Source organism: Pseudomonas sp. AC083, from assembly GCF_979253165.1.
The window spans coordinates 167,304-224,974 of sequence record NZ_CEEDDH010000009.1 but is presented as its reverse complement, the minus strand read 5'-3'; the positions used below and the strand labels follow the sequence as shown (position 1 = coordinate 224,974).

Sequence of the window (57,671 nt, the reverse complement as noted above, 5' to 3'; positions counted from 1 at the left end):
TGGCTCGCTGGCGTGACCACCATTGACGGTAAACCAGGCCTGGAGGCCGTGAAAGCCAAGCTCGCGCCTTGATTTGAGGGGCACCGCTTATGCCGGGCAGGCGTGCCTGCCCGGGCTGTTAATTTCCTTGCATGCGGACGTTCACTACCATGCTGATTGATCAGAAAATACCTTTAGGCCAGTACATCGCGGGCTTCGTCGAATGGTTGACGCAACACGGCGCCAACACCTTCGACGCAATCGCCGTGACACTGGAAACGATGATCCACGGCGTGACGTTTGCGCTGACCTGGTTCAACCCGCTGGTGCTGATTGGCCTGATTGCCATCATTGCCCATCTGATTCAACGCAAGTGGGGCCTGACCGCGTTCGTGGTCGCCTCGTTCCTGCTGATCCTCAACCTGGGTTACTGGCAGGAAACCATGGAAACCCTCGCCCAGGTGCTGTTCGCCACCCTGGTCTGCGTGTTGATCGGCGTGCCGCTGGGCATCGTCGCCGCGCACAAACCGATGTTCTACACCATGATGCGGCCGGTGCTCGATCTGATGCAGACCGTACCGACCTTCGTTTACCTCATTCCTACCCTGACCCTCTTCGGGCTGGGTGTGGTACCGGGCCTGATCTCCACGGTGGTGTTCGCCATCGCGGCGCCGATCCGCCTGACCTACCTGGGCATCCGCGATGTCCCGCAAGAACTGATGGACGCCGGCAAGGCCTTCGGCTGCTCGCGTCGCCAATTGCTCTCAAGGATCGAACTGCCGCACGCCATGCCGAGCATCGCGGCCGGCATCACCCAGTGCATCATGCTGTCGCTGTCGATGGTGGTGATCGCGGCACTGGTCGGCGCCGACGGACTCGGCAAACCGGTGGTCAACGCACTGAACACTGCTGATATTGCGCTGGGCTTCGAAGCAGGCCTGGCAATCGTACTGCTGGCGATCATGCTCGACCGTATCTGCAAACAACCCGACGCCAAAGTAGGGGGTGACGCATGAGCATAATTCGCTTCGAAGACGTCGACGTAATCTTCTCCAAGGACCCGCGCGAGGCACTCAAGCTGCTCGATCAGGGCATGACCCGCAACGAGATCCTGAAGAAGACCGGTCAGATCGTCGGCGTGGAGAAAGCCACGCTGGACATCAACAAGGGCGAGATCTGCGTGCTGATGGGCCTCTCCGGCTCGGGCAAGTCGAGCCTGCTGCGCTGCATCAACGGCCTCAACACCGTGAGCCGTGGCAAGCTGTTCGTCGAGCATGAAAACCGTCAGATCGACATCGCGTCCTGCACGCCCGCCGAGCTGAAGATGATGCGCACCAAGCGCATTGCCATGGTGTTCCAGAAGTTCGCCCTGATGCCGTGGCTGACAGTGCGCGAGAACATCAGTTTCGGTCTGGAAATGCAGGGCCGACCGGAGAAGGAACGCAAGAAACTGGTCGACGAGAAACTCGAACTGGTCGGCCTGACCCAATGGCGCAACAAGAAGCCTGATGAGCTATCCGGCGGCATGCAGCAGCGCGTCGGCCTCGCCCGTGCGCTGGCCATGGACGCCGATATTCTGCTGATGGACGAACCGTTCTCGGCCCTCGACCCGTTGATCCGCCAAGGCCTGCAGGACGAATTGCTGGAACTGCAACGCAAGCTGAGCAAGACCATCGTTTTTGTCAGCCACGACCTTGATGAAGCCCTCAAACTCGGCAGCCGCATCGCGATCATGAAAGACGGCCGGATCATCCAGTACAGCGTGCCGGAAGAAATCGTCCTCAACCCGGCGGACGACTATGTGCGCACCTTCGTCGCCCACACCAATCCGCTCAACGTGCTCTGCGGCCGCAGCCTGATGCGCACGCTGGACAAGTGCAAACGCATCAACGGCTCGGTGTGCCTCGACCCGGGCGGCAACTCGTGGCTGGACCTGGCCGAAGGCAACACCATCAAAGGCGCGCGGCAGAACGGTTCAGTGCTGAATCTGCAGAACTGGGCACCGGGGCAAGCAGTGGAAGGCCTGGAGCGCAAACCGACGCTGGTGGACTCGAACATCGGCATGCGTGACGCGCTGCAGATCCGTTATCAGACCGGCAACAAGCTGGTGCTGCACGATAACAATCATGTGGTGGGGATTCTCGGCGACAGCGAGTTGTATCACGCGTTGTTGGGCAAGAATCTGGGGTAAAGTCCGCAGACACAAAAACGCCGCGAGATTATCGCGGCGTGATCGTTCCCACGCTCCGCGTGGGAATGCAGCCCGGGACGCTCCGCGTCCCACAACAGCGGACGCAGAGCGTCCATTGATGCATTCCCACGCGGAGCGTGGGAACGATCATGCAAAAGGGGCTCAATCGAGCCCCTTTTGTTTTAGCTGTTTAGCTATACACCCGGCCAAGAAGCTGCCGATGGCTTTCAAACTGATCCAGCACATCCCGGGTGATCTGCTCCGGGGTGAAGCCCATCAAGTCGTAATCCTGGCTGCCATTGTGCAGATACACCTCGGCACGGTAGTAACGCTGACGCGCTTCATCCGACTGCGCCGATTCGGTCGGGGTCGCCAGATAACCATCCAGGCTCACTTCGTAAACGAAAGGGTTGCCCTCTTCCATCTCGACCCGCACGCCCATGCAACGCTTGGCCTTGCCCAGCAGCGTCTGCACTTCAATGCCCTGATTGCGCAATTGCGCCGCTGCATCTTCCAGCGCCGGGGTGACATGCTTGTCCATGAAGCGCTGCACCACCGATTGGCTCGGCTGCAGATCCAGTTGCGTCAGGCGCTCGCTGAAACCACGGCGTCCGCGCTCGGCCAGTTGTGCTTGCTCCTGTTCGATCTGCACGTCCTGGCGCATCGCCTTGTGCAGGCCGAACATGAAGCAGATCAGCACCACCGAGAACGGCAGGCCGGCCAGCACCACCATGGTCTGCATGGCTTCGAAGTTGCCGGCGAACAGCAGGCCGATGGTCACCAGCGTGATCACCACCGACCAGAAGATCCGCAGCCAGTGCGGCGCGTCTTCATCGACGTTGCCGCCCTTGCACGAAAGATTCGCCATCATCACCGCGCCGGAGTCGGCCGGGGTCAGGAACAGCACGAAGCCGACAAAGATCGATACCCCGATGACGACTTTTGACGCTGGGTAATGCTCAAGCAACTGATAGATCGCCATCGACGGCTGTTCCAGCGCCGTCTTGCCCAGCTCCACCGCGCCCTGATTCATCACCAGATCCAGCGCCGAGTTGCCGAAGATCGACAGCCACGCCAAGGTGAAGCCCAGCGGAATCAGCAGCACGCCAGCGACCAGTTCACGCACGCTGCGGCCACGGGAAATCCGTGCGATGAACATGCCCACGAATGGCGCCCAGGAAATCCACCAGGCCCAGTAGAACAGCGTCCACAGGCCCAGCCAGCGATCGGACTTGGCGCTGTCGCCTTCATAGACGTAGAGGTCGAAGGTCTTCAGCACCACGCCGTTGAGGTAGTCACCGATGTTCTGCACGAAACCGTTGAGCAGGTGCAAAGTCGGGCCGAACAGCAGGACGAAAATCAGCAGGCCGCTGAACAGCACGATGTTCAGGTTGGACAGACGCCGAATGCCGTTTTCCACGCCCGACACGGCAGCGATGGTCGCCACGGTGCTCATGACGATGATGACGATCAGCAGGTTGGTGTTGCTGTGCTCCATGCCGAACAGGTTTTCCAGCCCGGACGACACTTGCAGCGAGCCAATCCCCAGGTTGGTCACCAGACCCAGCAGGGTCACGAACATGCCGAAGCCGTCCACCGCGTGCCCGGCCGCGCCTTTGACCCAACGCTCGCCGACCAGCGGATACAGCGCCGAACGCAGCGCCAGCGGCTGGTTATGCCGATAGGCAAAATACGCCACGGCCAGACCGACCAAAGCGTAGATAGCCCAGCCGTGCAGGCCCCAGTGCAGGAAGGTCAGTTGCACTGCCTGACGCGCGGCCAGATTGCTGGCCGAGGTGCCTTCCGGCGGATTGAAGTAGTGATCCAGCGGCTCGGACGCGCCGAAGTACAACAGCGAAATGCCGATGCCCGACGAGAACAGCATCCCCGCCCAGGCGCCGTAACTGAAATCCGGGGTGTCGTCCTTGCTGCCCAGTTTGAGTTTGCCGTACGAGGAAAACGCCAGACCGACCACGAACACCAGGTAGGCGGCGATCACCACCATGTAGTACCAGCCGAAGCTGCGCGACAACCAGGCCTGGGCCATCCCCAACATTCTGCCGGCCTCTTGCGGGGCGATGATCAGAATGGCGGTCAACAACAGAATCAGCGCGGTCGAGGTGTAGAACACCCAACCGTTGACCGTCACCTTCTCGGGCGGGGTCTTTATTAGCGAGGCAGAACTCATGGCACAAATGCTCCAGGCAGTGCGAGAGAAGAACACAAGGCATCACGGAACCCGACCAATCGGTTAGTTGGCAGCCGACCGGCGGGTGATATAAAGACACTCCGAAAAAAGCCCGAACCTGCCGAAATGGCGTTGCGTATTCGCTTTCGTGGCCAGAGGCGACGGACGTTCATCCGAAACCTGGCCCCGAGCGTCTTGCCCTTTCAACACGTCCATCGAATCGCGAACCGCGCCATGCCCCGCGCAGGTTTCGAGCCGTTTCAGGTGTCGGTTTTTATCGTCATTACGCGTAGGAATTTTCTGTAGGCAGCGACGAATTGTCGCAGATCTTATTCTTTGTTGATTGAACGTTCAATCAAAACAAAATAGACTGGCCCTCAATCCGATCGGCGTCATTCGCCCCTCGGAAGGCCTAAGGAGATGTGCAAGATGCCCAAGGTCGGTATGCAACCCATCCGCCGCCAACAACTGATCGAAGCCACTTTGCAAGCGGTCGATCAGGTCGGAATGGGGGACGCCAGCATTGCGCTGATCGCCCGTTTGGCCGGTGTCTCGAATGGCATCATCAGTCATTACTTTCAGGACAAGAACGGCCTGATCGCCGCCACGATGCGGTACCTGATGACCGCCCTCAGCGAGAGCGTCACCGCGCGCCGTCAGGCGCTGGCAGATGACAGCCCACGGGCGCATCTGCAGGTGATCATCGAAGGCAACTTCGACGCCAGCCAGGTCAATGGCCCGGCAATGAAAACCTGGCTGGCCTTCTGGGCCACCAGCATGCACCAGCCGTCTTTGCACAGGTTGCAGCGGATCAACGATCACCGTCTGTATTCCAACCTGTGCTGCCAGTTCCGCCGTGTGCTGCCGCTCGAAGATGCGCGCAGCGCCGCCCGGGGTCTGGCAGCGTTGATTGACGGCTTGTGGTTGCGCGGCGCGCTGTCGGGAGACGCTTTCGACACGGCGCAGGCGCAACAGATCGCTTACGAATACATGGATTTCCAATTGGCCAAGAAGGTGAGCTAGAGCACACAGAAAATGCTCGGCCCCTGAACTCCACCGCAGCGTCATCGCGGTGGTCAACGCCAACCACCAATGCACTTGCGAGGACACTATGGCCCGTTTCGAACTGCAAAAACTCTACATCGATGGCGCGTACACCGACGCCGGCAGCGACGCCACCTTCGAAGCCATCAACCCGGCGAACGGTGAAGTCCTCGCACTGGTGCAACGTGCGACCAAAGACGACGTCGAGCGCGCCGTGGTCAGCGCCGAAAAGGGCCAGAAAATCTGGGCCGCGATGACGGCCATGGAGCGTTCGCGCATCCTGCGCCGCGCCGTCGACATCCTGCGCGAGCGCAACGATGAACTGGCCGCGCTGGAAACCCTGGACACCGGCAAATCCTTCTCCGAAACCAAGTACGTCGACATCGTCACCGGCGCTGACGTGCTGGAATACTACGCAGGCCTGGTGCCCGCCATCGAAGGCGAGCAGATCCCGCTGCGTGACACCTCTTTCGTTTACACCCGTCGCGAACCACTGGGCGTGGTCGCCGGTATCGGCGCGTGGAACTACCCGATCCAGATCGCCCTGTGGAAATCCGCTCCAGCCCTGGCGGCCGGTAACGCGATGATCTTCAAGCCAAGCGAAGTTACCTCGCTGACCACCCTGAAACTGGCTGAGATCTACACCGAGGCCGGCGTACCGAACGGCGTGTTCAACGTCCTGACCGGCAGCGGCCGCGAAGTCGGCACCTGGCTGACCGAGCACCCGCGCATCGAGAAAATCTCCTTCACTGGCGGCACCGACACCGGCAAGAAAGTCATGGCCAGCGCTTCGGCTTCGTCGCTCAAAGACGTGACCATGGAACTGGGCGGCAAGTCGCCGCTGATCATCTGCGACGACGCCGATCTTGATCGCGCTGCCGACACGGCGATGATGGCCAACTTCTACAGCTCCGGTCAGGTCTGCACCAACGGCACTCGCGTGTTCGTACCGGCGCACCTGAAAGCCGCTTTTGAAGCCAAGATCGTTGAGCGCGTTGCCCGCATCCGCGTTGGCAACCCGGAAGACGAAAACACCAACTTCGGCCCGCTGGTCAGCTTCCCGCACATGGAAAGCGTGTTGGCTTACATCGCCAAGGGTAAAGAAGAAGGCGCACGCGTGCTGTGCGGCGGCGGTCGTCTGACCGACGGCGAATTCGCCAAAGGTGCGTTCGTTGCGCCAACCGTATTCACCGACTGCACCGACGACATGACCATCGTGCGCGAAGAAATCTTCGGCCCGGTGATGGCGATCCTCTCCTACGAAACCGAAGAAGAAGTGATCCGCCGCGCCAACGACACCGACTTCGGCCTGGCCGCCGGTATCGTTACCAAAGACCTGAACCGCGCGCACCGCGTGATCCATCAACTGGAAGCCGGTATCTGCTGGATCAACGCCTGGGGCGAGTCCGACGCAAAAATGCCGGTCGGCGGCTACAAGCAGTCGGGTGTTGGCCGTGAGAACGGGATCAGCTCGCTGAACAACTTCACCCGCATCAAATCGGTACAGGTCGAGCTGGGCGATTACGTCTCGGTGTTCTGATCAGCTAGCTGATCAGCTGCAAGCGGCAAGTTTCAAGCTGCAAGTAAAAGCAGTTTGGGGTTGCCGCCCTCCCCGATTTCGAAGCCACAGCTCGCTGCTTTTTCTTGCAGCTTGAAGCTAGTGGCTTGTAGCTCCCGCAGGAGAATTTATGACTCAAGAATACGACTACATCATCATAGGCGCCGGCTCTGCAGGTAACACACTTGCGACCCGTCTGACTGAAGACGAAGGCGTCACCGTTCTGCTGCTCGAAGCCGGGGGGCCGGACTACCGCCTCGACTTCCGCACGCAAATGCCCGCCGCGCTGGCCTTCCCGCTGCAGGGGCGTCGCTACAACTGGGCCTACGAAACCGATCCAGAGCCACACATGGACGGCCGCCGCATGGAATGCGGTCGCGGTAAGGGCCTTGGTGGTTCGTCGCTGATCAACGGCATGTGCTACATCCGTGGCAACGCGATGGACTACGACGGCTGGGCGAAACTGCCGGGCCTGGAAGACTGGTCGTACCTCGATTGCCTGCCGTACTTCCGCAAAGCGGAAACCCGTGACATCGGCCCGAACGATTACCACGGTGGCGACGGCCCGGTCAGCGTGACCACGCCGAAAGCCGGCAACAACCCGCTGTTCCACGCCATGGTTGAAGCCGGCGTCCAAGCCGGTTACCCGCGCACCGAAGACCTCAACGGTTATCAGCAGGAAGGCTTCGGCCCGATGGACCGCACAGTGACGCCGAACGGCCGCCGTGCTTCCACCGCCCGTGGCTACCTCGACATTGCCAAAAAACGTTCGACCCTGACCATCGTCACTCACGCCCTGACCGACAAGATTCTCTTTGAAGGCAAGCGTGCGGTCGGCGTGCGTTACCTGATTGGTGACGCTGAAGAACGTGTGGAAGCCAAGGCGCGCAAGGAAGTCCTGCTGTGCTCCGGTGCCATCGCATCGCCGCAGATTCTGCAGCGCTCCGGTGTCGGCCCGGCGAAATTGCTGGAAAGTCTCGACATCCCGGTGGTCCACGATCTGCCGGGCGTCGGTGAAAACCTGCAGGATCACCTTGAGCTGTACCTGCAATACGCCTGCACCCAACCGGTCTCGCTGTACCCGTCGCTGCTCTGGTACAACCAGCCGGCCATCGGTGCCGAGTGGCTGTTCAACGGCACCGGCATCGGCGCCAGCAACCAGTTCGAGGCCGGCGGTTTCATCCGTTCGCGTCCGGAATTCGAATGGCCGAACATCCAGTACCACTTCCTGCCGGTGGCGATTAACTACAACGGCAGCAACGGTGTGAAAGAACATGGTTTCCAGGCGCACATGGGCTCCATGCGTTCGCCGAGCCGTGGCCGCATCCAGGTCAAATCCAAGGACCCGCGCCAGCACCCGAGCATCCTGTTCAACTACATGGCCACCGAGCAGGACTGGCAGGAATTCCGCGACGGCATCCGCCTGACCCGCGAAATCATGCAGCAGCCGGCCCTCGACGCGTTCCGTGGTCGCGAAATCAGCCCGGGCATCGACGTGCAAACCGATGAGCAGCTCGACAAGTTCATCCGCGAGCACGCCGAAACCGCGTTCCACCCGTCCTGCTCGTGCAAGATGGGCACCGACGAGATGGCCGTGGTCGATGGCGAAGGTCGCGTGCACGGCATGCAGAGCCTGCGCGTGGTCGACGCCTCGATCATGCCGATCATCACCACCGGCAACCTCAACGCGCCGACGATCATGATGGCCGAGAAAATCGCCGACAAGATCCGCGGCCGCAAGCCGCTGCCGCGCAGCAATGCTGCTTATTACGTCGCGAACGGCGCGCCGGTCAAAGGCAAGCCGATGCGGGATATCACCCCGGTTACGCAGTAAGTCGTAATACCTCCCCTGATTGTTCCCACGCTCCGCGTGGGAACGCATCCCGGGACGCTCCGCGTCCCAAAGCGGACGCAGAGCGTCCATGGCGGCATTCCCACGCAGAGCGTGGGAACGATCTGCTGTCGGGCACAGTAAATCCTCCTACACCCCCTCTTCACTTGATCCTACCCCCACGCAGGCCTACTCTAGACCTCGCGCAACCGTTTCACCCCTCCCCGCTGTCGCCATGCCGCTACTCCATTACAAGGAGGTTCCCGAATGTTCGATTTCCACCCCCAGCTCAAGCAGCGCTTTGCTGCCTTGCGCACGGGCGCTGAATTTTTTTCCCTGCGGTATGTGCGCGAGTCCGGACAGTTTCTGTCGGTGCGCAAGAACGTCGCCGAACCGCCGAGCCTGAGCCGCGATGAAGGGGCGATGCTCACCGTGCGCGTGAATGGCGTCGAAGCCTACGCGGCGACCAATGACCTCTCGCAACAAGGCCTGCAAGCCGCCCTCGAGCGCGCCGAGCAACAGGCCCGCCGGCTCAAGCCGCACGCCTTGCTCGATCTGCGCGAGCAGACGCTGTCCAGCGACCGCGCTGATTATTTTTCACCCAACCTCGAACAGCCCTTCCCGTCCCTGAGCGAATGCTTCGATCTGCTCGGTGCGGAGTCCGCTTCGGTGCCCAAGGATGAACGCCTGGTCAATTGGCAGGTGAGCATCGGCATCACCCATGTCGAGCAGATCTACCTGAGCAGCGCCGGCGCCGAATTGCGCCAGGCCCAGCGTTTCGTTTATCCGAGCCTCGACGTCACCGCCTACGACGGCAACGACAGCCAGACCCGCAGCCTCGGCCGGGAGAACTTCGGCCAGCAGGGTGGCGCCGACGTCATCAGCCGCTGCGGCCTGGTCGGTGCCGGTCCGCATGTCGCCGACCAGGCCCTGCAACTGCTGCTCGCGCCGAACACCCCGCAAGGCCGACGCGACCTGCTGCTGATGCCTGATCAGATGATGCTGCAGATCCATGAATCCATCGGTCACCCGCTGGAGCTCGACCGGATCCTTGGCGATGAGCGCAATTACGCCGGCACCAGTTTCGTCAAGACCAGCGATTTCGGCAGCCTGCAATACGGCTCCAACCTGCTCAACGTAACCTTCGACCCGGGCATCCCGGAAGAACTCGCCAGCTACGGCCATGACGACGACGGCACTGCGGCGAGCAAACAATTCCTGATTCGTGACGGCCTGTTGCTGCGGCCGTTGGGCGGGGCGCTGTCGCAATATCGCGCCGGCCTCGATGGCGTTGCCAACAGCCGCGCCTGCGGCTGGAACCGGCCACCGATCGACCGCATGGCCAACCTCAACATCGAGCCGGGCGATCAGACGCTGGAGCAGATGATCGGTGGTATCGAGCACGGCATTCTGATGAGCACCAACCGCTCGTGGTCGATCGACGATGCGCGCAACAAATTCCAGTTCGGCTGCGAATGGGGCCAGTTGATCGAGCATGGTGAACTTAAAGGCGTGGTGAAAAATCCCAACTACCGGGCCATTTCCGCGCACTTCTGGAAGAGCCTGCGCGCCGTCGGCGATGCCAACACCGTCAAGGTGCTGGGCACGCCGAACTGCGGCAAGGGCGAACCGAACCAGGTGATTCGCGTCGGCCACGCTTCGCCGGCCTGCGTATTCAGCAACATTGATGTGTTTGGGGGAGACGCCTGATGAGCATTTCGAAGCGTCAGTCCGACGCCTTCAAGGTCATGGTCAACTGGCTGCGCGACAGCGTGCGCGAGCCGGAACAGTTCACGCTCAGCTACGCCGCCGAAGCCTCGGCGTTCGTGCGCTTCAATCACGCCAAGGTGCGCCAGGCCGGGCAAGTACAACAGGCCAACGTCGGCCTGAAACTGATCAACGACGGTCGCCACGCCGACCTGCAGATCACCTTGTCCGGGGATCAGGAAGCCGATCTGCAACGCCTCGCCGAGGGCCTGCAGCAATTGCGCGAAACCCTGCCGCTGCTGCCGCAGGATCCGTACCTGCTGCTCAATCACAACAGCTGGCAGAGCACGCACGTACAAGCGCATCCGCTGCCGGACACCGAAGATGTCGTCGGGCAAATCTGCGCTGCCGCTGAAGGTCTGGATCTGGTCGGTTTTTATGCTGCCGGCCCGATCAGCCGCGGTTTCGCCAGCTCCGCCGGCGCATTCGGCTGGCATGAAGCCAACAGCTTCAATTTCGACTTCAGCCTGTTCCACGAAAACGGCGAAGCGGTGAAGGCCAGCTACGCGGGGCACGACTGGAGCGACGAGGGTTTCGCCCGGCGTTTCGCCCAGGCCCGCGAACAGCTGGAGTTTCTCGGCCGACCGTTACGCACTTTGGCACCGGGACAGTACCGCGCCTATCTGGCACCGGCGGCACTGGAAGAAATCATGGGCATGCTCAGTTGGGGCGGGTTCTCGGCGCAATCGATCGCCAGCAAGAGCAGTCCGTTGCAGAAACTCTACGTCGGCGATCAGGCGTTCAGTCCGCTGGTGTCGCTGGATGAGAAAGTCAGCGAATCCCTGAGCCCGGCGTTTTCCGCCGAGGGATATCCGCGCAGCGATCTGCGTCTGATCATCGAAGGCCGGGCCGGTGATCAACTGGTCGGCTCGCGCAGCGCCGCCGAATATGGTCTGGCGGCGAACGGTGCGGGTGGCGGCGAGATGCCCAGCGCATTGAACATGGCCGCCGGTGATCTGTCGCAAGCAGAGATCCTCAAGCAGTTGGGCACCGGGCTGTACATCAGCAACCTGTGGTACCTGAACTACTCGGATCAACCGGCGGCGCGCATGACCGGCATGACCCGCTTCGCGACCTTCTGGGTCGAGAACGGCGAGATCCAGGCGCCGGTCAGCACCATGCGTTTCGACGACAGCGCCTACAACCTGCTCGGCTCGCAGTTGGAAGCGTTGACTACCGAGCGTGAATTGCTGCTGTCGGCGAGTACGTACAGCCAACGCAATACCTCGTCGTCGCTGCTGCCGGGGGCGCTGGTCAGCCGGTTGACCCTAACGCTGTAAAACAAAGCTCCCCGGCACACAGGGGATCAACTGTAGGAATAGAAACTGTGGCGAGGGGATTTATCCCCGATGGACTGCGCAGCAGTCCCGCTTTTTTTGGGGCCGCTGCGCGACCCAGCGGGGATAAATCCCCTCGCCACAGGGTTTCATGTTTGAACAAAAATCTGGATTAACCACCCACAAGAGGTTCCATGCCCAACCGCCCGCCTCTCGACGCCATCACCGCCCGCTGGTTGCCGTGGGTCGTTGCCATCGCGTTCTTCATGCAGTCCCTCGACGGGACCATCCTCAACACCGCGCTGCCGGCCATGGCCAGCGATCTGGCCGAAGACCCGTTGCGCATGCAGGGTGTGATCATCGCCTACATGCTCACCGTGGCCCTGCTGATCCCGGCCTCCGGATGGATCGCCGACCGCTTCGGCACCAAGAAAATCTTCTTCGGCGCCATTCTGCTGTTCAGTTTCGGCTCGTTGCTGTGCGCGTTATCCAGCAGCCTGAGCATGCTCATCGGTGCGCGGGTGATTCAGGGCCTCGGCGGTGCACTGATGCTGCCGGTCGGGCGGCTGGTGGTGCTGCGTGCCTACCCGCGCTCGGAACTGGTGCGGATCATGGGTTTCATCACCATTCCCGGCCTGCTCGGCCCGCTGATCGGCCCGACCATGGGCGGCTGGATGGTGGAGTACGTGACGTGGCACTGGATCTTCCTGATCAATCTGCCGGTCGGGGTGATCGGCTGTTATGCGGTGTGGAAATTCATTCCCGACCTGCGCGGCACGGAGCGCACGCGCTTCGATAGCCTCGGTTTTCTGCTGTTCGGCGCAGCGATGATCCTCATCACCATTGCCATGGAAGGCCTTGGCGAACTGCACCTGCCGCACCTGCGGGTAATGTTGCTGCTGTTCGCCGGCATGGCCTGTCTGGCGGCGTACTGGCTGCGCGCCGGGCACATCGAAAACCCGTTGTTCGCGCCGTCATTATTCAAGACTCGCACCTTCGCCGTGGGCATCCTCGGCAACCTGTTCGCGCGACTGGGCAGCGGCGCCCTGCCGTTTCTGGTACCGCTACTGCTGCAAGTGGCCTTGGGTTACTCGCCGTCGCAAGCGGGGATGAGCATGTTGCCGCTGGCCGCTGCGGCGATGATCGCCAAGTGGGTCGCGCGGCCGCTGATCGAACGCCTCGGCTATCGCATCGTGCTCACCGGCAACACGCTGGCGCTGGGGATCATGCTGGCGAGCATGGGTCTGGTCAGCGAGCAGACGCCGTACTGGCTGCTGCTGTGCCTGCTAGCCGTGCTGGGTGCAATCAACTCGCTGCAATTCACCGCGATGAATACGGTGACGCTGATCGACCTCGACGATGCCAGCGCCAGCAGCGGCAACAGTCTGCTGTCGGTGGTCGCGCAGTTGTCGCTGAGCCTCGGCGTGGCTTGCGCCGGTGCGCTGCTTGGTGGCTTCACTGCGAAGGTCGGCAACGATGGCGTGGAAACCGTGCTCGGCGCGTTCCAGCTGACCTTCGTCACGGTCGGCGTGATGGCGATGCTGGCGGCGACGATCTTCTCGCAACTGTCCAAGGAAGACGGCCGCCGCGCGAAACGGCCGCAGGAGCACATCGAACACTGATTGTGCTGGAGGACATCTGTGGCTGCTGAAGGACTTCCGTGGCGAGGGGATTTATCCCCGCTGGGTTGCGCAGCAGCCCCAAAAAGGTTGGATGCGGTCAGCCTGATGAATTGAGGTGGCAGGTATTGGGGGTGCTGCGCACCCCATCGGGGATAAATCCCCTCGCCACAGATAAATCCCCTCGCCACAGGTAATCCCTGCCTCGGGTCAATCGCTGTTCGTCCAGAACTGTCGAGGAAACTGGCAAGGGGCTGCTACACTGCGCGACATTTTGTTTTGCAGGCCAGTCCCGTGACCACCATCGCCACCGCTTTTAATACTCTGCCGCTGTCCGCCGCCATGCTGGCTAACCTCGAATCACTCGGTTATGCCCAGATGACGCCGATCCAGGCGCAGAGCTTGCCGGTGATCCTCAAGGGGATGGACCTGATCGCCCAGGCCAAGACCGGCAGCGGCAAGACCGCCGCGTTCGGCATCGGCCTGCTCAACCCGATCAACCCGCGCTACTTCGGGTGCCAGGCGCTGGTGATCTGCCCGACCCGCGAACTGGCCGACCAGGTGGCCAAGGAAGTCCGTCGTCTGGCCCGCGCTGAAGACAACATCAAGGTCCTCACCCTGTGCGGTGGCGTGTCGTTCGGCCCGCAGATCGCTTCGCTGGAGCACGGCGCGCACATCATCGTCGGCACTCCGGGGCGCATTCAGCAGCACCTGCGCAAGGGTTCGCTGGTGCTCGACGGCCTGAACACGCTGATCCTCGACGAAGCCGACCGCATGCTCGACATGGGCTTCTACGACGCCATCGAAGACATCATCATCAAGACCCCCGAGCGCCGGCAGACTCTGCTGTTCTCCGCGACCTACCCGGTGGGCATCAAGCAACTGGCCTCGAAATTCATGCGCGATCCGCAGACCGTCAAGGCTGAAGCCTTCCACGACGACACGCAGATCGAGCAGCGCTTCTACGAGATTTCCCCGGAAGAGCGCATGAGCGCGGTGACCAAAGTCCTGCACCACTTCCGTCCGGCGTCCTGCGTGGCGTTCTGCTTCACCAAGCAGCAAGTGCAGGAAACCGTCGATCACCTGACCGCCAAAGGCATTTCCGCTGTTGGCCTGCACGGCGATCTGGAACAGCGTGACCGCGATCAGGTGCTGGCGATGTTTGCCAACCGCAGCACCTCGGTGCTGGTTGCCACCGACGTCGCGGCCCGTGGTCTGGATATCGATGCGCTGGACATGGTGATCAACGTCGAGCTGGCGCGCGATTCGGAAATCCACATCCACCGCGTCGGCCGTACCGGTCGCGCGGGCGAAAAAGGCATCGCCATCAGCTTGGTCGCGCCGTCCGAAGCTCATCGTGCGCAAGCCATCGAACAACTGCAGAAAGCGCCGCTGAACTGGGATCAGATCGACAACCTCAAGTCCCAGGGCCTGGCGCCGCTGCAACCACCGATGACCACTCTGTGCATCGGCGCTGGCCGCAAAGACAAAGTGCGCCCGGGCGACATTCTTGGCGCACTGACCGGCGAAGCGGGCATTCCCGGTGCGCAGGTCGGCAAGATCGCGATCTTCGATTTCCAGGCCTACGTCGCCGTTGAACGCACCGTGGCCATGCAGGCCTTGCAGCGCCTGAACGACGGCAAGATCAAGGGCCGCTCGTTGCGCGTACGTATTCTGTAAGCGATCTTCCATCCATAGGAGATCCCCTGTGGGAGCGAGCCTGCTCGCGAATGCAAACTGTCAGTCGACATCATTGTTGAATGACACAACGCTTTCGCGAGCAGGCTCGCTCCCACAGTTTGTTTTGTAGCGACCCACCAAGAGGACACCGTTTTGCGCTCTACCGAAGTCGTGATCATTGGCGCTGGCGCCGCCGGCTTGATGTGTGCCCTGACCGCCGCCGGGCGCGGGCGTCAGGTGTTGCTGCTCGACCACGCGAACAAGGCCGGCAAGAAAATCCTCATGTCCGGCGGTGGCCGCTGCAATTTCACCAACATGTACACCGAACCGAGCAATTTCCTCTCGCAGAATCCGCATTTCTGCAAATCGGCGCTGGCGCGTTACACCCAGTGGGATTTCATCGGTCTGGTCGGCAAACACGGCGTGCCGTACCACGAGAAGAAACTCGGCCAGCTGTTCTGCGATAACAAATCCAGCGACATCCTCGGCATGCTCCTTGATGAATGCGATCAGGCCGGCGTCGAGCTGCACCTGGACACCTCGATCCAGACCATCGAAAAAACCGACAGCGGTTATCTGCTCGACACCACCCTCGGTCAGGTCCAGTGCCAATCGCTGGTGATCGCTACCGGAGGCCTGTCGATCCCGACTCTCGGCGCTACCGGTTTCGGTTATCAGGTCGCCAAACAGTTCGGCCATGAACTGCTGCCGACCCGCGCCGGGCTGGTGCCATTCACCATCACCGACCAGCTCAAGGAGTTGTGCACAGAGCTGTCCGGCACCTCGGTGGATTGTCTGGTCAGCTGCAATGACCAGAGCTTTCGCGAGAACATCCTGTTCACCCATCGTGGCCTCAGTGGCCCGGCGATTCTGCAGATTTCTTCGTTCTGGGAGCCCGGCGACACGGTGGAAATCAACCTGCTGCCGGATCACGATGCGGCGAGCTGGCTGCAAGAGCAAGTCGCCGAGCGTCCGAACAGCGAGCTGAAGACTTTGCTTGGCGAGATCTTCACCAAGAAGATGGCCAATCTGCTGGCGGACAACTGGTTTGTCTCCAAACCGATGAAACAGTACACCCACGCCGAACTGGCGGAGATTGCCGAGAAACTCGGCAGCTGGAAGGTTGTGCCGGCGGGGACTGAAGGCTATCGCACGGCTGAGGTGACCCTGGGCGGCGTCGACACCCGCGAGGTGTCGTCGAAGACCATGGAATCACTGAAAAGCCCGGGCCTGTACTTCATTGGTGAAGTGCTCGACGTCACCGGGCACCTGGGCGGCTTCAATTTCCAGTGGGCCTGGGCCTCTGGTTACGCTGCTGCGCAGTTCGTCTGACCGGAACAACACTCCCCGTGTAGGAGCTGCCGAAGGCTGCGATCTTTTGATCTTGTTTTTACAGATCAAAGTCGAAAGATCGCAGCCTTCGGCAGCTCCTACAGGGGGGTCGGGCGATCAAGGAACACTTTTTGCTGTCAGATGTGCTCGGCGCCATTGCGTCGGCGTCATTACTGGCTCAATTTAGCGGCATCGCCTCGGAAGGCTTTCGCACTTCATGTCCTCGACCTCGTTTCGTCAGTCTTTGCGGCGCCTGTGGGCGCTGGATAAATTCAGCTACAGCGTGCGGGTATTCATCGCCCTGACCGGCAGCATGGCGCTGTGCTGGTATCAGGATGAAATGGGCCTGCTGATCCCGTTGTTTCTCGGCATCATTGCCAGCGCCCTGGCCGAAACCGACGACAGTTGGCAGGGTCGTCTCAACGCTCTGGCGGTGACGCTGGTGTGTTTCAGCATCGCCGCGCTGTCGGTGGAGTTGCTCTTTCCCTACCCGATCATTTTCGCCGTGGCCCTGGCGCTGGCCAGTTTCGGCCTGACCATGCTCGGCGCGCTGGGCGAGCGTTACGGTGCGATCGCCTCGGCGACGCTGATTCTCTCGGTGTACACGATGATCGGCGTCGATCAGCGCGGCGGCGCGGTTACCGATTTCTGGCATGAACCGATGCTGCTGGTCGCCGGCGCGGCGTGGTATGGCCTGCTGTCGGTGCTGTGGCAGGCGCTGTTTTCCAATCAACCGGTGCAGCAGAGTCTGGCGCGGCTGTTCCGTGAACTGGGTCTTTACCTGAAGCTGAAATCCTCGCTGTTCGAGCCGGTCCGGCAGATGGACGTCGAAGCCCGCCGCCTCGAACTGGCGCAGCAGAATGGCCGGGTGGTCGCCGCACTGAACACGGCCAAGGAAATCATCCTGCACCGTGTCGGCAACGGCCGACCGGGCTCGAAAGTCAGCCGGTATCTGAAGCTGTATTTCCTCGCTCAGGACATCCACGAACGCGCCAGCTCTTCGCACTACCCATACAACGCGCTGGCCGAGGCGTTCTTCCACAGCGACGTGCTGTTCCGCTGCCAGCGCCTGCTGCGCCAGCAAGGCAAGGCCTGCCGGGCCTTGGCCGAGTCAATCCAGATGCGCCAGCCGTTCATCTACGACGCCAGTTTCGCCGAAGCCCTGAACGACCTGCATGCCTCCCTCGAACATTTACGCATCCAGAGCAACCCGGCATGGCGCGGCCTGCTGCGCTCGCTACGCGCACTGGCGGCCAACCTCGGCACCCTCGATCGCTTGCTCAGCGATGCCAGCAACCCCGATGCCCTGGCGGATGCCACCGACAGCAGCCTGCTCGACCGTTCACCGCGCAATCTCAAGGACGTGTGGATTCGCCTGCGTACACAACTGACGCCGACCTCGCTGCTGTTCCGCCATGCCCTGCGCCTGCCGCTGGCACTGAGCATCGGCTACGGCATGGTGCACCTGATCCACCCGTCCCAAGGCTACTGGATCATCCTCACCACGCTGTTCGTCTGCCAGCCGAACTACGGCGCCACCCGGCGCAAGCTCGGCCAGCGGATCATCGGCACGGCCATTGGCCTGACGGTGGCCTGGGCGCTGTTCGATCTGTTCCCCAACCCGGTAGTGCAATCGTGCTTCGCCATTGCTGCCGGCGTGGTGTTCTTCACCAATCGCACCACTCGCTACACCCTGGCGACGGCGGCGATCACGATCATGGTGCTGTTCTGCTTCAATCAGGTCGGCGATGGCTACGGGCTGTTCCTGCCACGGTTGTTCGATACCTTGCTCGGCAGTTTGATTGCGGGTCTGGCGGTGTTCCTGTTCCTGCCGGACTGGCAGGGCCGGCGCCTGAACAAAGTGCTGGCCAACACCCTGACCTGCAACAGCATCTACCTGCGCCAGATCATGCAGCAATACGCCGCCGGCAAGAGCGACGACCTCGCTTATCGCCTGGCCCGCCGCAACGCGCACAACGCCGACGCGGCGCTGTCGACGACACTGGCGAACATGCTCATGGAACCGGGGCATTTCCGTAAGGAGGCGGATGTCGGCTTCCGCTTCCTGGTGCTGTCGCACACTCTGCTCAGCTACCTGTCCGGCCTCGGCGCGCACCGCGAAACGCAGCTGCCGGCCGAGGTTCGTGAGCATCTGATCGAAGGCGCCGGGGCGAAACTGGCGAGCAGCATCGACGAAATCGCCCAAGGCCTGGCGAGCAAGCAGCCGATCGCCATTCAGAGTGATGAAGAGGAAGCGCTGGCCACCGAGCTGGAGCAGATGCCGGACGAGATTGATGAAGGGCAGCGCCTGGTGCAGACGCAATTGGCGCTGATATGCCGGCAGTTAGGACCGCTTCGGACATTGGCGACGCATCTGATCAAAGAGGTCTAGCTGCAAGCTACAAGCTGCAAGCTGCAAGCTGCAAGCTGCAAGCTGCAAGCTGCAAGCTACAAGCTACAAGCCGAACGCAACCCGGCTTCTAACTTGAAGCTTGCAGCTCGAAACTTGTAGCTCCCAACTACATTCCATGCCGCCGCAATAACTTCTCATAAGTCCCGTCAGCCTTCATCGCTGCAATCGCCCGATCAAACCCGGCGACGATCTGCTCATGCTGCGGATTCTTCAGGCTGACCAGAATATGCAGGCTGTTCTCACTCAACGGCTTGGGTAAAAACTCCACCGAATTGCGCACCTTGGCCGATTCCCGCGCCAGGTAATACTTCGCTACATACTCATCTTCAAGCGTCAGCTTGACCCGATCCGCCGCGAGCATGCGCACGCCCATGGCGAAGTTGTGCACAGGAACTTTCTGCATCGCCGTGTCGGCATCGAAAGGGGCGGAATAGGCATAGCCGCGCACCACCGCAATCGGATAGGTGTGCAGTTGCTCGAGGCTGTTGTATTCAATAGGTGCGTCTTTGCGCTTGAGGAAGCGGATGCGATTGATCAGGTACTCACCGGAAAACTGACCGATCTGCGTGCGCTCGTCGTTGTACCAAGCGTTGACCAGCACGTCGTAACGCCCCTCGCCAATCCCCAGCAATGCGCGCGCCCATGGCACTTGCTCGTAACCGCTGGCATAACCGGCGCGAGCCAGTGCGGTGCTGACAATGTCAGTGGCCAGGCCACCGTTGACCAGTGCGTCGTCGGTAAACGGCGGCCAGTTATCGAACGCCAGCCGCAGCTTCTGCGCCGCAGCATCCTGGCCGAGTACCAGCAGTCCGATCAAAGCAACGGCTTGAAGCAATCGCAGCATGCTTGAACATCCTCAGCGGGCAACCGCCCGACGTGGTTTCACGTCAAAACCCAAGGCCCCTTACCGGCAAAACCCAAGCATTGAACATTAGCTCATGGGAGACAGTGGACAGTGCTCTTGAGCAGATTACACAAAGTCGCAGCCAGCGCGAGAAAGGAATAGTGGCATTTTGACCTTTATCACAGACTGTTGCGCCATACAGACATACGGCGCTGCTGCGCTTAGTATCGGGCGACATGGTCAAGGAATCGAAAAATGACAATCGAGTGGATCTGCAAACATCATCGTGATCTGGGCAAAGAGCAGTTGTACGCCTTGTTGAAGCTGCGCTCTGATGTATTCGTGGTCGAACAGAAATGTGCCTATCCGGATCTCGACGGCCAGGATCTGGAGGGCGATACCCATCACTTGATGGGCTGGGAGGATGATCAGCTGATGGCTTATTTGCGCCTGCTCGACCCGGAATCCCAGGGAGGCGACGTGGTGATTGGCCGCGTGGTGACCGCTCCCGCTGGCCGTGGCAAAGGGTTGGGCCACGCGATGATGGAACAAGCGCTGAAGCAGGCCGAAAAGCACTGGCCGCAGGTACCGATCTATCTGTCGGCGCAGGCGCATCTGCAGGGGTATTACGGCAGGTACGGGTTTGTCGCAGTCGGCGAGGAATATCTGGAGGATGACATTCCGCACATCGGCATGCGTCGGTCCTGAAGGCCCTTTCGCGAGCAGGCTCGCTCCTACAGGGAATGCATATCCATTGGGGGAGCGAGCCTGCTCGCGAAGGCGTCAGAACCGTCGGCGCAGGAATCAGGGGTATTCAAGCACCGCTTTTATCTGCCGCAAATTGCGCTCGATCCAGCCGCGATCAATCGCTCCCCACTCGCGAATCCGATAGCGCCCGGCATGATTGCGTGCGCCCTCTTCCTGTTCGAACTCACAGATGATGTCCAGATCGGCCAGCGCGGCAATCGTGTCCTGCGCCGTGCGTCGCGGCATGCCGGTGACTTCGGTCAGCGTCGGCACACTCGGCGCCAGGCCGCTATCGATCAGATAAGCCACGTACAAACGGCGATAGAAACTGCTTTTGGTCTTGCTGACGTCCATCCACACCTTCCTGATTGGTCAAGCCTGCATATCCCGCCAGGTCAGGTACACACGCAGATCGAACTCGATCTGGTGATACCCCGGCAGCATGTGCTCGCACAGTTTATAGAACGCCTTGTTGTGATCCGATTCCTTGAAGTGCGCCAGCTCATGCACCACGATCATCTTCAGAAAATCCGGCGCGGCGTCCTTGAACAGCGCGGCGATGCGGATTTCCTTGTTGGCCTTGAGCTTGCCGCCCTGCACTCGTGACACCGTGGTGTGCAGACCGAGGGCGCGGTGGGTCAGGTCGAGGCGGTTGTCGAACAGCACTTTGTCGATGGCCGGCGCATTGCGCATGTACTGCTGCTTGAGATCCAGCGCGTAGCTGTACAAGGCCTTGTCGCTCTGCACGTCGTGTCGCCCTGAATAGCGCTGATTCAGGTATTCACCCAGACGCCCTTCGGCTATCAGTTGGCGCACCTGATCCTGCAATTGCGCGGGATAGGCCTGGAGGTACTTCAACACAGTCATGGACGGGCAGCACGGTTCGAAAAAGGTCCGCCAGTGTAGCGAATTCAGCCAGGCAGCGCGCTCCAGTCGAACGGCTCGGCGAAGCGCACGGCGTCCTCGGCGACCAGAGGGCGCGCCACCAGGAAGCCCTGCACGTATTCGCAGCCATGCGCTTGCAGCCACTGATATTGCTCGAGGGTTTCCACTCCTTCGGCGATCACCAGCAGGCCGTATTGCTTGCACAGGTCGATGACCATGCGCACCAGCGCCGCATCGCGTGGCGAGTCCGGCAGGCGCGCGATCAAGTGGCGGTCGAGCTTGAGCGTGTCCAGTTCCAGATCGCGCAGATGCGCCAGCGAGCAAGGCCCCGAACCAAAATCATCCAGCGCCACGCGCACCCCGAGATGACGCAGCAGCCGCAGTTGCTTGCGGGTTTCGTCCGGGTTTTGCATCAACGCTTCTTCGGTGACTTCGACTTCCAGTTGCCGCGGTTGCAGCGCATGGCGCTCCATGACCTGGCGCAGTTCAGTGACCAGATTCGGCAGGCCGAACTGGGTGTTGCTCAGGCTCACGCCGAGCACCAGGTCTTCGGCGAACAAGGTTTCCCAAGCTTTGCGCTGACCGGCGCCACGGTGATAGATCCAGCTGCCGAGGCGACTGATCAAGCGCGCCTCTTCCAGCAACGGCAGAAACAACCCCGGCGGCACATCGCCGACGCTCGGATGCTGCCAGCGCAGCAACGCTTCGAACCCACGGATCTGTCCGCTGCCGATCGCCACCTGCGGCTGATAGACCAGATTGAAATCACGATTCTCGATGGCCTCGCGCACGCTGTCTTCCAGCATCAGGCGCGAACGCGCGCGGCCGTTCATTTCATGATCATAGAAACGATATTGCTGACGCCCGGCACGCTTGGCTTCGTACATGGCTATGTCCGAAGCGCGCAGCAAACCGTCGAGATTGCGCCCACAGTCGGGATAAGTAGCGATGCCGATACTGGCGCCAAGGACGATATCCAGGCCTTCGATCTGCTGACAGACCGATACCCGTTCGATGAGTTTTTCGGCAATCTTCGCCGCTTGCTCAGGGAACTCCAGATCCAGCAGCGCGGTGAATTCATCGCCGCCCATGCGCGCGAGAATATCGAACGGCCGCAGGCACGCCTTCAGTTGCTCGGAAACCCAGCGCAACACGCGGTCGCCGGCGTCATGGCCGAGGGAATCATTGACCCGTTTGAAGCCATCGAGATCGAGGTAGAGCAGCACCCAGCTGCTGTCGCTGCGTTCGCCGCGCAACAACAGGTTTTCCACGGTCTGGTAGAACCCGCGCCGGTTGAGCAGCCCGGTCAGCGGATCGGTTACCGCCTGGAATTCCAGTTGCTGGTGCAAGTGACGCACCACCGACATGTCCAGCACAGTCACCACCATCGCGTGCTGCTCCGAGGGCAGCGGCGCGCAGGACAATGCCACCGGCACTTGCTGCCCGGGCGCCGTGCGCAGCAACGCATCATGCAGGCGCAGGGTTTCACCGCGCTGGTAACCGGCGTAGAACTCGGAATCGGCCCACAGGGGAATGTGTGGCTTCTGCAGGAAATCGAGAAACTCCTTGCCTTCCAGATCCTTCACCGGCGCATTGAGCAGTCGCGAAATCGCCGGGTTGGCGAAGCGGATCACGCCGTCCTCGCTCAACACCAGAATGCCTTCGGCGGCGTTGTCCAGCACCGAGGCATTGAAGGCGCGCGCCACTTCCAGGTCATGACTGAGGCGTTGCAAGGCACGGCGATTGCGCTGGTGCTCGAGCAGCGCCTGGACCTTGGGTTTGAGGATTTGCGGATCGAACGGTTTGAACAGGTAATCCACCGCGCCGCTGGCATAGCCCTTGATCACGGCGTCCTGGGATTGCTCGTTGGCGGTGAGGAAAATGATCGGCGTCAGCCGCGTGCGCTGGCTGCCGCGCATTAACCGTGCGACCTCGAAACCGTCCATGCCGGGCATCTGCACATCGAGCAGAACCAGGTCGATGTCGTGTTCGAGCAAAAGGTTCAGCGCCTCGAAACCGGAGGCGGCGGTCATCACGTGCCAATCCTGACGCTGCAGCAACGCGCGCATGCTGATCAGATTTTCGGGGTAATCATCGACGATCAAAAGGACCGAGCTGCCTTCACCTGGCTGGGGTTGCGCGCATTCCATGCTGCTTCTCTTATCGGGACCGGTTGCCGGCAAAACCATAGACGTACTGAGCCTTCACTCTAGACGCGGATCGATGAAAGCAGAAGCTGTCATCCCGCCATCATTTAGACAATGCTCAACCCAGCCGACTAACGGTCACCGCTACAGCCCCCGAAAACCGGGCGGGATGGCATTTCGACAGGACTTTGACGTCAAGTAATCGCCGGACGGGCATTAACAAAAAATGCCGCTACGCTTATAAAGACGCCCGAAAACGCGCGGGCTAGAGCTTCTGGCACCGACGTTCCGGATGAATTGATTGGAAGAACCGTCATGATCGACCTCGCAACCTGGAACCTCAGCGTTCCTGTTGGCAGCCCGCCGTACACCGTCGAAACCTCAAAACTGGTGGATGGCTTCAAGGATCAGTACTTCCATTCCGACACCGGCACCCTGTTCTTCTGGTCCCCGGTGACTGGCTCGAAAACCGAAAACGCCATTTATCCGCGTACCGAACTGCGCGAAACCTACAGCAACGGCACCCTGCGCAACTGGTACTACCCGGACGCCGACAACCTGCTGCGCGCCACCCTCGCGGTGAACAAGGTGCCGAGCTCGGGCAAGATCGTCATCGGCCAGATTCACGCGTACGAGAGCCAGCGGCCGATGGTCAAGCTCGAATATCAGTACAAGGAAAAAACCCAGACCGGCAACCTGGTGATCAAAGTGCGTATGCGCCCGGACGACGCCGAAAGCCGCGTCATTACCCTCGCCACCGGCATCAAGCTCGATCGCGAATTCAACTACCTCATCCACTTGAGTCCCGGCGGTGCGCTGGGCGTAAGTGCGGCGGGGTATCAGTGGGATTCCCAGATCAGCGCGACGTGGCGTGACAAGCCACTGTACTTCAAGGCCGGGGTGTATGTGCAGGACAACACCGGGTACACCAGTGAAGGTGGACAGGTGATGTTTTCGAAGCTGGATATTGACCACAACAAGTGACACGACAGGCAGCGGACCCGGCAAAGCGTGCCGACACAAGCGGCAACAGCAACAGGCGCGATGTAGTAGTTATGTATGCCGGGTCCATTCCCGGGAGTCTTTAGGTTAGTGCGTATCGAACAATCGATTCGTGTGCGGCGCCGCCCGTAGTGGTGGTGGCTGCACCGCAACCAACCTAGAAGGAACCTGGGTGATGAACGCTTCCCCTCCCGATTCTGCCGAAGACGCGCTGCGTCAGTTGGCGCCCTGCACCCTCGCCATCGAGCATCTTCTGGATGCGCAGCCGACTCTCGCTACGGTAATGGCCTCTCATCTGCGTAAGGGCCTGGCGGCGCTCGCGCCTGAAAACCCGCCGGACCCTGACGCGGTTTTTCTCAACGAATATGTCTATGACACGCCCTCGCCCGATGCTCCAGATGGCGCTGCGCGAGTGCGGCGTCTAACGCGAACGCGCAACCTGACACAGATCCTTCACGAAGCGATTGTCAGCCGGAAAATACCTACGACTCTTGAGAAAGAGCCGCCAACCGGCCAGGTCGACAAGGCCGTGGGCTTTTACGCACATGCGTACGATACCGGCCGCGACAACGAGATCACTGCGCTGCAAGTCGCAGCCGTGAATACCCTGATCCGCGATTTGCAAGAAGACACGCCGATGCTGTACTGGCACGCCCTCGATGTTTTCTGGTCTTCGCCCCATGCCACCACTGGCGCCCTGACAGTCCTTGAGGCCGTGAGCCAAAAGCAACGCGTGATGTTCAGGCTCGAAGCGGATCTCAAACTGCACGATGCCCGGCAACAACTTATCCAGGCTGAGCAGGCATTGCAGAAAAAGCCTGGAGACAAGTCGCTGCAAACGACGGCCGACAACATCCGGACGCACCTGCAGGTGATGACCGAAGGCAGGCAACTGATCGAAAACCTCGTACTCCACGAGACCACGCGAACCGCCACGCCCGCGCAGGTGGTCAGCATTACTCTCCACAACAGTGCCGAGCCCGAATGGTCGGCACTGCTGAGCGGCTGCTTCATCATCACCGAGCGATTGCATGGGACTCGTCCGACCGTGCTGTACACCCCGCAATTCGGCGTCGAAGTCTTCGAGCACTTCAACGCCATGGAGAGTTTTCTGCGGCGGCGTCTGGTGGCTGATCCGGAAAAAACGTTGCTGCTCGGTAACGTTGCGTTCAATAACCGAACCCGGGCCAGCGAAGAAATGAAGCAGGGGCAGCGTTTGCGCTACACCGCGGTTACCGGCGATGTATTCAAAACCTGCCTGAAAAAGCGACGGCAGCAGCAGGATGTCGAAGTCGATCACGCTTTAAGCGGTTCTCTTGCCACCTTCGACGCCTTGGCCGAGCATTTACAGACGGCGTTGGCGCTACCACTCAAAGGCAGTCCTGACTTGATCGCACGGCTGCCCGTAAGCGCCGAGCCGACTAAAGTCACCGCTCTCGCCCACACTTTGCCCGACGCTGAACAGCAGACGCGCCTGATTCAGCAGTGGAACGCACTCAATCAGCAAATCGGCGATGTACTTGAAGAGCAGAAACATCCTTGTTTGAAGAACGCGCTTTCCTCCCTGCTCAACGAGACCTTCCCTCAGCTGCCTGCCGATACCGAAGCAGCCTCTTTGTACGTGACCCGCTATCGCACCGGCGCAGACGGGCTTCGTCAGTTCGAGTCATCGCGCCCCTTGCTTGAGGCCTTGCGCACCTTATTGCTTTGGGAAAATGCCAAGGTGCCAGCCGAGGATGGCGAAGCAGGGCCGCAAGCAGAGGCCGACCCTGTGAGCGAGGGCGTATTCAGTAGCTCCACCGTCTGCGACGAAGCTGAGCAAATTGTGCAAAACGGTTCGCTGACGCAATTGGCTGACGCTCTGCAAGCCCGTTTGACCGAGCAAGTCCGCGACTACTGGCAAACGCCGTTAGCGGCAGAGCTGGCGTGCCCACAGGCGCGACTGATCGACCTGCACCGCCAGGCGCTGAACGTTCAGGCTTGCCTGCGCTCAGCCGACCAGACGCTGAGCTCCCAGGCCAGACTGCTGATCGACCGCGCCCTGCGTTTTCCGACCCTTGGTCGCCGGGAGGCGCACTTCAAGCCTGGCGCGCGCCCCGGTGTCTATCGAGTGACAGTGAATACCGCCAGCGCCGAAGGCGCGCGTCTGGCCGGCAGTTTCGTCCTGACCTCGAACGACGGCTCCAGCCCGGTCTTGCCGCATTGGCCCTATGGCCACAAGAGCCTGAGCACGCAAGGCCTGAGTGGCAGCAGCGGCGCCAGCCTTGTCGTGCTGTATACGCCGCAGCAAGGATTTGAAGAGCTGCCGAATCTGCAGGCATTACGTGAAAGGCTCGTAGCGCGCATCAATGCCGGCGACGAAGTCGGGAAATTATTTGCCGCCGGCTTGCCACTGGCGGTGCAGCACATGAAAAGCGGCCTGTGGGGCAGTGATCTGCGCTCTACCTTTGCGCCGATAGAGGACGACTTTGTTGCCGACAGCATCCAGACGCTGCTGGACAAACAGCAGTCCGACATCGATACCCTCATGGGTCTGGCCCATAGCGAGTCGGACCGCGAAGGCAACGCCCGCCCGCAGATGCTCGAACTGCTGGATATGGCTGGAGCGTTCATGGCGCGTAACCGCCTCTTGCTGGATCACTGGCAGGCGGACTGGGAAAAGCGCCTCAGTCAGGCCGATCGTACGGCGCTGCAGAATCTGGCCCGGGACGCAGAGGAAAAACAGCTGCAACTGAGCCAGCAATGGAAGGCGCTTGTGCCGACTATCGCCGAGTATGCCAAGGCACAGGTATTGCTGAAAATTCGTGCCTTCCTCGCAGAAAAAAACCCGGATGGCCAGATCCGTGCTGCCTATCCTGCAGACGGCATCGATCCGGATCAAACCCTGGTGATCCGCACTACCCGAACCCGCGTCGGAGCCGGCATGCAATCAGGATTTGCATCGGTGCATGAAAGCGTCGCGAGCACACGCATGAGTCTGACCAATCTGCTGCTGAAAAATAACCAGCCCTGGCAGAAGAGTCTTTCCTGGAGTGAAGAACATCTGTTGGAGGCCACACTGACTACATCGAAGGGTCTTTGGGTGCGTGACTCTGGTGGAAAAGCCGTCACTCTGGACAAACAATGCCTTGAACAATGGGTCAAGGAGCTGAACATCGGTCATCGGTATGCGCAGGAAGTGCTCGATAGATATCTCGCTCCGCAAGCCACCAACATTGATGGCCAAGCATTGCAAAAAGCCTGGATCGCGACTCAGGCAGCAACACTTGGCTACGCAGCGTTGTCCGCACGCTTGGGCCCGGACGCATACAGCACGGTGCTACCCAGCGACAATTCGCAAAAGACTGCCGCCGCATGGATGTCGGCAGTTCTGTCTTCGCCAGATCCCGATAAACGCGCACTGGTCGATGGACATGCAGTCATCGCCAACGCTCTGGTGTTCAATCCCACCGGTAATGCTCCGGATGGCCGCGGCGGGCAAAACGTGAACGGCGTGTTGATTCTGTCCGCAGCCAACACCGACTTGCGAGTGCTGTATACCCCGAGCGCGCCTGATGGCATGGACCTGCGCGAACTCGCCAGCGAAACCGACTTGCCCCGACTGATGCGTGGTGCCTGGCAGACCTGGCTCCAGGCACGATTACCGCCCAAAACCCGCCTGCTCAATCACCGCCTCGTCGCTTGTACAGGCGATGTGTTTGCCGGGCTTTATCGGCAAAACTATCTTCACCTGCTAGCCAGGACAAACGCTGAAAGCGTGACCAATGAAGAACTGCTTGACCAGTCCCGGTTCAACCAAGTGATGTTTGGAATCGAGGTGGTGACCACGGTACTGGGCGCTTTGCCCTGGAGCGGACAGATGGCTTCATCCGCGATGAAATGGCTGGGCGGAGTGGGTCGCAGCACCGTCAGCACCCTGCGTAGCCTGGGACAAAACGTCGCCGGGCTGATTGTCCGTCGCGGGGCGGCGAATCGAACATTGATCGAGGTCGCAACGGCCACCACTCAGCTCACCGGCGTTGCTCGCGCCACAGGTATCGGCATCAAACCGCTGCAGTTGCTGATCAGACCGGCCAAAAGCACAACATTGGCGAACCTGACGGGCTACCAGAAAGCCTTTCTCCAGGAAAACTCCCGTCTGGCAGTCGCGGGCGGTATTCCCGCCGGCTCGTCTCTGGCCGAAGGTTCGGGCATCTATCGCACCCCATCCAATACCTTGCTGGTACGCAGCACCGGTGCAAAAGGTGAGGAGCAGGTATTCCGTATTCAGAACACATTCAATCTCTACGATCCCAATGGGTTGGTTGCCCCCGTGCTGACACCGAGTGGAGCGCTCACCTCTTTTCGGCTACGCAGGATGTCCAATCAGCTCTGGGCTCTCGATACGTTGAATCGGCTACCCGGCGGCGCACCCAAGGCCGATAGCAGGGTCGTCAAGGCGCTCAGGGAATGGGATGCACGAATCACTGCCAATGCTCAATCCGCAAATCCCTTGCATACTCTCGACCCCGTACCCTTTTTCAACGAGCGCAACATTCCGGCACGGAGCTGGAACAAATTCGTGAAAAAAAACACCGGAGAAATCAATACCCTCGGCTACTCGATGCTCAGGCCCGGACAATACGAGAGGCTGACGGACGAGCTTTTTCAAATATGGCTTTCCATGAATCAACCCACCAGGGAGGCTGCGGAGACGTTCGCCAGTACTCACCGCCTTCACCCGTTGATGTGGAGAAAGTTCGTGACAAAAAAAGGCGAGCTGACCGTCCCAGGTACTATCCGGGCTATAAAGCTGCAAAAAGGTCCCGAGGGTAGATACACGAACATCACGGACCAGCACTTTCGCGACTGGTACCAGCTTTCTCTGCAATCGGAAAACCGGAACCGATACGCCACCGTCAAGTTCGCACTCGATAACGATATCCATGCTCAATCCTGGATGAAGTACGTCAACGCCAAAGGCGAATTCAGGATGACCGTTCCAACGGTGGCAGAGCGCGTCAACCGGCTGGGGCTGACACAGAATCTGCCGCAAGCGGGGCCATCCGGCTCTGCAACCTGACGAGTGACGGGGGTCGAATCGCTGCGGGCACACTCATTACGGGAATGCGCCCGCTCGCGATGACGGAGGATATTGAGCCTGTTTGCCGACTGACTCACTGCGATCGCCAGCAGGCCCAGTCCGGCAAACTCAGCTGGGCGCCGCAGACTGTGCCACTTCGACGTTATCCAGCACCCGGTTCACCGCCAGCTCCGCCAACATGATGATCTGCGCAATCGCCAGAATCGTATGGCGCTGCGGGCTCTCGACATGCGCGGCAATGTCACTGGTCATGACGCTCGCCGATGCAAGGGATTCACAGGCGTGGGCCAGCAGGCTCTCGTTGTCCATATCACCGACGATCTGGAACATCGCACTGGGGGTGCGCGGCTTTTGCCCGGTGCCGTTCGGTTTCAGGTAATGATCGAGCGCACGTTCGGCGGCGTCGTGCAGCTTTCTGGAGTCGAGGGATTCGTAGGGAGAGGTTTCGGTTTCAGGCGGATTGGGGGTGGGTTTGATCATCGTGAAACTCCAAGTGATGCATTGAGCTGCCACTGATCGCTGCGACGCGATGGAAGGAGGCAGCTGTACGCGGGGTCGCAGACCGGATCACTTGGAAACCCGGCATACCCGAGGGTATTCCGCGCACAGCCACCATCGACCGAACAACAAAACCGAGGCGTTGTGATTCGGGGCGGCGATTATGCACCAAGTGAGAGAACGGACTGCGACGCCCGGCCGCTGAATTTGCAGCGACCCGTAGAGCCTATCCACCGCGCTTCCGACGAACAACCGACGCAACATGTCGGAAATCTCCATCTCAGACGCTGCGTCTGTAGGACGAGCTTTTAAACATGCAGGTTTGGAGCTACAGATAAAATGTCGCGTATACGCTACTTTCACTCGCAAAGGTAACGGTAACGGTAACGGTAACGGTAACGGTAACGGTAACGGAACATGGACTATTCTTCGCCATTGAAAAGGGCACTCTTTCCGTCGGCATGATCGCCTATGCCCCTTTTATTGGGAGCGCTGGATTGCGAGCTGACAGTTATTCCTGCTGTGATGCCCACTCTTGATGAGCTAGAAGGCATATTCGAGTGATCTTCAGCACCGAAACTCAATAAATGCATGAATAGAAAAAACCCGCCTCTCGGCGGATTTCCTTTTAATCAGCTCAGCACTCAGGTTCAGTTGACCTTAGCGTTCAACTCACCCTTCACATAACGCTGGTACATCGCCTCCAGCGAGATCGGTTTGATCTTCAAAAGCATTACCCGCAGTACCAAAAGCTTCATAACGTGCGATACATACATCGCGCATGCGGTTACGGTGGCGCCGAAGAATTTACGTGGGTCAAATTCGCTCGGGTTGGTGGCCATCAAGCGGCGCATGGCGCCGGTAGATGCCAGGCGCCGGTCGGCAGCAATATTTGTTTAAACAACTCCGCCACCTTTTTAAATGAAAATTAACAGATTCTCTTACTGCATATCACAAAACGTTATAAAAAACTGTCATTTGTAACAGGTTACCTACAACCTGTTCCCACCTAATCTCGTCAACGTAATACAAGACAACCTATTTGATTTAATACTTGAATACAAAAGGTAAATATCATGAAAACTTACGACGGCTTCGTATTTAACGCTAGCGAGGAACACCCCGCCACACTCAAATTTGACGATCCAGCCCAGAAAACTGGCAACATAAGTAACGGCTACATGGACTATTGCGGACTTGACTTCGTCGTCACTGGCACCTGCACAAAGTCCACTTGGACTTACAAGCTTCAAGCGAAATCAGATGCCAAAAATAGAGATGAGCTAAACCATGGCCCAAGCACTCTCAATATTGAAATGAAAGCAACCGATGGAACCGACAGGAAATTGGAAGGTAAAGTTACCGTTGAATACGGCGGACCGTATGTAGGCCAAGAATTTGGAATCAAATTCACAAAAGGCTGACATCCTTCATTACCTATGAAACAGGATGAATCGGTTAACCTTACACTTAGCTGACCCTTCAGATAACGCTGATATAACAATTTCGTCAGGCGAAATAGTCGCCCACAAAAAACCCGCCTCACGGCGGGTTTCTTTTAAAGCAGTTTAACGCTCAGGCTCAGTTAACCTTAGCGTTCAACTCACCCTTCAGATAACGCTGGTACATCGCCTCCAGCGAGATAGGTTTGATCTTCGAAGCATTACCCGCAGTACCAAACGCTTCATAACGCGCGATACATACATCACGCATCGCAGTCACGGTGGCGCCGAAGAATTTACGTGGGTCAAATTCGCTCGGGTTGGTCGCCATCAGGCGGCGCATGGCGCCGGTGGATGCCAGGCGCAGGTCGGTGTCGATGTTGACCTTGCGCACGCCGTGCTTGATGCCTTCGACGATTTCTTCAACCGGCACGCCGTAGGTTTCTTTGATGTCGCCGCCGTACTGGTTGATGATCGCCAGCCACTCTTGTGGCACGGAGGACGAGCCGTGCATCACCAGGTGGGTGTTCGGAATGCGCTTGTGGATTTCCTTGATGCGGTCGATCGCCAGCACGTCGCCGGTGGGTGGCTTGGTGAACTTGTAGGCGCCGTGGCTGGTGCCGATAGCGATGGCCAGGGCGTCGACCTGGGTGCGTTTGACGAAGTCAGCGGCTTCTTCCGGGTCGGTCAGCATCTGGCTGTGATCCAGAACGCCTTCGGCGCCGATGCCGTCTTCTTCACCGGCCATGCCGGTTTCCAGCGAACCCAGGCAGCCCAGCTCGCCTTCTACCGAAACGCCGCAGGCGTGAGCCATGGCTACGGTCTGCTGGGTGACGCGAACGTTGTAGTCGTAGTCGGTCGGGGTCTTGCCGTCTTCGCCCAGCGAGCCGTCCATCATCACCGAGCTGAAGCCCAGTTGAATCGAACGCTGGCAGACGTCAGGGCTGGTGCCGTGGTCCTGGTGCATGCACACCGGGATGTGCGGGAATTCTTCGATCGCCGCCAGGATCAAGTGACGCAGGAATGGCGCGCCGGCGTATTTGCGGGCGCCGGCCGAAGCCTGGACGATCACCGGGGAGTCAGTCTTGTCAGCGGCTTCCATGATGGCGCGCATCTGCTCAAGGTTGTTGACGTTGAAGGCTGGAACGCCGTAGCCGAACTCGGCTGCGTGGTCCAGCATCTGGCGCATGCTGATAAGTGCCATTGTGTGTGTCTCTCCCGGTTGAGGGTCGTTGATCGTGCCAGCCTGCCGGAGCGGCGGCGGCTATTCAAGTTAATGCAGATCGGGGGTTGAGGCCCGGTCTGGTGATTCGGTAAAGCAAATTCCTGATAACTACACAGATCCCCTGTGGGAGCGAGCCTGCTCGCGAAAGCAATCTTGCAGTCGCTGATGCAGTGCCTGTCAGACCGCTTTCGCGAGCAGGCTCGCTCCCACAGTAGAACTGTGGCGTGTCAATTACTGCGCCTTGCAACCACGGCCAATCAGGTCATTGGTGGCGACCCAGTACACCAGGCCTTCGTCACCCTTGACGTGAAACGCCAGCATGCCATCGCTGTACAGCGTGCCCGAGGCGCCCAGCTCTTCTTTCAGGCGATAGACCTGATCAGCGCCGCCCAGTCGCACATCGACTTCCTTCTGGCCGGCATCGGCGTACCGCCACAGCACCTTGGCCTGGCTGTCGCAGGTCCAGGTCGTCCAGTTATCCACCGGGGCGGACGACTGAAACAGGTTCAACTGCGCGCAGCCACCCAACAATGCCAACGCCGCAACGGCGATCAAGCCTTTCATCCGTGTTCCTCGACTGACGACGCATGCCGCCAGCCCTGAGTTAAAGAGTCAGACCCGTCAAGGACAACCATGTTCCTTGACCGGGGTTTGCGTCTCGTATTTGTCCAGGCCGTCCGGACCCGAGCGCTTGTTCAGCACCGGGTTGGTTTCGGCCTGCCAGTCGGCCTGATAACAGCCCTTCTGCGGTTCGCTCGGTGCTGGCGTGGCGTCAGCCTTCGGGGTGCTCCCGCAGGCCGCCAGCGTACCGGTCAGCAACAACAGCGCTAACGACTTGACCATGTGAACACTCCTTTGCCTGGCCAAACGGGCGGCCTCAGGCCTTGGCCCGGCTTTCCAGGACTTCAACGGCAGGCAGCACCTTGCCTTCGACGAATTCGAGGAACGCGCCACCACCGGTGGAAATGTAGGAGATTTGCTCAGCCACGCCATATTTATCGATCGCCGCCAGGGTGTCGCCACCGCCCGCGATGGAGAATGCCGAGCTTTCAGCGATGGCCTGGGCCAGCACTTTGGTGCCGTTGCCGAACTGATCGAACTCGAACACGCCGACCGGGCCGTTCCACAGAATGGTTTTCGACGACTTCAGCAGCTCGGCGAAGTTGGCCGCGGTTTGTGGGCCGATGTCGAGAATCATGTCGTCTGCCGCGACGTCAGCGATCAACTTGACGGTCGCTTCAGCGCTTTCGGCAAATTCCTTGGCGACCACAACGTCAACCGGCAACGGCACGCTGACTTTCGCCGCGATTTCACGGGCGGTGTCGAGCAGGTCCGGTTCATACAGCGACTTGCCGACTGGGTGGCCGGCGGCAGCGAGGAAGGTGTTGGCGATGCCGCCGCCGACGATCAGTTGATCGCAGATCTGGCTCAGGCTGTTGAGCACGTCGAGTTTGGTCGAGACCTTGGAGCCGGCAACAATGGCCGCCATTGGCTTGGCCGGTGCGCCGAGGGCTTTGCCCAGTGCGTCCAGTTCAGCGGCCAGCAACGGGCCGGCAGCGGCGACTTTGGCGAACTTGGCGACACCATGGGTCGAACCTTCGGCGCGGTGAGCAGTACCGAAAGCATCCATGACGAACACGTCGCACAGGGCCGCGTATTGCTGGGCCAGGTCGTCGGCGTTCTTTTTCTCGCCCTTGTTGAAGCGCACGTTTTCGAACAGCACGATGTCGCCAGCCTTGACTTCAACACCACCGAGGTAATCAGCCACCAGCGGCACTTCACGGCCCAGCGCTTTGCTCAGGTAGTCGGCGACAGGTTTCAGGCTGTTCTCGGCGGAGAATTCGCCTTCGGTAGGACGGCCCAGGTGCGAGCAGACCATCACTGCCGCGCCTTTTTCCAGGGCCAGCTTGATGGTCGGCAGCGAAGCCAGGATGCGCGCGTCGCTGGTGACAACACCGTCCTTGACGGGGACGTTGAGGTCTTCGCGGATCAATACGCGCTTACCTTGCAGATCGAGGTCGGACATCTTCAACACGGTCATGGGTCGCACTTCCTACGGTTTTTTTGAAGTTGCTGTTTGCAGATAGTGGTCTGCAACGTCCAGCATTCGGTTGGCAAAACCCCATTCGTTGTCGAACCAGGCCAGTATGTTCACCAGTTTGGGGCCGGAAACACGGGTCTGACTGGCATCGACGATGGCCGAATGTGGGTCATGGTTGAAATCACAGCTGGCGTGCGGCAACTCGGTGTAGGCCAGCAGGCCTTTGAGCGGGCCGCTGGTGGCGGCTTCGCGCAGGATCCGGTTGACCTCACTGGCGTCAGTCGCCGTGGCGGTCTGCATCGTGATGTCGAGGCAGGACACGTTGACTGTCGGCACGCGCACGGCTTTGGCCTGAATTCGCCCGGCAAGTTCCGGCAGCAGGCGCTCGATACCACGCGCCAGACCAGTGGACACCGGGATCACCGACTGAAACGCCGACCGCGTGCGGCGCAGGTCTTCGTCGTGATAGGCGTCGATCACTGGCTGATCGTTCATCGCCGAGTGAATCGTGGTGATCGACACGTAATCGAGACCGATCGCCTGATCGAGCAGACGCAGCAGCGGCACGCCGCAGTTGGTGGTGCACGAGGCGTTGGACACCAGCAGTTCGTCGCCGGTCAGGCAGTCCTGATTGACGCCGTAGACAATGGTGGCGTCGACATCCGCTTCGCTGGCCATCGGCTGCGAAAACAGCACGCGCGGTGCGCCGGCGTCGAGAAACCGCTGGCCATCGGCACGGGTGTGGTAAGCGCCGGAGCACTCCAGCACCAGATCGACGCCCAGCGACGCCCAATCGATGCCTTCGGGGGAGGCACTGCGCAAGACCTTCAAGCAGTCGCCATTGATATGCAGACAATCGCCTTCAACCCGCACTTCGCCTGGAAAACGGCCGTGGGTGGAGTCGAAGCGTGTCAGGTATTCGATGCTGGCCATGTCGGCCAGATCGTTGATCGCGACAATTTCAAACCCGGCCTTCGCGCCGCGCTCGAACAACGCCCGCAAGACGCAACGACCAATGCGGCCGTAGCCGTTGAGTGCAACTTTGTAGGGACGCGGTTGAGGCATGGGGTTCTCGATTACCGTGGTGAATCATGCAGTGCAATGTTGCCTGAACCAACGCTTTCGCGAGCAGGCTCGCTCCCACATTGGAATGCATTTCCCTGTGGGAGCGAGCCTGCTCGCGAAGGCGTCAGCCCGGACAACACAACTGTCAGATTTAGTCTTCCAGCAGCTCTTCAGCCTGACCCAGGATGTTTTCCAGGGTAAAACCGAACTCTTCGAACAGTGCCGAAGCCGGCGCCGACTCACCGTAGGTGGTCATGCCGATCACGCGACCTTCCAGACCCACGTACTTGAACCAGAAATCGGCGTGGGCCGCTTCGATGGCAATACGCGCGCTGACCTGCAACGGCAGCACCGACTGCTTGTACTCCGCATCCTGAGCATCGAACGCGCTGGTGCACGGCATGGACACCACGCGAACCTTGCGGCCCTGCTCGGTCAGTTTGTCGAAGGCTTGAACAGCCAGACCGACTTCCGAACCGGTGGCGATCAGGATCAGCTCAGGCTCGCCTGCGCAATCCTTGAGCACATAACCGCCACGGCTGATGTTGGCAATCTGGCCAGCGTCGCGTTCCTGATGTTGCAGATTCTGCCGCGAGAAGATCAGCGCCGAAGGGCCGTCCTTGCGCTCCAGCGCGTTTTTCCAGGCCACTGCCGATTCCACGGCATCGGCTGGGCGCCAGGTGTCGAGGTTCGGCGTGCTGCGCAGGCTGGTCAATTGCTCGATCGGCTGGTGCGTCGGGCCGTCTTCGCCCAGACCGATGGAGTCGTGGGTGTAGACGTGGATCACGCGCTTCTTCATCAAAGCCGACATACGTACGGCGTTGCGTGCGTATTCCATGAACATCAGGAACGTCGCGCCGTAAGGCACCAGACCGCCGTGCAGGGCGACACCGTTCATGATGGCGGTCATGCCGAACTCGCGCACGCCGTAGTACATGTAGTTGCCGCTGGCATCTTCAGCGCTGACGCCTTTGCAGCCTTTCCACAGGGTCAGGTTGGAACCGGCGAGGTCAGCCGAACCGCCGAGCATTTCCGGCAGCAGCGGGCCGAAGGCGTTGAGGGTGTTCTGGCTGGCTTTGCGGCTGGCGATGGTTTCGCCCTTTGCCGCGACTTCGGCGATGTAGGCCGAGGCTTTTTCCGAGAAGTCGGCCGGCAGTTCGCCGCTCAGACGACGGATCAGCTCGTTGGCTTCAGTCGGGAATGCAGCGGAGTAAGCGGCGAAACGCTGATCCCACTCGGCTTCAACCGCGCGACCAGCTTCTTTGGCGTCCCACTCGGCATAGATCTCGGCCGGGATTTCGAACGGGCCGTGGTTCCAGTTCAGCGCCTGACGGGTCAGGGCGATTTCTGCGTCACCCAGTGGGGCGCCGTGGCAATCTTCCTTGCCCTGCTTGTTCGGCGAACCGAAACCGATGGTGGTCTTGCAGCAGATCAGCGTCGGTTGAGCGCTCTTGCGCGCAGTTTCGATGGCGGTCTTGATCTCTTCCGGATCGTGGCCGTCGACGTTGCGGATCACCTGCCAGTTGTAGGCTTCGAAACGCTTCGGCGTGTCATCGGTGAACCAGCCTTCGACTTCACCGTCGATGGAAATGCCGTTGTCATCGTAGAAGGCAATCAGCTTGCCCAGGCCCAGCGTGCCGGCCAGGGAAGCGACTTCGTGGGAAATGCCTTCCATCATGCAGCCATCACCGAGGAACACGTAGGTGTGGTGGTCAACGATGTTGTGGCCGGGACGGTTGAACTGCGCGCCCATGACTTTTTCCGCCAAGGCGAAACCGACGGCGTTGGCCAGACCCTGACCCAGCGGGCCGGTGGTGGTTTCGACGCCCGGGGTGTAACCGAATTCCGGGTGACCTGGAGTGCGGCTGTGCAGTTGACGGAACTGCTTGAGGTCGTCGATCGACAGGTCGTAGCCGGTCAGGTGCAGCAGCGAGTAGATCAACATCGAGCCGTGGCCGTTGGACAGCACGAAGCGGTCACGGTCAGCGAACGACGGGTTGCTCGGGTTGTGCTTGAGGTAGTCGCGCCACAGCACTTCGGCAATATCTGCCATACCCATAGGGGCACCGGGATGGCCGCTGTTGGCTTTTTGCACGGCATCCATGCTGAGGGCACGAATGGCGTTGGCACGCTCACGACGGCTAGGCATCGCTGATCTCCTGGGTGTGAATAGACTGAAACGGAAAAAAGGAGGGCATTTTCCCTCACCCATGCGCCTCGGGGCAATGACAGATAGTCATCGGCAGGCGTTTTTCCAATCGATAGCACAGGTTTCGCTTGGTGAAACCTTTCCGCTATTCGTTTGTAGAGACTGCCGTGCGCTGAGAAGTGCCATTTATCGAGCAATATCAAAACTTTTTGATATTGGCCTTGCGGTGCCTTGCCCCCGTCTCTAGACTGCCAGCCCTATGAACTTACGCGTGCCTTCCATTCGCCATGACGATTGCGACGAGCTGGCGGCCTTGTGCAAGGCCGGCGGCGATCCGCTGCGGCTGAATGTCTTGCGCGCGCTGGCCAACGATTCGTTTGGCGTGCTGGAGCTGGCGCAGATTTTCGGCATTGGCCAGTCGGGCATGAGCCACCACCTCAAGGTGCTGGCGCAAGCCGACCTGGTGGCGACACGCCGTGAGGGCAACGCGATTTTCTATCGTCGCGCCCTGCCCCACAACGAATTGCTCGGCGGCAAGCTGCACGGGGCATTGCTGGAAGAAGTCGACGATCTGGATCTGCCTGATGAAGTGCAAGCACGCATCGAGCAGGTTCACGGCCAGCGTGCCGCCGCCAGCCGGGACTTTTTCGCCCGGGTCGCGGAAAAATTCCGTGCCCAGCAGGATTTGATCGCAGGCCTGCCGCAGTACCGTGACAGCGTGCTGGCCCTGCTCGACAAACTGAACTTCGATGGTGCAGCCACGGCCATTGAAGTCGGCCCCGGCGATGGTGCTTTTCTGCCGGAACTGGCCCGTCGCTTCGGCACCGTAACCGCGCTGGACAACAGCCCGGCGATGCTCGAACTGGCGCGCCAGGTATGTGAACGTGAACAGCTGGCTAACGTCAGCCTGCAATTGGCCGATGCATTGAACGGCACCAGCCTTACGGCCGATTGCGTGGTGTTGAACATGGTCCTGCACCATTTCGCCGCTCCGGCCGATGCGCTCAGACACATGGCCGATCTGCTGCAACCGGGCGGTAGCCTGCTCGTGACAGAGTTATGTAGCCACAACCAGAGTTGGGCCAGGGAGGCCTGCGGTGATCTCTGGTTGGGGTTTGAACAGGACGATCTGGCCCGTTGGGCCACCGCTGCGGGACTCGTTCCCGGGGAAAGCCTCTATGTAGGCTTACGTAATGGTTTCCAGATCCAGGTTCGCCACTTTCAGCGACCGGCTGGCGACACTCACCATCGGTAAATTCAGGAAAACATCGAGATGAGCGAATACTCCCTCTTCACCTCCGAGTCCGTGTCTGAAGGACATCCGGACAAAATCGCCGACCAGATTTCCGATGCGGTGCTGGACGCCATTATTGCCCAGGACAAACACGCTCGCGTGGCCGTGGAAACCCTGGTCAAGACCGGCGTGGCCATCGTTGCCGGTGAAGTGACCACCAGCGCCTGGGTCGACCTGGAGCAGATCGTTCGTGACGTGATTTGCGACATCGGCTACACCAGCTCCGAAGTCGGCTTCGACGGCGCCACCTGCGGCGTGATGAACATCATCGGCAAGCAGTCCCCTGACATCAATCAGGGCGTTGACCGAGCCAAGCCTGAAGATCAGGGCGCCGGCGACCAGGGTCTGATGTTCGGTTACGCCAGCAACGAAACAGACGTTTTGATGCCAGCGCCTATCACCTTCTCGCACCAGCTGGTGCAGCGTCAGGCTGAAGCACGCAAGTCGGGCCTGCTGCCGTGGCTGCGTCCGGATGCCAAGTCGCAAGTGACCTGCCGTTACGAAGGCGGCAAGGTTGTCGGCATCGACGCTGTTGTTCTGTCGACCCAGCACAACCCGGAAGTGTCGTACAAAGACCTGCGCGAAGGCGTGATGGAGCTGATCGTCAAGCACGTACTGCCTGCCGAACTGCTGAGCAAGGACACCCAGTTCCACATCAACCCGACCGGCCAGTTCATCATTGGCGGCCCGGTAGGTGACTGCGGTCTGACCGGCCGCAAGATCATCGTCGACAGCTACGGCGGCATGGCCCGTCACGGCGGCGGCGCGTTCTCCGGCAAGGATCCATCGAAGGTTGACCGTTCGGCTGCCTACGCTGGCCGTTACGTGGCCAAGAACATCGTCGCGGCCGGCCTGGCCGAGCGTTGCGAGATTCAGGTTTCCTACGCGATCGGTGTGGCCCAGCCTACGTCGATCTCGCTGAACACCTTCGGCACCGGCAAGATCAGCGATGACAAGATCATCAAACTGGTGCGTGAAGTGTTCGACCTGCGTCCATACGCGATCACCACCATGCTCGACCTGCTGCACCCGATGTACCAGGAAACCGCAGCCTACGGCCACTTCGGTCGTGCGCCGCAGACCAAGACCGTTGGCGAAGACAGCTTCACCACGTTCACCTGGGAAAAAACCGACCGCGCCGACGCCCTGCGTTCCGCCGCTGGCCTGTAACACCCTGGCTGCATGAAAGCCCCGTACGGTTTGTGCCGTGCGGGGCTTTTTCATGGAAGAGCAAAAGATCGCAGCCTTCGGCAGCTCCTACTTTGGAATGCGTTTCCTGTAGGAGCTGCCGAAGGCTGCGATCTTTTGACTTTGATGTAACGAAATACCCCGCAAAACACGCGCCCGACGTCCCTCGAACTCCTGACTAGCCTTCAAATATTCTCCCTGAGCAAGGATGCTCACGATGCGCTCGCTGCTTGTCTTACTGCTGATTGTTTTTGCCCATCCGACTCTCGCCAACTGCCCCGACTGGACTGCATCCAAAGCGCAGAAGGAAATCACCGCCCTGCAAAACCGGATCGACCAATGGGACGACGCCTATCACCGCGAAGGCCGCTCATTGATCAGCGACGAACTCTATGACCAGTCCCAACTGCGGCTGAAAGAATGGCAAGCCTGTTTCAACCAACCCTCATCCCCGCAGCCGTTGCGCACCGCGTCCGGCCCGGTCACCCACCCCATCGCCCACACCGGCCTGGACAAGCTGCACAAAGCCGAAGACGTCGCCCACTGGCTGCGCGATCGCCAGAACGTCTGGGTGCAGCCCAAGGTCGACGGCGTGGCTGTCACGCTGATCTACCGCCAGGGAATATTGCAGCAGGCGATCAGTCGCGGTGACGGGGTCAACGGCCAGGACTGGACCGCCTCCGCCCGCAGGATTGCAGCCATTCCGCAACGGTTGAGGCAGCCACGGGATCTGCTGGCACAGGGCGAACTCTATTGGCGCCTGAACGCACATGTTCAATCACAGTCCGGCAGCGTCAATGCCCGCGCCACCGTCGCCGGGTTGATGGGGCGCAAATCGCTGGATGCCGAACAGGCTGCCGGGATCGGGCTGTTTGTCTGGGACTGGCCGCAAGGTCCTGTGCGGCTGCCGGAGAGATTGTCCGAACTCCAGGCATTGGGGTTCGCTGCAACCGAGCCCTTTACACAGCCCGTCAGCCGATTCGAAGACGCGCAAAAATGGCGCGAGCACTGGTATCGCTCGCCACTGCCTTTTGCCAGCGACGGCGTGGTACTGCGTCAGAGCCAACGGCCGCCCGCCGAACGCTGGCAGGCCAAGGCCCCTTATTGGGCGATTGCCTGGAAATACCCGTTCGCCCAGGCATTGGCCGAGGTGCGCAAGGTCAATTTCAAGATCGGCCGCACCGGGCGGATCACCCCAGTGCTGGAACTGCTGCCGGTCAGACTCGATGACCGCGAAATCAAACGGGTCAGCGTCAGCTCGCTCAAGCGCTGGCAAAGCCTCGACATCCGCCCCGGCGATCAGGTGGCAATCAGTCTGGCCGGGCTGACCATTCCGCGCCTGGACAGTGTCGTGCTGCGCACCAGCGAACGGGCAGACATCAGCATTCCCGATGCCGGCGATTACCACGTCCTGAGCTGCTGGCAACCGACAACCGGCTGTGAAAGCCAGTTTCTCGCGCGTCTGACCTGGCTCAGTGGCAAGCAGGGCCTGGCCATGCAGCATGTCGGTCGCGGCACCTGGGAGAAACTTTTGGAAACAGGCCGTCTGAAACACCTGCTGGATTGGCTGACCCTCGATGCGTCAGAGCTTGCTAAGATTGCCGGCCTCGGCGAGCGCAGCAGCGCACGTCTGATCGACAGTTTTCACGGCGCGCGGCAACAGCCGTTCGCTCGATGGTTGAAAGCGCTGGGCATGCCGCCGACCGGACAGGCACAACTGGACGATTCGTGGCAGGCCCTGGCACAACGCGACACTGAACAATGGCAGGCAGAAGCCGGCATCGGCCCGGGACGCGCGGCGCAACTGAGCGCATTCTTTCGCGACCCGCAGGTACTGGCTTTGAGTGAAACCCTGAAAGCCGCCGGAATCGACGGCTTCTGAACCTGCAATCCCCGCCCGGCGGGAACCCAACGGCCGGCCAGACGCTCCAACAGCGCAGTGCCCTCCCACCCCGATTGCCTTTGCACATGGAGCTTTTATGAAATTTCTCGCACCGCTCGCCCTGCTTACTCTTTGCGGCGTCATGGCCGCCCCGGTCATGGCCGAAGAAGACGGCCCGGGCCTGACCGGTTGCGCTGCCAAGAAGCAGGGCATCATCAATCAGATCGAACAGGCCAAATCGCGCGGCAACCTGGAGCAGCAGGCAGGCCTGGAAACCGCACTGCGCGAAGTGAACGAACACTGCACTGACGCCGGGCTGAAAAAGGAACGTGAGAACAAGGTGCTTGAGGCCAAGCATGAGGTGAGCCAGCGTCAGGCAGACCTCGACAAGGCCATGAAGAAAGGCGATCCGGAGAAGATCAACAAGCGCAAGGAAAAGCTCGCCGAGTCGCGCAAGGAACTGCAGGAAGCGCTGGAGGAGATCGATAAGTAACCAAAGCCCTGTGTAGAGGGGATTTATCCCCGTCCGGCGGCGAAGCCGTCGCACATTCGGCTAGTTGGGTCCGACTGAAAAAACTTGGTTGTATGGTTTGGGGCTGCTTCGCAGCCCATCGGGGATAAATCCCCTCGCCACAAGGTACTCACTCGCCACAACGTACTCAGCAGCTTCAGGAATCAATGATCGCGAAACTCTTTATGGCAAGCACTGCAGGCATCCTCGACTTTCTGCACTGCCGGCCCAAGATTGCTGGCCTTGTACGGCTGAACCTGACTGGCGACCACCAATTCACCGGTAGCCGCTTCGAGGGCGCGGGCCAGTTGCTGAAAACGCGCCTGTTTCTGCCAGACATCATCTTTGGCGCTGGTGTGATCTTCTTCGCGAACCTGCGGGAAATGCTTCCACGGCTCATGGGCCAACGCATCAAGTCTGACTGCGCCCTCGGCAAATTTCGGCCCGTCGAAGGCAATGCGCCCGCGCAACATGCCGCCGAGGTCTTCGCTGGTCTTGAGCATCTGCTTGAAGATGGCCTTGCGTTGACCCAGCGGCGAATTCGGGTCGACACCGCCACAGGCGGACAAGGTCAGGCAGGCCAGCAATACAACAGCAATGGGTTTCAGAGTCATGGTGGCTTCAGGTCGCGGAAATCGGCGGCCAGTATCCTCGGCTCACCGCCAAACACCAATAGCCCTATTAAAAATACGGGTTGGTCGAGCGCATGGAGCACTCGGCCAACCGGCACAGGAATCACTCCATGAACAGCCGCTTCACGGCCTGGCGTCACCCGCTTATCGTCACCCTTCCATTGCTCGCCATCCTCGCCGGTTGCACAGGCGGCGACAGCGCCAAACCAAAAACCCATGCGCTGGCTACCTATTCCAGCGCGACCTGGGAAGCGTTGCCTGCGGTCTCCGACAGCGATCTGGTCGCCGGTTTCGGCTCGTGGCGCAGCGCCTGCACACGACTCAAAGCCGACGCAGTCTGGGGGCCGACCTGCGCTGCGGCGGTGAATGTGCCGCAAAGCGCCGCCGAGATTCGTGCATTCCTCAAGCAGAATCTCGATGTCTACGGCCTGCGCGCCGAGAACGACAACCCCAATGGTCTGATCACTGGCTACTACGAACCGGTGTACCCCGGCAGCCTGACGCCGACCGCGACAGCAAACGTGCCGGTGTATGGCGTGCCGGAAGACATGATCATCGTCTCGCTCGACAGTATCTATCCGGAACTGAAAGGCAAGCGCCTGCGCGGCCGTCTCGAAGGTCGCGTGCTCAAGCCTTACGACGATGCGGCGACCATTGAGTCCAAAGGCGTGAAAGCGCCGGTGGTTGCGTATCTGACTGATCCAATGAACCTGCAATTTCTGCAGATTCAGGGCTCGGGCCGGATCCAGACCGAGGACGGCAAACAGCTGCGCATCGCCTACGCCGATCAAAACGGCCACCCTTACCGACCGATCGGTCGCTGGCTCGTCGAGCAAGGCGAGCTGAAGAAAGAAGACGTGACCATGACCGCGATCAGCAACTGGGCCAAGGCCAACCCGACGCGCATCCCGGAACTGCTCGCCAGCAACCCGAGCTACGTGTTCTTCACCCGCAACCCCGACAGCAACGAAGGGCCACGCGGCTCGCTGAACGTACCGCTGACCGCCGGCTACAGCGCGGCGGTGGATCGCAAGGTGATTCCGTTGGGCAGTCTGTTATGGCTGTCGACCACCAAGCCGGATGGCACCCCACTGGTGCGCCCGGTCGCGGCGCAGGACACCGGCGGCGCGATTGCCGGTGAGGTGCGCGCGGATCTGTTCTGGGGCACGGGTGATGCGGCCGGGCAACTGGCCGGGGACATGAAGCAGCAGGGGCAGATATGGATGCTCTGGCCTAAAGGACAAGAGTTGCCGCAAGTGCCGCAGGTAGCTGACAAACCCTAAAAGCAAAAGATCGCAGCCTTCGGCAGCTCCTACAGGAGTATGCATTCCTCTGTAGGAGCTGCCGCAGGCTGCGATCTTTTGATCCTGCTCTCAGATCGACACAAAGAAAAACGAAGCAATCAGCCCCATCCCGATAAACCACACCACCGAACGCAGTGCAGCCCAGTCAGCCAGGTAGCAGATGATGTACAGCAGGCGACTGGTGATAAACAGCACGGCCAGCACATTGACCGTCACCAGCTGCGCCGTGCCGACCAGATGCGCAACGATCACCGCAGCGGCAAACGCAGGCGTTACTTCAAAGCTGTTCAGTTGCGCGGCGTGGGCGCGACGGGCGACGCCATCGACGCTGTCGAGAAAGTCCCGTGGATCATAATTGTCTTTGAGGCGGAAACCGCCGGTGGCCTTCGCCACGATCGTGCACACGTACGGCAGGAAAATCGCGATCAACACACACCACAGAGCCACTGTCATAACGTCGTCCTTTTTTCGATTGGAGAAATTGGCGAGCGATCAGAAATTCATCACCAGCATGCCGATCAGCACCTGCCCACAGGCTAAGAGCCGCGCCCGGCAGAAAGGTTCTTTCAGCTGGATATAACACGGCACTTCCAGCGCGCCGTCGATTAGTCAGATTATTGATTCGCCATGTGTCAGCAGCTGTTTATACTGCAACCACCGCGCCGTACTCAGCTGCACACCAAAAAATTCCAATAAAAGCTGCCTGCTCCGCTTTCTTCGAAACGGTCGCTGGCACGCGTATGCCTGATCAAAGCGTCAAGACTACCGACAGAGACCTTGCGCATGCCCCTCGCTTTGCTTGCACTCGCCGTTGCCGCGTTCGGCATCGGCACCACCGAATTCGTCATCATGGGCCTGCTGCCCGACGTCGCCCGCGATCTGGCGGTGAGCATTCCTCACGCCGGGCTGCTGATCACCGGTTACGCCCTGGGCGTGGTGTTCGGCGCACCGATCCTGGCGATCGGCACCGCCAATATGCCGCGCAAAGCGACATTGCTGGGCATGACGCTGATGTTCATCCTCGGCAACGTGCTCTGCGCGCTGGCACCCAACTACGCGACGCTGATGGCGGCGCGGGTGGTTACGGCGCTGTGTCACGGGGCGTTTTTCGGCATTGGCTCGGTGGTTGCCGCCGGCCTGGTGGCGCCGAACAAACGCGCGCAGGCGATTGCCATGATGTTCACCGGCCTGACCCTGGCCAACGTGCTCGGCGTGCCACTCGGCACAGCGCTTGGCCAATACGCTGGCTGGCGCTCGACCTTCTGGGCGGTGTCGCTGATCGGCATTGTTGCGGCGCTGGCGCAGTGGTTGTGGCTGCCAAAACACATCGCAATGGACAAAGCCAACCTCGCCAGCGAATTCAAAGTGCTGGGCAAGGCCAACGTGCTGCTGGCGCTGGGTATGAGCGTGCTGGCCTCGACCAGCCTGTTCAGCGTGTTCACGTATATCGCACCGATCCTGCAAGACATCACTGGCGTCAGCCCCCACGGCGTGACGGTGATGCTGCTGTTGTTCGGCGTCGGCCTGACAGCGGGCAGCATGCTCGGCGGGCGCTTGGCCGACAGCCGCTTGCTGCCGTCACTGGTCGGCGTGGCACTGGCAGTCGTGGTGATTCTCGCGGCGTTCAGCCAGACCAGCCGCGCGGTGATTCCGGCGGCGATTACCCTGGTGCTGTGGGGGATTTTCGCCTTTGCGCTGTGCCCGATTCTGCAGCTGTTGATCATCGATCAGGCGCATGAAGCGCCGAATCTGGGTTCGACGCTGAACCAGAGCGCGTTCAATCTGGGCAACGCAGCAGGTGCCTGGATTGGCGGGCTGGTGGTTGCCAGCGGCGCGGATCTGGCGGACCTGCCGTGGACCGGGGCGCTGGTCGGCGTGCTGACGGTGCTGACGGCGCTGTTGTTCATTTACCTGCAACGTCGGCGGGCGAGTGCGGTCAATGTGTCTGGCTGAGACCTCTGGGACCGCCCACCTGTGGCGAGGGGATTTATCCCCGTTGGGCTGCGCAGCAGCCCCAAGAACCTTCAATCGGGTTTTGTCAGGAATAATCGATAAACCGGATTGCGACGGCTTCGCCGCCGAGCGGGGATAAATCCCCTCGCCACAATGAACTGTGGTGTGTCCCATGTCGCTGTTTGCCCATCAAACCCCTGCGTCCAACCTCCGGTCGCGCTCCATTCACTCTCCATCCAAAGGACCCCGGATGCTTGAACTCGTCGCCGCTTTCATCTGCCTCACCACCCTCCTGACCTTCGTCAATTTCCGCTTTATCGGCCTGCCGCCGACCATCGGCGTGATGGTTACCGCCCTGCTGTTCTCACTGCTCCTGCAAGGCCTCAGCGTCCTCGGCTTTCCCGGCCTCGAAGACCGCGTGCAGCAACTGATCGGCCAGATCGATTTCGGCGATCTGCTGATGAACTGGATGCTCTCGTTCCTGCTGTTCGCCGGCGCCCTGCACGTCAACCTCAATGACTTGCGCAGCTACCGCTGGCCGATCGGCCTGCTGGCCACCTTCGGCGTGTTGATCGCCACCGTGGTGATCGGCAGCCTGGCCTTCTACATTTTTGCCCTGTTCGGCTGGCACGTGAGCTTCCTCTACTGCCTGTTGTTCGGCGCGCTGATCTCACCGACCGACCCGATTGCCGTGCTCGGCGTACTGCGTACCGCCAACGCTTCGAAACCACTGAAAACCACCATCGTCGGCGAATCACTGTTCAACGACGGCACGGCGGTGGTGGTCTTCACCGTGCTGCTGGGCATCGCGCAACTGGGCGAAACCCCGACCGTCAGCGCCACGGCCATGCTCTTCGTCCATGAGGCCATTGGCGGTGTGTTGTTCGGCGGGCTGATTGGTTATCTGGTCTATCGGATGATCAAAAGCGTCGAGCAGCATCAGATCACCGTGATGCTGACCCTGGCCCTGGTGATCGGTGGCTCGGCGATGTCCACCGAGTTGCACGTCTCGGCACCGATCGCGATGGTGGTCGCCGGTCTGATCATCGGCAACCTCGGGCGCAACCTGGCAATGAACGACATGACCCGGCGCTATCTGGACGGTTTCTGGGAGTTGCTCGATGACATGCTCAACGCGCTGCTGTTTGCGCTGATCGGCATGGAGTTGTTGCTGCTGCCGTTCAACTGGCTGCACATGGCCGCCGCAGGTCTGCTGGCGGTGGCGATTCTGTTGTCGCGTCTGCTTACCGTGGCGCCGGCGATCCTGCTGCTGCGTCGCTGGCGCTCAGTGCCGGCCGGCACCATCCGCATCCTCACTTGGGGCGGTTTGCGCGGTGGTGTTTCGGTGGCCCTGGCGCTGGCCCTGCCGCTGGGCCCGGAGCGCGACCTGCTGCTGAGCATCACCTATATCGTCGTGCTGTCGTCGATCCTGCTGCAGGGCCTGACCATCGGCAAACTGGTCAAGCACGCGACGCGTAATGAGCCGGCCAGCGTGGCTGAGCCAGCCCACCACTGATCATTTCTTGATCGACTGCGGGTCGGGCTTAACAGCCTGATCCGCAGATTCCTTCGGCGCACCGCTTTCACTGCGAATTTGCGCATGGCTGATCAGCGCGAAGATGAAGCTGCCGCCAATGATGTTCCCCGCCAGCGTAGGTCCGGCGAACACCGCCCAGAAATCACTCCACGGCAACTCGCCGGCAAACACCAGATACGACACTTCCGCCGATCCGACGACGATGTGGGTGAAGTCGCCCAGCGCCATGAAGTAGGTGATGAGGATGATGATCCACATCTTCGCGCTCTCCATGGACGGGATCATCCAGACCATGGTGGCGATCATCCAGCCGGAGACGATGCCCTTGGCGAACATCTGACTGGCGCTGTGTTCCATGACCTTGCGGCCGATCTCGAGGAAGGCGACGTCGGTCTTGCTGTCGAAAATCGGCAGTTCCAGCATCACGTACGCCACCAGAATCGTCCCGCAGAGGTTGCCGACCAATACCACTGTCCACAGACGGATCAGGCGCAGGAAATTCTTCAGCGTCGGCCTGGTCATCACCGGCAGCACGGCGGTCAGGGTGTTTTCGGTAAAGAGTTGCTGGCGCGCGAGGATGACCGCGAGGAAACCGGCGCAGTAGCCGAAACTGGCGATCACCTTGAATTCGTCGCCATCGGGCAGGCGCGAATTGAGCAATCCCATGCCCATCAGCGACAGGCCCATGGTCAATCCTGCCGCCAGCGCCGACCACCACAGCGCGGCAATGCTGCGCTCCAGTTCCTGATCGCCCTGAGTGCGGATGATTTCATGCAGAACGGCCGCGCGCGGCGGCTGGCTCTTTTCGACTTCGTGCTGCTCCTTGGCCGAGAGGTCGGGGGTCTTGTCGCTGGTGGGGGTGGTCATGGCATGGCAACCGGTAGGGGGGGGGGATGTAGCTACGACCGTTGCGCTTCATGGCTGTTCAGTGGCCAGGCGAATCTCCGCTGAATTGGCAACCGCTTTCGCGAGCAGGCTCGCTCCCACAAGGATCACGCTGTACCTGTGGGAGCGAGCCTGCTCGCGAAGAATGCGCCGCCGATCTTATTGAACAGCTTCGTCATCCTTGAACTGGTCTTTCACATATTTGATCTCGGTCCGCCCGTGCGGCGCCGGCAGGCCGTCTTCGCCGAGGTTGACGAACACCATCTTCTCGACGGTCAGGATGCTCTTGCGGGTGATCTTGTTGCGCACTTCGCAGGTCAGGGTGATCGAGGTGCGGCCGAATTCGGTGGCGGTGATGCCCAGTTCGATGATGTCGCCCTGGCGCGAGGCGCTGACGAAGTTGATTTCCGAGATGTACTTGGTCACCACACGCTGGTTGCCCAGTTGCACGATGGCGTAGATCGCCGCTTCTTCATCGATCCAGCGCAGCAGGCTGCCGCCGAACAGGGTGCCGTTGGGGTTGAGGTCTTCGGGTTTAACCCATTTGCGGGTGTGGAAATTCATGGGGGGCTCCTGGGTCGAGGCGTTTGAGCGTTAGGGGTATTGGCCCCCAGCTTCAAGTTTTCAGCTACAAGCTGCAAGTAAAAGCGGATTGGCTTTTACTTGCCGCTTGTAGCTTGCCGCTTGCCACTAGCCGGGCGAAGACCGCTATAATCGCCACCGATTCAGAACGGCTATGCCGTTTTCCCGCCACCTGTCCGAGGGGCGCTGCAGCAGGTTCGACCTGTCAGGCTCGGATGGGGCGTTGACCGGCCTGCGCCGGACACTAAACGCACAACGGCGCCCATTCGCATACATTACGAATGGAGGCTCTTCATGAGCGCTGTCAACACGCCTGCCGATTTTACCGATTACAAAGTTGCCGACATGTCCCTGGCTGCCTGGGGCCGTCGCGAAACCATCATCGCCGAATCGGAAATGCCTGCCCTGATGGGTCTGCGCCGCAAATACGCTGCCGAGCAGCCGCTCAAAGGCGCAAAAATCCTCGGCTGCATCCACATGACCATTCAGACTGCCGTGCTGATCGAAACCCTGGTTGCCCTGGGTGCCGAAGTGCGCTGGTCGTCCTGCAACATTTTCTCCACTCAGGATCAGGCCGCTGCCGCAATCGCTGCTGCCGGTATTCCGGTGTTCGCCTGGAAAGGCGAGACTGAAGAAGAGTACGAGTGGTGCCTGGAGCAGACCATCCTCAAGGATGGCCAGCCATGGGACGCCAACATGATCCTTGACGACGGCGGCGACCTGACCGAGCTGCTGCACAAGAAATACCCGCAAGTGCTTGATCGCGTTCACGGCGTGACCGAAGAAACCACCACTGGCGTACACCGTCTGCTGGACATGCTGGCCAAGGGCGAGCTGAAGATCCCGGCGATCAACGTCAACGACTCGGTGACCAAGTCCAAGAACGACAACAAGTACGGCTGCCGTCACAGCCTGAACGATGCGATCAAGCGCGGCACCGACCACCTGCTGTCCGGCAAGCAAGCGCTGGTCATCGGTTACGGTGACGTGGGCAAGGGCTCGGCCCAGTCCCTGCGTCAGGAAGGCATGATCGTCAAGGTTTCCGAAGTCGACCCGATCTGCGCCATGCAGGCCTGCATGGACGGTTTCGAACTGGTATCGCCGTTCATCGACGGTATCAACGACGGTTCCGAAGCGAGCATCGACAAAGCGCTGCTGGGCAAGATCGACCTGATCGTGACCACCACCGGTAACGTCAATGTTTGCGACGCGAACATGCTCAAAGCCCTGAAGAAGCGCGCCGTTGTCTGCAACATCGGTCACTTCGACAACGAAATCGACACCGCTTTCATGCGCAAGAACTGGGCATGGGAAGAAGTGAAGCCACAGGTGCACAAGGTTCACCGCACCGGCGCTGGCAGCTTCGACCCACAGAACGACGACTACCTGATCCTGCTGGCCGAAGGCCGTCTGGTGAACCTGGGCAACGCCACCGGTCACCCGAGCCGCATCATGGACGGTTCGTTCGCCAACCAGGTTCTGGCACAGATCTTCCTGTTCGGCCAGAAATACGCCGACCTGTCGCCAGCGCAGAAAGCCGAGCGTCTGACCGTTGAAGTACTGCCGAAGAAACTCGACGAAGAAGTGGCCCTGGAAATGGTTCGCGGCTTCGGCGGCGTGGTCACCCAACTGACCAAGCAACAGGCTGACTACATCGGCGTCACCGTCGAAGGCCCGTTCAAGCCGCACGCCTACCGGTACTAAGAGCAGCTGGGAGTTTCAAGCTACAAGCTGCAAGTAAGGTCAAAAGCCGAGTTTGTCGTACGTAGCTTGAGTCTCTGCCACTATTTCAAAACAGCGTCAGGCCACAAGCTTCAAGCACAAGAGATCAGCGCACCTCCGCTGCTCTTGCAGCTTGAAGCTTGCAGCTTGCAGCTGGAGGTCCCCTCCAATGTCCCAAGACCGTCGCTACAGCTTCGAGTTTTTCCCGACCAAGACCGATGCCGGGCAAGAAAAGCTGCTTGCCACTGCCCGTCAGTTGGCCACTTACAACCCTGATTTCTTTTCCTGCACCTACGGCGCTGGGGGTTCGACCCGTGATCGCACGCTCAACACCGTGTTGCAGCTGGAACGCGAAGTCAAAGTTCCCGCCGCTCCGCACCTGTCGTGCGTCGGTGACAGCAAGGACGACCTGCGCGGCCTGCTGAACGAATACAAGACTGCCGGCATCAAGCGCATCGTTGCCCTGCGTGGCGACCTGCCGTCCGGCATGGGCATGACCAGCGGTGAGCTGCGTCACGCCAATGAACTGGTGGAATTCATTCGTGAAGAAACCGCCGATCATTTCCACATCGAAGTCGCCGCTTACCCGGAGATGCATCCGCAAGCGCGCAACTACGAAGACGATCTCGCCAACTTCGTGCGCAAGGCAAAGGCCGGTGCCGACAGCGCGATCACCCAGTACTTCTTCAACGCCGACAGCTACTTCTACTTCGTCGACCGTTTGCAGGCGCTGGGCGTGGATCTGCCGATCGTGCCGGGGATCATGCCGATCACCAACTACAGCAAACTCGCACGCTTCTCCGATGCCTGCGGTGCGGAAATTCCGCGCTGGATCCGCAAGCAACTGGAAGCCTACGGCGACGACACGCGAAGCATTCAAAGCTTTGGCGAACAAGTCGTCAGCGAGATGTGCGAACGCCTGCTGCAGGGCGGCGCGCCGGGGCTGCACTTCTACTCGATGAACCAGGCCGAACCTAGCCTGGCGATCTGGAATAACCTGAAGTTGCCGCGGTGAAGCAGCTGCAAGTTTCGAGCTGAAAGCTACAAGCAAGAGCAAGAGATCGCAGCCTTCGGCAGCTCCCACATTGGAATTTCGTATCCTGTAGGAGCTGCCGAAGGCTGCGATCTTTTGCTTTTAAGCCCGCGAAACAGAGCTTGTGCAGGCACTTTCTGGCTCTTTCGGGTTTCTCGTCGTAATCTCCAGCCATGCCTTTGATCACGCAGTTATTCGCCGTGCTGGTTTTTGCTTGCCTGAGCGTCGCCGCTCGGGGGGAGAAGTTGCGTATTGTCACCGAGCCGTGGGCGCCGTACGTCTACGAACAGGGCGGCAAAAACCTTGGTCTTGACTACGAAACCACCGCCATCGTGTTCCAGCGTCTGGGCATTGAAGTGGAATGGCAGTTCCTGCCGTGGAAGCGCTGCCTGTCGATGCTCGAAACCGGCCAGGCCGACGGTGCGCTGGACATCTTTCACAGCGCCGAACGCGACGCCACCCTGCTCTATCCCAGCGAACCTTTGTCCGACGTCGAATTCGTGATGTTCTACGCCAATGAGCGGCCGCATCCTTTCAACACCCTCGAGCAACTCAAAGGCCTGACCATCGGCACCTCGCCGGGTTATCTGTACAGCCCTGACTTCAGCCAGTCGGACCTGTTTGTTCGTGAGCCGGCACCGACCCATGAAGCCAATTTCGGCAAACTGGTGCGCGGGCGGATTGACCTGCTGATTACCGATCGCCGCGTCGGTCAGCATTTGCTCGATGAGCTGAATATTCGCGATCTGATCACGGAAAACCCGACGGTTATCAGCCGTCAGAGCCAGTTTCTTGCAGTTCGGCGCAATGCCGGTATGGATTTGCTGGTGCAGCGTTTCGGCGCCGAGCTCAAGCGTTTCAAGCGCGAACCGGCCTACGCCGAGCTCAGCGCGCGTTACGGTGCTGCGCCCGTTGATAGCGCGTCACTGCGTTCGGCCACGGCCGGCGGCAAAACCGTTGAGCAGCAGGAAAGCAGCGCGCAGTGATTGCTCTGTTATACTCCGGCGTTCCCGCCAGGCTCACGCCCGGACGCCCGGAACCGTAACAGGCCTCTCGACCCGCTACAGCGCAGCTTCCAGCCCGCGCGAGCGCTCCTGACGTGCCTTCGGAACCGCCGCTGGACCGGACGGGATTGCGTCCTCTTAAACGTGATTCGCGCCAGGCAAGACTCCCATTGGGCCAAGCCCTAACTAAAACAGGATTACTCATGTCCTTTGCTTCCCTCGGTCTCTCCGAGGCTTTAGTCCGTGCCATCGAAGATGCGGGCTATACCGAGCCTACTCCGGTGCAACAGCGGGCCATTCCCGCCGTGTTGCAAGGTCGCGACCTGATGGTGGCGGCTCAGACAGGTACCGGTAAAACCGGCGGTTTCGCCCTCCCGATTCTGGAGCGGTTGTTCCCCAACGGTCACCCGGACAAATCCCAGCGTCACGGCCCGCGCCAACCGCGCGTGCTGGTCCTGACCCCGACCCGCGAACTCGCGGCCCAGGTGCACGAGAGCTTCAAGATCTACGCCCGTGACCTGAAATTCGTCAGCGCCTGCATCTTCGGCGGCGTCGGCATGAACCCGCAGGTCCAGGCCATGTCCCGTGGCGTCGACGTCCTCGTCGCCTGCCCGGGTCGCTTGCTCGACCTCGCCGGCCAGGGCAGCGTCGATCTGTCCCACGTGGAAATTCTCGTTCTCGACGAAGCCGACCGCATGCTCGACATGGGTTTTGTCCACGACGTGAAGAAAGTCCTCGCACGTCTGCCGGCCAAGCGTCAGAACCTGCTGTTCTCGGCAACGTTCTCCAAAGACATCACCGACCTCGCCGGCAAACTGCTGCACAATCCGGAACGCATCGAAGTGACGCCGCCGAACACCACGGTCGAGCGCATCGAACAACGCGTGTTCCGCCTGCCCGCCAGCCACAAACGTGCGCTGCTGGCACACCTGATCACCGCCGGCGCGTGGGAACAGGTACTGGTCTTCACCCGCACCAAGCACGGCGCCAACCGTCTCGCTGAATACCTGGACAAACACGGCCTGCCGGCGGTGGCGATCCACGGTAACAAGAGCCAGAACGCCCGCACCAAGGCCCTGGCCGACTTCAAGGCCGGCGAAGTACGCATTCTGGTTGCCACCGACATCGCCGCCCGTGGTCTGGACATCGACCAGTTGCCGCACGTGGTCAACTTCGAGCTGCCGAACGTCGATGAAGACTATGTGCACCGTATCGGCCGTACCGGCCGTGCCGGTCGTTCCGGCGAGGCGATCTCGCTGGTCGCGCCAGACGAAGAGAAGCTGCTGAAAAGCATCGAGCGCATGACCAAGCAGAAGATTGCCGACGGCGATCTGATGGGCTTCGACTCCAGCACCATCGAAGCCGAGAAGCCGGAAGCCCGCGAGCGTCCGGACATCCGCAACCCGCGCAATTCCCGTGGCCCCCGTGGCGACGGCCCGAATGGCGGCGGCGGTGGCGGCGGTCGCAAGGACAAAGGCAAAGACAAGGGCAAGGAAAAGCCGGCCGGTGAACGTGGCGAGCGCCCTGCCCGTCAGCAGAAACCGCGCGAAGGCACGCCGAGCCGCGAACAGCGCCCGAGCCAGCCTCCGCGTGCAGCGGCTGACCGTGCCCCGGACGAGTTCCTCGACGACGATATCGATAACTTCGGTAACCGCGTTGACTACGTACCGAAGGCCGCTCCTGCCGGCGGCCGTGGTCGTCGTCCGGGCGCCCCGGCGCAAGGCGCAGGCGCACCACGCGGTGGTCAGCCTCAGGGTCGCCAGAACGGTCCGCGCAACAGCAACGGTTCGAGCACCGGCACGCCACCGGCCAAACGCAGCGGCCCGCGCAATGGCGCTCCGCGTGACGGTCAGGGTCGTCGTGACGAATCCGCGCCACGCAACCGCCGCCCGGCCCGTGACGATCAGCCTCGCAGCGAACCGGCCGTGCAGAATCCGCGCAGCAACGGCCCGAAGATCATGCACAAGGAATCGAAAGCCGACCGCTTCCCGACGCCCGAGCAGCTCGATCAACTGCCAAGCCGCCCGCGTGGCGAGAAACCAGCACTGCTGACCCGCAATCGCTGAGTTTCAAGCCGCAATGAAAAATGCCCCGACTCGAAAGAGCCGGGGCATTTTTTTACCTCGATTATCTCTGCCACACCGCAATACCCCTGTGGGAGCGAGCCTGCTCGCGAACGCGGCGGGTCAGTCAGCAATGATGTTGCCGGAATGACCGCTTTCGCGAGCAGGCTCGCTCCCACAGGGAATGTGTCGCAGGCAATAAAAAACGCCCCGGGCCTTTCGACCAGGGGCGTTTTATTGTGGCGAGCGAAAGTTATTTGACTTTCACACCTTCCAGCGAGATATCCAGATCTGCCGTTTGCGAGGTTGGGCCTGGGCCCTTGATCCCGAACTCGTTCAGATTGAGAGTGGTCTTGGCGTTGAAGCCAGCGCGCTCGCCGCCCCATGGATCCTTGCCTTCGCCGTTGAATGTGGCCTTGAAGGTCACAGGCTTGGTCACGCCGTGCAAGGTCAGGTCGCCGGTCACGTCAGCAGTCTTTTCACCGGTCGATTTAACGGCGGTGGAGACGAACTTGGCATCAGCAAACTTGCTCACGTCGAGGAAGTCTTTGCTGGCGATGTGCTTGTCACGTTCAGCATGGTTCGACCACAGGCTGGCAGTTTTCACATCCACAGAGATCTTGCTGGCTTCAGGCTTGGCCGAATCCCAAGAGAAAGTACCGTCGAAATCTTTGAAAGTACCGTGGATGAAGCTGTAACCCAGGTGGCTGATTTTCCAGTCAACGAAGGCGTGCTGGCCTTCCTTGTCAATTTTGTAGTCCGCAGCCATGGCCTGACCAGCCGAGAGCAGTGCAGAACCGATTGCCAGAGCGGCCAGAGTCTTTTTCAACATGCTTTCTTTTCCTTTGAGTCGAGGTTGAGTTTCAGGCTTTGCGACCGAGCATTCGAGTGAGGGTCGCATCACGATCGATAAAGTGGTGCTTCAATGCTGCCAACGCATGGAGACCGGAAAAAATTACCAGTGCCCACGCCAGCCAGAGATGAATCACCCCAGCGGTATCTGCCTGATCCGGTAGTCCGGAGAGCAGGGCAGGAACTTCAAACAGGCCAAACACCGGGATCCCGACACCGTCTGCGGTGGAAATCAGGTAACCGGCAATCATCACAGCGAACAGCGCCAGATACAGAAACCCGTGGCCGAATTTGGCGCCGATACGGGTCATGCGACTGTAGCTTTGCAGCGTTGGCGGCGGCGGACTGATGAAACGCCACAGCACCCGCAACACCATTACAGCGAGCAGCACCAGACCGATGCTCTTGTGCAGATCCGGCGCGTCTTTACGCCAGGTACTGTAGTAATCCAGCCCGACCATCCACAGACCCAGCGCAAACAGCCCGAAGACCACCAGCGCCACGCCCCAGTGCATGAAGATGCTGACCCAACCATAGCGCGAAGAAGAGTTACGTAGCTGCATTGCCCAAATCCTGTGAGAACTGCGAACCAAGACTAGCGAGTTATCTATCGAATTAAAGCGGAAAATTTTGCTTTGAAATATCGAGAAATACGATCAAGAGTCTGGAAGTGACGAGTTAAGAAAAGATTAAAGGCAAAAGTGTGGCGGGATGTTAGGGGCAGATCCTGATGATGCGCTGTCTGGACAGGCCTAATCGCGGGCAAGCCCGCTCCCACAGTGGTTAGTGGCGTGCACAAATCCCGCGTTCATCTCAGAAACCTGTGTGAGCTGGCTTGCCAGCGATGGGGTCCTCACAGGCAAAAAAAAGCGCGGCATATACGCCGCGCTTCTTCATTCACCGCAAAGCCTTACTGCGCCTTGGTCTCGGTCGTTACAGCAGGCTTGGCCGCTGGCTTCTTCGCCGGTTCAGCTTTTTTCGCCGCCGGTTTGGCCGCCGGCTTTTTCGTTTCGGTTTTGGCCGCAGGCTTCTTCGCCGCTGGCTTGGCCGCTGCTTTTTTCGCCGGCTCGGCTTTCACCGGGGCCGCTGGTTTCGGTGCTTCCACCGGCGCTGGCGCAGGTGCCGGGGTCGGTGCAGGCGCTGGAGCGGCCGGAGCAGGTGCTGGCTCTGGCGCTTTCACAGGCTCTGGCTTCTTCTCGTCATCCGAACCGCCGAACAGGTT

At 60.3% G+C, this 57,671-nt stretch carries 46 protein-coding genes, 2 pseudogenes and 1 riboswitch (2 of these 49 cut by a window edge); of the genes and pseudogenes, 28 read left to right on the top strand and 20 right to left on the bottom strand.

The features are described from left to right. The 3 genes from AC0IXA_RS15770 to choV form a co-directional block, all read left to right on the top strand. On the top strand, window positions 1–72 hold the end of the coding sequence (locus tag AC0IXA_RS15770; protein WP_071173862.1) for a choline ABC transporter substrate-binding protein. It extends 876 nt beyond the left edge of the window; 72 of the gene's 948 nt are visible here — the last part of the coding sequence; its start codon lies beyond the left edge, outside the window; it ends in the stop codon at window positions 70–72. A 77-nt stretch (window positions 73–149) separates the two neighbouring features. Beyond that, window positions 150–995, top strand: coding sequence for a choline ABC transporter permease subunit (gene choW, locus AC0IXA_RS15765; RefSeq protein WP_016772805.1), 846 nt, complete (start codon window positions 150–152; stop codon window positions 993–995). Then, window positions 992–2,170: a choline ABC transporter ATP-binding protein gene (gene choV / locus AC0IXA_RS15760; RefSeq protein WP_471813800.1), complete on the top strand. Its 1,179-nt coding sequence runs from the start codon at window positions 992–994 to the stop codon at window positions 2,168–2,170. The genes choW and choV overlap by 4 nt, the downstream gene beginning before the upstream one ends. Window positions 2,171–2,360: 190 nt before the next feature. On the opposite strand, the gene AC0IXA_RS15755 is transcribed toward choV, so the two are convergent. Next, the gene (locus tag AC0IXA_RS15755) at window positions 2,361–4,301 is read right to left on the bottom strand and encodes a BCCT family transporter (protein ID WP_223259140.1); all 1,941 of its coding nucleotides are present in this window, start codon (window positions 4,299–4,301) and stop codon (window positions 2,361–2,363) included. Between the two features lie 486 nt (window positions 4,302–4,787). Between AC0IXA_RS15755 and betI the strand changes: the two genes are divergently transcribed. The 9 genes from betI to yccS all read left to right on the top strand — a co-directional run bounded on the left by betI (window position 4,788) and on the right by yccS (window position 18,858). Next, complete coding sequence (gene betI / locus AC0IXA_RS15750) at window positions 4,788–5,381, top strand: transcriptional regulator BetI (protein ID WP_008085771.1); 594 nt, start codon at window positions 4,788–4,790, stop codon at window positions 5,379–5,381. Between the two features lie 88 nt (window positions 5,382–5,469). Continuing rightward, a complete protein-coding gene (gene betB, locus AC0IXA_RS15745; protein WP_024014608.1) occupies window positions 5,470–6,942 on the top strand; it encodes a betaine-aldehyde dehydrogenase in 1,473 nt (490 codons plus the stop codon). Between the two features lie 148 nt (window positions 6,943–7,090). Further along, window positions 7,091–8,794, top strand: a complete 1,704-nt coding sequence (betA, locus tag AC0IXA_RS15740) for a choline dehydrogenase (protein ID WP_122612391.1) — start codon at window positions 7,091–7,093, stop codon at window positions 8,792–8,794. Window positions 8,795–9,058: 264 nt separating this feature from the next. Then, window positions 9,059–10,501 (top strand): TldD/PmbA family protein, encoded by a 1,443-nt coding sequence (locus AC0IXA_RS15735; RefSeq protein ID WP_471813798.1) that lies wholly within the window; start codon window positions 9,059–9,061, stop codon window positions 10,499–10,501. Continuing rightward, window positions 10,501–11,838 carry a TldD/PmbA family protein gene (locus tag AC0IXA_RS15730; protein WP_122612389.1) on the top strand — a complete coding sequence of 446 codons (1,338 nt, stop codon included), beginning with the start codon at window positions 10,501–10,503 and terminating at the stop codon, window positions 11,836–11,838. The genes AC0IXA_RS15735 and AC0IXA_RS15730 overlap by 1 nt, the downstream gene beginning before the upstream one ends. Before the next feature lie 191 nt (window positions 11,839–12,029). Further along, complete coding sequence (gene mdtD / locus AC0IXA_RS15725) at window positions 12,030–13,457, top strand: multidrug transporter subunit MdtD (protein ID WP_042606617.1); 1,428 nt, start codon at window positions 12,030–12,032, stop codon at window positions 13,455–13,457. 291 nt (window positions 13,458–13,748) lie between these two features. After that, the gene (gene dbpA, locus AC0IXA_RS15720) at window positions 13,749–15,134 is read left to right on the top strand and encodes an ATP-dependent RNA helicase DbpA (protein WP_024014613.1); all 1,386 of its coding nucleotides are present in this window, start codon (window positions 13,749–13,751) and stop codon (window positions 15,132–15,134) included. A 153-nt stretch (window positions 15,135–15,287) separates the two neighbouring features. Next, a complete protein-coding gene (locus AC0IXA_RS15715) occupies window positions 15,288–16,466 on the top strand; it encodes a BaiN/RdsA family NAD(P)/FAD-dependent oxidoreductase (protein WP_471813795.1) in 1,179 nt (392 codons plus the stop codon). Between the two features lie 217 nt (window positions 16,467–16,683). Beyond that, window positions 16,684–18,858, top strand: a complete 2,175-nt coding sequence (yccS, locus tag AC0IXA_RS15710; RefSeq protein WP_341638079.1) for a YccS family putative transporter — start codon at window positions 16,684–16,686, stop codon at window positions 18,856–18,858. Window positions 18,859–18,985: 127 nt separating this feature from the next. Here the strand turns inward: yccS and AC0IXA_RS15705 are convergent, their stop codons facing one another. Further along, entirely contained in the window at window positions 18,986–19,723 is a 738-nt protein-coding gene (locus AC0IXA_RS15705) for a substrate-binding periplasmic protein (RefSeq protein ID WP_071173870.1), read from the bottom strand. Between the two features lie 255 nt (window positions 19,724–19,978). On the opposite strand from AC0IXA_RS15705, the gene AC0IXA_RS15700 reads away from it, so the two are divergent. Then, a complete protein-coding gene (locus AC0IXA_RS15700; protein WP_130926808.1) occupies window positions 19,979–20,431 on the top strand; it encodes a GNAT family N-acetyltransferase in 453 nt (150 codons plus the stop codon). Window positions 20,432–20,527: 96 nt separating this feature from the next. Here AC0IXA_RS15700 and AC0IXA_RS15695 read toward each other — a convergent pair whose 3' ends face one another. From AC0IXA_RS15695 to AC0IXA_RS15685, 3 genes are read right to left on the bottom strand one after another with little or no spacing between them, the layout of a single operon-like run. Next, window positions 20,528–20,824, bottom strand: coding sequence for a winged helix-turn-helix domain-containing protein (locus tag AC0IXA_RS15695; RefSeq protein ID WP_016772794.1), 297 nt, complete (start codon window positions 20,822–20,824; stop codon window positions 20,528–20,530). An 18-nt stretch (window positions 20,825–20,842) separates the two neighbouring features. Continuing rightward, on the bottom strand, window positions 20,843–21,337 hold the full coding sequence (locus AC0IXA_RS15690) for a YgjP-like metallopeptidase domain-containing protein (protein ID WP_038861199.1): 495 nt from the start codon (window positions 21,335–21,337) through the stop codon (window positions 20,843–20,845). 44 nt (window positions 21,338–21,381) lie between these two features. Next, window positions 21,382–23,505 (bottom strand): putative bifunctional diguanylate cyclase/phosphodiesterase, encoded by a 2,124-nt coding sequence (locus AC0IXA_RS15685; protein WP_341638082.1) that lies wholly within the window; start codon window positions 23,503–23,505, stop codon window positions 21,382–21,384. Window positions 23,506–23,817: 312 nt separating this feature from the next. Between AC0IXA_RS15685 and AC0IXA_RS15680 the strand changes: the two genes are divergently transcribed. Beyond that, window positions 23,818–24,486 carry a polysaccharide lyase family 7 protein gene (locus AC0IXA_RS15680; RefSeq protein ID WP_217865018.1) on the top strand — a complete coding sequence of 223 codons (669 nt, stop codon included), beginning with the start codon at window positions 23,818–23,820 and terminating at the stop codon, window positions 24,484–24,486. Window positions 24,487–24,679: 193 nt separating this feature from the next. Beyond that, entirely contained in the window at window positions 24,680–29,566 is a 4,887-nt protein-coding gene (locus AC0IXA_RS15675) for a hypothetical protein (RefSeq protein ID WP_471813792.1), read from the top strand. Between the two features lie 129 nt (window positions 29,567–29,695). Here the strand turns inward: AC0IXA_RS15675 and AC0IXA_RS15670 are convergent, their stop codons facing one another. Further along, a complete protein-coding gene (locus tag AC0IXA_RS15670) occupies window positions 29,696–30,067 on the bottom strand; it encodes a DUF6124 family protein (RefSeq protein WP_341638084.1) in 372 nt (123 codons plus the stop codon). 446 nt (window positions 30,068–30,513) lie between these two features. Between AC0IXA_RS15670 and AC0IXA_RS15665 the strand changes: the two are divergent. Further along, window positions 30,514–30,649, top strand: a pseudogene (locus tag AC0IXA_RS15665) (transcriptional regulator); the annotation flags it as partial. Window positions 30,650–30,735: 86 nt separating this feature from the next. Here AC0IXA_RS15665 and AC0IXA_RS15660 read toward each other — a convergent pair. Continuing rightward, window positions 30,736–30,978, bottom strand: a pseudogene (locus tag AC0IXA_RS15660) (fructose-1,6-bisphosphate aldolase); the annotation flags it as partial. Between the two features lie 183 nt (window positions 30,979–31,161). On the opposite strand from AC0IXA_RS15660, the gene AC0IXA_RS15655 reads away from it, so the two are divergent. Beyond that, a complete protein-coding gene (locus tag AC0IXA_RS15655) occupies window positions 31,162–31,509 on the top strand; it encodes a hypothetical protein (protein ID WP_341638085.1) in 348 nt (115 codons plus the stop codon). Between the two features lie 157 nt (window positions 31,510–31,666). Here AC0IXA_RS15655 and fba read toward each other — a convergent pair whose 3' ends face one another. The 6 genes from fba to tkt form a co-directional block, all read right to left on the bottom strand. Then, window positions 31,667–32,731 (bottom strand): class II fructose-bisphosphate aldolase, encoded by a 1,065-nt coding sequence (gene fba / locus AC0IXA_RS15650; RefSeq protein WP_008081027.1) that lies wholly within the window; start codon window positions 32,729–32,731, stop codon window positions 31,667–31,669. Window positions 32,732–32,983: 252 nt separating this feature from the next. Then, window positions 32,984–33,316 carry an MliC family protein gene (locus AC0IXA_RS15645; RefSeq protein ID WP_341638086.1) on the bottom strand — a complete coding sequence of 111 codons (333 nt, stop codon included), beginning with the start codon at window positions 33,314–33,316 and terminating at the stop codon, window positions 32,984–32,986. A 57-nt stretch (window positions 33,317–33,373) separates the two neighbouring features. Next, a complete protein-coding gene (locus tag AC0IXA_RS15640; protein WP_016772786.1) occupies window positions 33,374–33,595 on the bottom strand; it encodes a hypothetical protein in 222 nt (73 codons plus the stop codon). 34 nt (window positions 33,596–33,629) lie between these two features. Then, window positions 33,630–34,793: a phosphoglycerate kinase gene (locus AC0IXA_RS15635; RefSeq protein WP_016772785.1), complete on the bottom strand. Its 1,164-nt coding sequence runs from the start codon at window positions 34,791–34,793 to the stop codon at window positions 33,630–33,632. Window positions 34,794–34,805: 12 nt separating this feature from the next. After that, entirely contained in the window at window positions 34,806–35,858 is a 1,053-nt protein-coding gene (epd, locus tag AC0IXA_RS15630; RefSeq protein ID WP_341638087.1) for an erythrose-4-phosphate dehydrogenase, read from the bottom strand. Window positions 35,859–36,009: 151 nt separating this feature from the next. Further along, window positions 36,010–38,007 carry a transketolase gene (gene tkt, locus AC0IXA_RS15625; RefSeq protein ID WP_024014622.1) on the bottom strand — a complete coding sequence of 666 codons (1,998 nt, stop codon included), beginning with the start codon at window positions 38,005–38,007 and terminating at the stop codon, window positions 36,010–36,012. A 259-nt stretch (window positions 38,008–38,266) separates the two neighbouring features. On the opposite strand from tkt, the gene AC0IXA_RS15620 reads away from it, so the two are divergent. The 4 genes from AC0IXA_RS15620 to AC0IXA_RS15605 all read left to right on the top strand — a co-directional run bounded on the left by AC0IXA_RS15620 (window position 38,267) and on the right by AC0IXA_RS15605 (window position 42,864). Further along, complete coding sequence (locus AC0IXA_RS15620) at window positions 38,267–39,262, top strand: ArsR/SmtB family transcription factor (protein WP_341638089.1); 996 nt, start codon at window positions 38,267–38,269, stop codon at window positions 39,260–39,262. 18 nt (window positions 39,263–39,280) lie between these two features. Then, complete coding sequence (metK, locus tag AC0IXA_RS15615; protein ID WP_024014624.1) at window positions 39,281–40,471, top strand: methionine adenosyltransferase; 1,191 nt, start codon at window positions 39,281–39,283, stop codon at window positions 40,469–40,471. A gap of 235 nt (window positions 40,472–40,706) precedes the next feature. After that, a complete protein-coding gene (gene ligB, locus AC0IXA_RS15610) occupies window positions 40,707–42,371 on the top strand; it encodes an NAD-dependent DNA ligase LigB (protein WP_341638090.1) in 1,665 nt (554 codons plus the stop codon). A 97-nt stretch (window positions 42,372–42,468) separates the two neighbouring features. Then, window positions 42,469–42,864, top strand: a complete 396-nt coding sequence (locus AC0IXA_RS15605) for a DUF1090 domain-containing protein (RefSeq protein WP_341638091.1) — start codon at window positions 42,469–42,471, stop codon at window positions 42,862–42,864. A gap of 182 nt (window positions 42,865–43,046) precedes the next feature. Here the strand turns inward: AC0IXA_RS15605 and AC0IXA_RS15600 are convergent, their stop codons facing one another. Further along, window positions 43,047–43,496, bottom strand: a complete 450-nt coding sequence (locus tag AC0IXA_RS15600; RefSeq protein WP_095181353.1) for a c-type cytochrome — start codon at window positions 43,494–43,496, stop codon at window positions 43,047–43,049. A 128-nt stretch (window positions 43,497–43,624) separates the two neighbouring features. On the opposite strand from AC0IXA_RS15600, the gene mltA reads away from it, so the two are divergent. After that, the gene (mltA, locus tag AC0IXA_RS15595; RefSeq protein WP_341638092.1) at window positions 43,625–44,797 is read left to right on the top strand and encodes a murein transglycosylase A; all 1,173 of its coding nucleotides are present in this window, start codon (window positions 43,625–43,627) and stop codon (window positions 44,795–44,797) included. Between the two features lie 90 nt (window positions 44,798–44,887). On the opposite strand, the gene AC0IXA_RS15590 is transcribed toward mltA, so the two are convergent. Next, window positions 44,888–45,271: an MAPEG family protein gene (locus AC0IXA_RS15590; RefSeq protein WP_039757593.1), complete on the bottom strand. Its 384-nt coding sequence runs from the start codon at window positions 45,269–45,271 to the stop codon at window positions 44,888–44,890. Window positions 45,272–45,601: 330 nt separating this feature from the next. Between AC0IXA_RS15590 and AC0IXA_RS15585 the strand changes: the two genes are divergently transcribed. Next, window positions 45,602–46,771 carry an MFS transporter gene (locus AC0IXA_RS15585; protein WP_341638093.1) on the top strand — a complete coding sequence of 390 codons (1,170 nt, stop codon included), beginning with the start codon at window positions 45,602–45,604 and terminating at the stop codon, window positions 46,769–46,771. A gap of 250 nt (window positions 46,772–47,021) precedes the next feature. Continuing rightward, the gene (locus tag AC0IXA_RS15580; protein WP_024014630.1) at window positions 47,022–48,287 is read left to right on the top strand and encodes a cation:proton antiporter; all 1,266 of its coding nucleotides are present in this window, start codon (window positions 47,022–47,024) and stop codon (window positions 48,285–48,287) included. On the opposite strand, the gene AC0IXA_RS15575 is transcribed toward AC0IXA_RS15580, so the two are convergent. Continuing rightward, on the bottom strand, window positions 48,288–49,175 hold the full coding sequence (locus AC0IXA_RS15575; RefSeq protein ID WP_016772773.1) for a formate/nitrite transporter family protein: 888 nt from the start codon (window positions 49,173–49,175) through the stop codon (window positions 48,288–48,290). It lies immediately after the preceding gene. Between the two features lie 177 nt (window positions 49,176–49,352). Beyond that, window positions 49,353–49,757 carry an acyl-CoA thioesterase gene (locus AC0IXA_RS15570; RefSeq protein ID WP_016772772.1) on the bottom strand — a complete coding sequence of 135 codons (405 nt, stop codon included), beginning with the start codon at window positions 49,755–49,757 and terminating at the stop codon, window positions 49,353–49,355. 190 nt (window positions 49,758–49,947) lie between these two features. Next, a riboswitch (S-adenosyl-L-homocysteine riboswitch) is annotated at window positions 49,948–50,046 on the top strand. 23 nt (window positions 50,047–50,069) lie between these two features. Here AC0IXA_RS15570 and ahcY point away from each other — a divergent pair. The 4 genes from ahcY (at window position 50,070) to AC0IXA_RS15550 (ending at window position 55,600) form a co-directional block, all read left to right on the top strand. Then, window positions 50,070–51,479, top strand: coding sequence for an adenosylhomocysteinase (ahcY, locus tag AC0IXA_RS15565; RefSeq protein WP_016772771.1), 1,410 nt, complete (start codon window positions 50,070–50,072; stop codon window positions 51,477–51,479). Window positions 51,480–51,666: 187 nt separating this feature from the next. After that, window positions 51,667–52,512 (top strand): methylenetetrahydrofolate reductase [NAD(P)H], encoded by an 846-nt coding sequence (metF, locus tag AC0IXA_RS15560; protein ID WP_341638094.1) that lies wholly within the window; start codon window positions 51,667–51,669, stop codon window positions 52,510–52,512. A gap of 191 nt (window positions 52,513–52,703) precedes the next feature. Continuing rightward, on the top strand, window positions 52,704–53,516 hold the full coding sequence (locus AC0IXA_RS15555) for a substrate-binding periplasmic protein (RefSeq protein WP_122698572.1): 813 nt from the start codon (window positions 52,704–52,706) through the stop codon (window positions 53,514–53,516). Window positions 53,517–53,737: 221 nt separating this feature from the next. Continuing rightward, window positions 53,738–55,600, top strand: coding sequence for a DEAD/DEAH box helicase (locus AC0IXA_RS15550; RefSeq protein ID WP_016772767.1), 1,863 nt, complete (start codon window positions 53,738–53,740; stop codon window positions 55,598–55,600). 250 nt (window positions 55,601–55,850) lie between these two features. Here the strand turns inward: AC0IXA_RS15550 and AC0IXA_RS15545 are convergent, their stop codons facing one another. The 3 genes from AC0IXA_RS15545 to AC0IXA_RS15535 all read right to left on the bottom strand — a co-directional run. After that, window positions 55,851–56,429, bottom strand: coding sequence for a YceI family protein (locus tag AC0IXA_RS15545; protein ID WP_024014635.1), 579 nt, complete (start codon window positions 56,427–56,429; stop codon window positions 55,851–55,853). A gap of 31 nt (window positions 56,430–56,460) precedes the next feature. Further along, window positions 56,461–57,012: a cytochrome b gene (locus tag AC0IXA_RS15540; RefSeq protein ID WP_341638096.1), complete on the bottom strand. Its 552-nt coding sequence runs from the start codon at window positions 57,010–57,012 to the stop codon at window positions 56,461–56,463. Window positions 57,013–57,359: 347 nt separating this feature from the next. Next, on the bottom strand, window positions 57,360–57,671 hold the end of the coding sequence (locus AC0IXA_RS15535; RefSeq protein WP_207807506.1) for a flavin monoamine oxidase family protein. It continues 1,458 nt past the right edge of the window; only the last 312 of its 1,770 coding nucleotides appear in the window; the start codon falls outside the window, past its right edge — the gene reads right to left on this strand; its stop codon occupies window positions 57,360–57,362.

What these genes read in the sequence shown, in the direction of transcription:
- choW (WP_016772805.1), top strand. Translation starts at nt 150, where the DNA reads ATGCTGATTGATCAGAAAATACCTTTAGGCCAGTACATCGCGGGCTTC.
- choV (WP_471813800.1), top strand. Translation starts at nt 992, where the DNA reads ATGAGCATAATTCGCTTCGAAGACGTCGACGTAATCTTCTCCAAGGAC.
- betI (WP_008085771.1), top strand. Translation starts at nt 4,788, where the DNA reads ATGCCCAAGGTCGGTATGCAACCCATCCGCCGCCAACAACTGATCGAA.
- betB (WP_024014608.1), top strand. Translation starts at nt 5,470, where the DNA reads ATGGCCCGTTTCGAACTGCAAAAACTCTACATCGATGGCGCGTACACC.
- betA (WP_122612391.1), top strand. Translation starts at nt 7,091, where the DNA reads ATGACTCAAGAATACGACTACATCATCATAGGCGCCGGCTCTGCAGGT.
- AC0IXA_RS15735 (WP_471813798.1), top strand. Translation starts at nt 9,059, where the DNA reads ATGTTCGATTTCCACCCCCAGCTCAAGCAGCGCTTTGCTGCCTTGCGC.
- AC0IXA_RS15730 (WP_122612389.1), top strand. Translation starts at nt 10,501, where the DNA reads ATGAGCATTTCGAAGCGTCAGTCCGACGCCTTCAAGGTCATGGTCAAC.
- mdtD (WP_042606617.1), top strand. Translation starts at nt 12,030, where the DNA reads ATGCCCAACCGCCCGCCTCTCGACGCCATCACCGCCCGCTGGTTGCCG.
- yccS (WP_341638079.1), top strand. Translation starts at nt 16,684, where the DNA reads ATGTCCTCGACCTCGTTTCGTCAGTCTTTGCGGCGCCTGTGGGCGCTG.
- AC0IXA_RS15705 (WP_071173870.1), bottom strand. Translation starts at nt 19,723, where the DNA reads ATGCTGCGATTGCTTCAAGCCGTTGCTTTGATCGGACTGCTGGTACTC.
- AC0IXA_RS15700 (WP_130926808.1), top strand. Translation starts at nt 19,979, where the DNA reads ATGACAATCGAGTGGATCTGCAAACATCATCGTGATCTGGGCAAAGAG.
- AC0IXA_RS15695 (WP_016772794.1), bottom strand. Translation starts at nt 20,824, where the DNA reads ATGGACGTCAGCAAGACCAAAAGCAGTTTCTATCGCCGTTTGTACGTG.
- AC0IXA_RS15690 (WP_038861199.1), bottom strand. Translation starts at nt 21,337, where the DNA reads ATGACTGTGTTGAAGTACCTCCAGGCCTATCCCGCGCAATTGCAGGAT.
- AC0IXA_RS15685 (WP_341638082.1), bottom strand. Translation starts at nt 23,505, where the DNA reads ATGGAATGCGCGCAACCCCAGCCAGGTGAAGGCAGCTCGGTCCTTTTG.
- AC0IXA_RS15680 (WP_217865018.1), top strand. Translation starts at nt 23,818, where the DNA reads ATGATCGACCTCGCAACCTGGAACCTCAGCGTTCCTGTTGGCAGCCCG.
- AC0IXA_RS15675 (WP_471813792.1), top strand. Translation starts at nt 24,680, where the DNA reads ATGAACGCTTCCCCTCCCGATTCTGCCGAAGACGCGCTGCGTCAGTTG.
- AC0IXA_RS15670 (WP_341638084.1), bottom strand. Translation starts at nt 30,067, where the DNA reads ATGATCAAACCCACCCCCAATCCGCCTGAAACCGAAACCTCTCCCTAC.
- AC0IXA_RS15655 (WP_341638085.1), top strand. Translation starts at nt 31,162, where the DNA reads ATGAAAACTTACGACGGCTTCGTATTTAACGCTAGCGAGGAACACCCC.
- fba (WP_008081027.1), bottom strand. Translation starts at nt 32,731, where the DNA reads ATGGCACTTATCAGCATGCGCCAGATGCTGGACCACGCAGCCGAGTTC.
- AC0IXA_RS15645 (WP_341638086.1), bottom strand. Translation starts at nt 33,316, where the DNA reads ATGAAAGGCTTGATCGCCGTTGCGGCGTTGGCATTGTTGGGTGGCTGC.
- AC0IXA_RS15640 (WP_016772786.1), bottom strand. Translation starts at nt 33,595, where the DNA reads ATGGTCAAGTCGTTAGCGCTGTTGTTGCTGACCGGTACGCTGGCGGCC.
- AC0IXA_RS15635 (WP_016772785.1), bottom strand. Translation starts at nt 34,793, where the DNA reads ATGACCGTGTTGAAGATGTCCGACCTCGATCTGCAAGGTAAGCGCGTA.
- epd (WP_341638087.1), bottom strand. Translation starts at nt 35,858, where the DNA reads ATGCCTCAACCGCGTCCCTACAAAGTTGCACTCAACGGCTACGGCCGC.
- tkt (WP_024014622.1), bottom strand. Translation starts at nt 38,007, where the DNA reads ATGCCTAGCCGTCGTGAGCGTGCCAACGCCATTCGTGCCCTCAGCATG.
- AC0IXA_RS15620 (WP_341638089.1), top strand. Translation starts at nt 38,267, where the DNA reads ATGAACTTACGCGTGCCTTCCATTCGCCATGACGATTGCGACGAGCTG.
- metK (WP_024014624.1), top strand. Translation starts at nt 39,281, where the DNA reads ATGAGCGAATACTCCCTCTTCACCTCCGAGTCCGTGTCTGAAGGACAT.
- ligB (WP_341638090.1), top strand. Translation starts at nt 40,707, where the DNA reads ATGCGCTCGCTGCTTGTCTTACTGCTGATTGTTTTTGCCCATCCGACT.
- AC0IXA_RS15605 (WP_341638091.1), top strand. Translation starts at nt 42,469, where the DNA reads ATGAAATTTCTCGCACCGCTCGCCCTGCTTACTCTTTGCGGCGTCATG.
- AC0IXA_RS15600 (WP_095181353.1), bottom strand. Translation starts at nt 43,496, where the DNA reads ATGACTCTGAAACCCATTGCTGTTGTATTGCTGGCCTGCCTGACCTTG.
- mltA (WP_341638092.1), top strand. Translation starts at nt 43,625, where the DNA reads ATGAACAGCCGCTTCACGGCCTGGCGTCACCCGCTTATCGTCACCCTT.
- AC0IXA_RS15590 (WP_039757593.1), bottom strand. Translation starts at nt 45,271, where the DNA reads ATGACAGTGGCTCTGTGGTGTGTGTTGATCGCGATTTTCCTGCCGTAC.
- AC0IXA_RS15585 (WP_341638093.1), top strand. Translation starts at nt 45,602, where the DNA reads ATGCCCCTCGCTTTGCTTGCACTCGCCGTTGCCGCGTTCGGCATCGGC.
- AC0IXA_RS15580 (WP_024014630.1), top strand. Translation starts at nt 47,022, where the DNA reads ATGCTTGAACTCGTCGCCGCTTTCATCTGCCTCACCACCCTCCTGACC.
- AC0IXA_RS15575 (WP_016772773.1), bottom strand. Translation starts at nt 49,175, where the DNA reads ATGACCACCCCCACCAGCGACAAGACCCCCGACCTCTCGGCCAAGGAG.
- AC0IXA_RS15570 (WP_016772772.1), bottom strand. Translation starts at nt 49,757, where the DNA reads ATGAATTTCCACACCCGCAAATGGGTTAAACCCGAAGACCTCAACCCC.
- ahcY (WP_016772771.1), top strand. Translation starts at nt 50,070, where the DNA reads ATGAGCGCTGTCAACACGCCTGCCGATTTTACCGATTACAAAGTTGCC.
- metF (WP_341638094.1), top strand. Translation starts at nt 51,667, where the DNA reads ATGTCCCAAGACCGTCGCTACAGCTTCGAGTTTTTCCCGACCAAGACC.
- AC0IXA_RS15555 (WP_122698572.1), top strand. Translation starts at nt 52,704, where the DNA reads ATGCCTTTGATCACGCAGTTATTCGCCGTGCTGGTTTTTGCTTGCCTG.
- AC0IXA_RS15550 (WP_016772767.1), top strand. Translation starts at nt 53,738, where the DNA reads ATGTCCTTTGCTTCCCTCGGTCTCTCCGAGGCTTTAGTCCGTGCCATC.
- AC0IXA_RS15545 (WP_024014635.1), bottom strand. Translation starts at nt 56,429, where the DNA reads ATGTTGAAAAAGACTCTGGCCGCTCTGGCAATCGGTTCTGCACTGCTC.
- AC0IXA_RS15540 (WP_341638096.1), bottom strand. Translation starts at nt 57,012, where the DNA reads ATGCAGCTACGTAACTCTTCTTCGCGCTATGGTTGGGTCAGCATCTTC.